This is a genomic window from Mycolicibacterium sp. TUM20985 (assembly GCF_030295745.1).
Lineage (GTDB): Bacteria > Actinomycetota > Actinomycetes > Mycobacteriales > Mycobacteriaceae > Mycobacterium.
Genome location: NZ_AP027291.1, coordinates 3581604 through 3636999 on the forward strand (window position 1 = coordinate 3581604; position 55396 = coordinate 3636999).

60 protein-coding genes (1 of these 60 running past the window's edge) are annotated in these 55396 nt (G+C 67.4%); 21 read left to right on the forward strand and 39 right to left on the reverse strand.

Annotated elements, in window-relative coordinates:
- The 3 genes in view from QUE68_RS17575 to QUE68_RS17585 are tightly spaced (at most 28 nt apart) and all read left to right on the forward strand, a layout consistent with a single transcriptional unit that may run on beyond the window.
- On the forward strand, positions 1-34 hold the 3' portion of the coding sequence (locus QUE68_RS17575; RefSeq protein WP_286274193.1) for a glutamate ABC transporter substrate-binding protein. It extends 800 nt beyond the left edge of the window; the window shows 34 of its 834 coding nt (coding positions 801-834); the start codon falls outside the window, past its left edge; it ends in the stop codon at positions 32-34.
- Between the two features lie 28 nt (positions 35-62).
- Positions 63-743, forward strand: a complete 681-nt coding sequence (locus QUE68_RS17580) for an amino acid ABC transporter permease (protein ID WP_284227397.1) — start codon at positions 63-65, stop codon at positions 741-743.
- Positions 740-1621 carry an amino acid ABC transporter permease gene (locus QUE68_RS17585; RefSeq protein WP_284227398.1) on the forward strand — a complete coding sequence of 294 codons (882 nt, stop codon included), beginning with the start codon at positions 740-742 and terminating at the stop codon, positions 1619-1621. Before QUE68_RS17580 ends, QUE68_RS17585 begins: the two co-directional genes overlap by 4 nt.
- Positions 1622-1645: 24 nt before the next feature.
- Here QUE68_RS17585 and recX read toward each other — a convergent pair whose 3' ends face one another.
- From recX to QUE68_RS17605, 4 genes are all read right to left on the reverse strand, one after another.
- Entirely contained in the window at positions 1646-2200 is a 555-nt protein-coding gene (recX, locus tag QUE68_RS17590; RefSeq protein ID WP_286274194.1) for a recombination regulator RecX, read from the reverse strand.
- Positions 2166-3215 (reverse strand): recombinase RecA, encoded by a 1050-nt coding sequence (gene recA, locus QUE68_RS17595; protein ID WP_284227400.1) that lies wholly within the window; start codon positions 3213-3215, stop codon positions 2166-2168. The genes recX and recA overlap by 35 nt, the downstream gene beginning before the upstream one ends.
- A gap of 168 nt (positions 3216-3383) precedes the next feature.
- Positions 3384-3578: a DUF3046 domain-containing protein gene (locus QUE68_RS17600; protein WP_284227401.1), complete on the reverse strand. Its 195-nt coding sequence runs from the start codon at positions 3576-3578 to the stop codon at positions 3384-3386.
- A 28-nt stretch (positions 3579-3606) separates the two neighbouring features.
- Entirely contained in the window at positions 3607-4785 is a 1179-nt protein-coding gene (locus QUE68_RS17605; RefSeq protein WP_286274195.1) for a glycosyltransferase, read from the reverse strand.
- A 74-nt stretch (positions 4786-4859) separates the two neighbouring features.
- Here QUE68_RS17605 and QUE68_RS17610 point away from each other — a divergent pair, with 74 nt between their 5' ends.
- Both QUE68_RS17610 and QUE68_RS17615 read left to right on the forward strand, forming a co-directional pair.
- Entirely contained in the window at positions 4860-5300 is a 441-nt protein-coding gene (locus QUE68_RS17610; protein WP_286274196.1) for a limonene-1,2-epoxide hydrolase family protein, read from the forward strand.
- Positions 5300-5710, forward strand: a complete 411-nt coding sequence (locus QUE68_RS17615) for a DUF5313 domain-containing protein (protein ID WP_284227405.1) — start codon at positions 5300-5302, stop codon at positions 5708-5710. Before QUE68_RS17610 ends, QUE68_RS17615 begins: the two co-directional genes overlap by 1 nt.
- Before the next feature lie 3 nt (positions 5711-5713).
- Here QUE68_RS17615 and pspM read toward each other — a convergent pair whose 3' ends face one another.
- The 4 genes from pspM to pgsA form a co-directional block, all read right to left on the reverse strand.
- On the reverse strand, positions 5714-6535 hold the full coding sequence (gene pspM / locus QUE68_RS17620; RefSeq protein ID WP_286274197.1) for a phage shock envelope stress response protein PspM: 822 nt from the start codon (positions 6533-6535) through the stop codon (positions 5714-5716).
- 22 nt (positions 6536-6557) lie between these two features.
- Entirely contained in the window at positions 6558-7370 is an 813-nt protein-coding gene (gene pspA, locus QUE68_RS17625) for a phage shock protein PspA (RefSeq protein WP_286274198.1), read from the reverse strand.
- Positions 7371-7493: 123 nt separating this feature from the next.
- A complete protein-coding gene (gene clgR, locus QUE68_RS17630; RefSeq protein WP_286274199.1) occupies positions 7494-7829 on the reverse strand; it encodes a transcriptional regulator ClgR in 336 nt (111 codons plus the stop codon).
- A 108-nt stretch (positions 7830-7937) separates the two neighbouring features.
- The gene (gene pgsA / locus QUE68_RS17635) at positions 7938-8519 is read right to left on the reverse strand and encodes a CDP-diacylglycerol--glycerol-3-phosphate 3-phosphatidyltransferase (protein WP_286274200.1); all 582 of its coding nucleotides are present in this window, start codon (positions 8517-8519) and stop codon (positions 7938-7940) included.
- A gap of 43 nt (positions 8520-8562) precedes the next feature.
- On the opposite strand from pgsA, the gene QUE68_RS17640 reads away from it, so the two are divergent.
- A complete protein-coding gene (locus QUE68_RS17640) occupies positions 8563-9078 on the forward strand; it encodes an amino-acid N-acetyltransferase (RefSeq protein ID WP_286274201.1) in 516 nt (171 codons plus the stop codon).
- A 61-nt stretch (positions 9079-9139) separates the two neighbouring features.
- Here QUE68_RS17640 and QUE68_RS17645 read toward each other — a convergent pair whose 3' ends face one another.
- Entirely contained in the window at positions 9140-9979 is an 840-nt protein-coding gene (locus QUE68_RS17645; RefSeq protein WP_286274202.1) for a hypothetical protein, read from the reverse strand.
- Positions 9980-10074: 95 nt separating this feature from the next.
- Entirely contained in the window at positions 10075-12591 is a 2517-nt protein-coding gene (locus tag QUE68_RS17650) for an FtsK/SpoIIIE family DNA translocase (protein ID WP_286274203.1), read from the reverse strand.
- 87 nt (positions 12592-12678) lie between these two features.
- Here QUE68_RS17650 and QUE68_RS17655 point away from each other — a divergent pair, with 87 nt between their 5' ends.
- From QUE68_RS17655 to QUE68_RS17665, 3 genes are all read left to right on the forward strand, one after another.
- Entirely contained in the window at positions 12679-12801 is a 123-nt protein-coding gene (locus tag QUE68_RS17655; RefSeq protein ID WP_286274204.1) for a hypothetical protein, read from the forward strand.
- 61 nt (positions 12802-12862) lie between these two features.
- Positions 12863-13177 (forward strand): putative quinol monooxygenase, encoded by a 315-nt coding sequence (locus QUE68_RS17660; protein WP_286274205.1) that lies wholly within the window; start codon positions 12863-12865, stop codon positions 13175-13177.
- A gap of 1 nt (position 13178) precedes the next feature.
- Entirely contained in the window at positions 13179-14009 is an 831-nt protein-coding gene (locus QUE68_RS17665; protein WP_284227415.1) for a mycofactocin-coupled SDR family oxidoreductase, read from the forward strand.
- A gap of 35 nt (positions 14010-14044) precedes the next feature.
- Here QUE68_RS17665 and QUE68_RS17670 read toward each other — a convergent pair whose 3' ends face one another.
- The 3 genes from QUE68_RS17670 to QUE68_RS17680 form a co-directional block, all read right to left on the reverse strand.
- A complete protein-coding gene (locus QUE68_RS17670) occupies positions 14045-15721 on the reverse strand; it encodes a ribonuclease J (RefSeq protein ID WP_284227416.1) in 1677 nt (558 codons plus the stop codon).
- On the reverse strand, positions 15718-16566 hold the full coding sequence (gene dapA / locus QUE68_RS17675; protein WP_284231028.1) for a 4-hydroxy-tetrahydrodipicolinate synthase: 849 nt from the start codon (positions 16564-16566) through the stop codon (positions 15718-15720). The genes QUE68_RS17670 and dapA overlap by 4 nt, the downstream gene beginning before the upstream one ends.
- Positions 16567-16666: 100 nt before the next feature.
- Positions 16667-17455, reverse strand: a complete 789-nt coding sequence (locus QUE68_RS17680; RefSeq protein ID WP_284227417.1) for a FadR/GntR family transcriptional regulator — start codon at positions 17453-17455, stop codon at positions 16667-16669.
- Between the two features lie 89 nt (positions 17456-17544).
- Between QUE68_RS17680 and QUE68_RS17685 the strand changes: the two genes are divergently transcribed.
- Both QUE68_RS17685 and QUE68_RS17690 read left to right on the forward strand, forming a co-directional pair.
- A complete protein-coding gene (locus QUE68_RS17685) occupies positions 17545-18456 on the forward strand; it encodes a proline iminopeptidase-family hydrolase (protein ID WP_284235692.1) in 912 nt (303 codons plus the stop codon).
- Positions 18457-18466: 10 nt separating this feature from the next.
- A complete protein-coding gene (locus QUE68_RS17690) occupies positions 18467-19861 on the forward strand; it encodes an APC family permease (RefSeq protein ID WP_284235691.1) in 1395 nt (464 codons plus the stop codon).
- A gap of 25 nt (positions 19862-19886) precedes the next feature.
- Here the strand turns inward: QUE68_RS17690 and QUE68_RS17695 are convergent, their stop codons facing one another.
- The 5 genes from QUE68_RS17695 to QUE68_RS17715 form a co-directional block, all read right to left on the reverse strand.
- Entirely contained in the window at positions 19887-20798 is a 912-nt protein-coding gene (locus tag QUE68_RS17695; protein ID WP_284227420.1) for a haloalkane dehalogenase, read from the reverse strand.
- A 96-nt stretch (positions 20799-20894) separates the two neighbouring features.
- Complete coding sequence (locus QUE68_RS17700; protein WP_284227421.1) at positions 20895-21455, reverse strand: peroxiredoxin-like family protein; 561 nt, start codon at positions 21453-21455, stop codon at positions 20895-20897.
- A gap of 104 nt (positions 21456-21559) precedes the next feature.
- Complete coding sequence (locus QUE68_RS17705) at positions 21560-22765, reverse strand: winged helix-turn-helix domain-containing protein (protein WP_284227422.1); 1206 nt, start codon at positions 22763-22765, stop codon at positions 21560-21562.
- Positions 22762-23280, reverse strand: coding sequence for a dihydrofolate reductase (locus QUE68_RS17710; protein WP_284227423.1), 519 nt, complete (start codon positions 23278-23280; stop codon positions 22762-22764). Before QUE68_RS17710 ends, QUE68_RS17705 begins: the two co-directional genes overlap by 4 nt.
- Positions 23277-24077, reverse strand: coding sequence for a thymidylate synthase (locus QUE68_RS17715; protein ID WP_284227424.1), 801 nt, complete (start codon positions 24075-24077; stop codon positions 23277-23279). The genes QUE68_RS17710 and QUE68_RS17715 overlap by 4 nt, the downstream gene beginning before the upstream one ends.
- A 128-nt stretch (positions 24078-24205) precedes the next feature.
- On the opposite strand from QUE68_RS17715, the gene QUE68_RS17720 reads away from it, so the two are divergent.
- Positions 24206-24946 (forward strand): dienelactone hydrolase family protein, encoded by a 741-nt coding sequence (locus QUE68_RS17720; protein WP_284227425.1) that lies wholly within the window; start codon positions 24206-24208, stop codon positions 24944-24946.
- A 52-nt stretch (positions 24947-24998) separates the two neighbouring features.
- Positions 24999-25928, forward strand: a complete 930-nt coding sequence (locus tag QUE68_RS17725) for an HpcH/HpaI aldolase/citrate lyase family protein (RefSeq protein ID WP_454786272.1) — start codon at positions 24999-25001, stop codon at positions 25926-25928.
- Here the strand turns inward: QUE68_RS17725 and QUE68_RS17730 are convergent.
- The 5 genes from QUE68_RS17730 to dapB all read right to left on the reverse strand — a co-directional run bounded on the left by QUE68_RS17730 (position 25922) and on the right by dapB (position 29318).
- Positions 25922-26386 carry a hypothetical protein gene (locus QUE68_RS17730; protein WP_284227426.1) on the reverse strand — a complete coding sequence of 155 codons (465 nt, stop codon included), beginning with the start codon at positions 26384-26386 and terminating at the stop codon, positions 25922-25924. The genes QUE68_RS17725 and QUE68_RS17730 overlap by 7 nt on opposite strands.
- Positions 26387-26562: 176 nt before the next feature.
- Positions 26563-27177 (reverse strand): hypothetical protein, encoded by a 615-nt coding sequence (locus QUE68_RS17735; protein WP_284227427.1) that lies wholly within the window; start codon positions 27175-27177, stop codon positions 26563-26565.
- Between the two features lie 481 nt (positions 27178-27658).
- Positions 27659-28114, reverse strand: coding sequence for a flavodoxin family protein (locus QUE68_RS17740; RefSeq protein ID WP_454786273.1), 456 nt, complete (start codon positions 28112-28114; stop codon positions 27659-27661).
- Positions 28111-28533, reverse strand: coding sequence for a hypothetical protein (locus QUE68_RS17745; protein ID WP_284231034.1), 423 nt, complete (start codon positions 28531-28533; stop codon positions 28111-28113). The genes QUE68_RS17740 and QUE68_RS17745 overlap by 4 nt, the downstream gene beginning before the upstream one ends.
- A 50-nt stretch (positions 28534-28583) precedes the next feature.
- On the reverse strand, positions 28584-29318 hold the full coding sequence (gene dapB, locus QUE68_RS17750; protein WP_284227428.1) for a 4-hydroxy-tetrahydrodipicolinate reductase: 735 nt from the start codon (positions 29316-29318) through the stop codon (positions 28584-28586).
- 149 nt (positions 29319-29467) lie between these two features.
- On the opposite strand from dapB, the gene QUE68_RS17755 reads away from it, so the two are divergent.
- Complete coding sequence (locus tag QUE68_RS17755) at positions 29468-31129, forward strand: serine hydrolase domain-containing protein (protein ID WP_284227429.1); 1662 nt, start codon at positions 29468-29470, stop codon at positions 31127-31129.
- On the opposite strand, the gene QUE68_RS17760 is transcribed toward QUE68_RS17755, so the two are convergent.
- From QUE68_RS17760 to QUE68_RS17800, 9 genes are all read right to left on the reverse strand, one after another.
- Complete coding sequence (locus QUE68_RS17760; RefSeq protein WP_284227430.1) at positions 31126-31962, reverse strand: hypothetical protein; 837 nt, start codon at positions 31960-31962, stop codon at positions 31126-31128. The genes QUE68_RS17755 and QUE68_RS17760 overlap by 4 nt on opposite strands.
- Entirely contained in the window at positions 31959-33140 is a 1182-nt protein-coding gene (locus QUE68_RS17765) for an NHL repeat-containing protein (protein ID WP_454786274.1), read from the reverse strand. The genes QUE68_RS17760 and QUE68_RS17765 overlap by 4 nt, the downstream gene beginning before the upstream one ends.
- Before the next feature lie 10 nt (positions 33141-33150).
- A complete protein-coding gene (locus QUE68_RS17770; protein WP_284231040.1) occupies positions 33151-33969 on the reverse strand; it encodes a NifU family protein in 819 nt (272 codons plus the stop codon).
- Between the two features lie 86 nt (positions 33970-34055).
- On the reverse strand, positions 34056-35303 hold the full coding sequence (locus QUE68_RS17775; protein WP_284227431.1) for a tetratricopeptide repeat protein: 1248 nt from the start codon (positions 35301-35303) through the stop codon (positions 34056-34058).
- Positions 35304-35316: 13 nt separating this feature from the next.
- The gene (locus QUE68_RS17780) at positions 35317-35577 is read right to left on the reverse strand and encodes a hypothetical protein (protein ID WP_284227432.1); all 261 of its coding nucleotides are present in this window, start codon (positions 35575-35577) and stop codon (positions 35317-35319) included.
- A 91-nt stretch (positions 35578-35668) separates the two neighbouring features.
- Positions 35669-36484 (reverse strand): hydrogenase maturation protease, encoded by an 816-nt coding sequence (locus QUE68_RS17785; RefSeq protein ID WP_284227433.1) that lies wholly within the window; start codon positions 36482-36484, stop codon positions 35669-35671.
- A gap of 8 nt (positions 36485-36492) precedes the next feature.
- Positions 36493-38103 (reverse strand): nickel-dependent hydrogenase large subunit, encoded by a 1611-nt coding sequence (locus tag QUE68_RS17790; RefSeq protein WP_284227435.1) that lies wholly within the window; start codon positions 38101-38103, stop codon positions 36493-36495.
- Positions 38104-38156: 53 nt separating this feature from the next.
- Complete coding sequence (locus QUE68_RS17795) at positions 38157-39122, reverse strand: NADH-quinone oxidoreductase subunit B family protein (RefSeq protein WP_284227436.1); 966 nt, start codon at positions 39120-39122, stop codon at positions 38157-38159.
- A gap of 69 nt (positions 39123-39191) precedes the next feature.
- Entirely contained in the window at positions 39192-39740 is a 549-nt protein-coding gene (locus tag QUE68_RS17800; protein ID WP_284227437.1) for a helical membrane plugin domain-containing protein, read from the reverse strand.
- 204 nt (positions 39741-39944) lie between these two features.
- Between QUE68_RS17800 and QUE68_RS17805 the strand changes: the two genes are divergently transcribed.
- Positions 39945-41006 carry an AraC family transcriptional regulator gene (locus tag QUE68_RS17805; protein ID WP_284227438.1) on the forward strand — a complete coding sequence of 354 codons (1062 nt, stop codon included), beginning with the start codon at positions 39945-39947 and terminating at the stop codon, positions 41004-41006.
- 16 nt (positions 41007-41022) lie between these two features.
- On the opposite strand, the gene hypE is transcribed toward QUE68_RS17805, so the two are convergent.
- Genes hypE through hypF form a run of 4 tightly spaced genes read right to left on the reverse strand, consistent with a single transcriptional unit; the run spans position 41023 to position 45725 of the window.
- Positions 41023-42132, reverse strand: coding sequence for a hydrogenase expression/formation protein HypE (gene hypE / locus QUE68_RS17810; RefSeq protein WP_284227439.1), 1110 nt, complete (start codon positions 42130-42132; stop codon positions 41023-41025).
- Positions 42125-43225, reverse strand: a complete 1101-nt coding sequence (hypD, locus tag QUE68_RS17815; protein ID WP_284227440.1) for a hydrogenase formation protein HypD — start codon at positions 43223-43225, stop codon at positions 42125-42127. Before hypD ends, hypE begins: the two co-directional genes overlap by 8 nt.
- The gene (locus tag QUE68_RS17820; RefSeq protein ID WP_284227441.1) at positions 43222-43506 is read right to left on the reverse strand and encodes a HypC/HybG/HupF family hydrogenase formation chaperone; all 285 of its coding nucleotides are present in this window, start codon (positions 43504-43506) and stop codon (positions 43222-43224) included. Before QUE68_RS17820 ends, hypD begins: the two co-directional genes overlap by 4 nt.
- Positions 43479-45725, reverse strand: a complete 2247-nt coding sequence (hypF, locus tag QUE68_RS17825; protein ID WP_353507011.1) for a carbamoyltransferase HypF — start codon at positions 45723-45725, stop codon at positions 43479-43481. Before hypF ends, QUE68_RS17820 begins: the two co-directional genes overlap by 28 nt.
- Before the next feature lie 301 nt (positions 45726-46026).
- Between hypF and QUE68_RS17830 the strand changes: the two genes are divergently transcribed.
- Entirely contained in the window at positions 46027-46404 is a 378-nt protein-coding gene (locus tag QUE68_RS17830) for a hydrogenase maturation nickel metallochaperone HypA (protein WP_284227444.1), read from the forward strand.
- Positions 46397-47167, forward strand: a complete 771-nt coding sequence (gene hypB / locus QUE68_RS17835; RefSeq protein ID WP_284227445.1) for a hydrogenase nickel incorporation protein HypB — start codon at positions 46397-46399, stop codon at positions 47165-47167. The genes QUE68_RS17830 and hypB overlap by 8 nt, the downstream gene beginning before the upstream one ends.
- Positions 47168-47185: 18 nt before the next feature.
- Here hypB and QUE68_RS17840 read toward each other — a convergent pair whose 3' ends face one another.
- Positions 47186-48670, reverse strand: coding sequence for a PucR family transcriptional regulator (locus QUE68_RS17840; RefSeq protein ID WP_284227447.1), 1485 nt, complete (start codon positions 48668-48670; stop codon positions 47186-47188).
- Positions 48671-48798: 128 nt separating this feature from the next.
- On the opposite strand from QUE68_RS17840, the gene QUE68_RS17845 reads away from it, so the two are divergent.
- From QUE68_RS17845 to QUE68_RS17855, 3 genes are all read left to right on the forward strand, one after another.
- Positions 48799-50277 carry a purine-cytosine permease family protein gene (locus QUE68_RS17845; RefSeq protein ID WP_284227449.1) on the forward strand — a complete coding sequence of 493 codons (1479 nt, stop codon included), beginning with the start codon at positions 48799-48801 and terminating at the stop codon, positions 50275-50277.
- Positions 50274-51221: an agmatinase gene (gene speB / locus QUE68_RS17850; RefSeq protein ID WP_284227450.1), complete on the forward strand. Its 948-nt coding sequence runs from the start codon at positions 50274-50276 to the stop codon at positions 51219-51221. Before QUE68_RS17845 ends, speB begins: the two co-directional genes overlap by 4 nt.
- Before the next feature lie 87 nt (positions 51222-51308).
- Positions 51309-52718: an HNH endonuclease signature motif containing protein gene (locus QUE68_RS17855; RefSeq protein WP_284235690.1), complete on the forward strand. Its 1410-nt coding sequence runs from the start codon at positions 51309-51311 to the stop codon at positions 52716-52718.
- On the opposite strand, the gene QUE68_RS17860 is transcribed toward QUE68_RS17855, so the two are convergent.
- Together QUE68_RS17860 and aldR are read right to left on the reverse strand one after the other, a co-directional pair.
- Positions 52715-53590, reverse strand: coding sequence for a hypothetical protein (locus QUE68_RS17860; RefSeq protein WP_284227454.1), 876 nt, complete (start codon positions 53588-53590; stop codon positions 52715-52717). The two genes, QUE68_RS17855 and QUE68_RS17860, sit on opposite strands and share 4 nt — an antisense overlap.
- Positions 53587-54102: an HTH-type transcriptional regulator AldR gene (gene aldR, locus QUE68_RS17865; RefSeq protein WP_284227455.1), complete on the reverse strand. Its 516-nt coding sequence runs from the start codon at positions 54100-54102 to the stop codon at positions 53587-53589. The genes QUE68_RS17860 and aldR overlap by 4 nt, the downstream gene beginning before the upstream one ends.
- Positions 54103-54196: 94 nt before the next feature.
- On the opposite strand from aldR, the gene ald reads away from it, so the two are divergent.
- Positions 54197-55312 carry an alanine dehydrogenase gene (gene ald / locus QUE68_RS17870; protein ID WP_284227456.1) on the forward strand — a complete coding sequence of 372 codons (1116 nt, stop codon included), beginning with the start codon at positions 54197-54199 and terminating at the stop codon, positions 55310-55312.
- Positions 55313-55396: the final 84 nt, after the last annotated feature.

A 55396-nucleotide genomic window follows, 5' to 3' on the forward strand; every position in this document is an offset into this window, starting at 1 on the left:
CGCGACGCCGGCGCCGCCGGCGATCGCCAAATGAGCTGAAGCACTAGCGCAGCGGAGTACACGTGGAGATCTTCTCCGAGTATCAGGACCAGATCTTCGAGGCGTTCTGGACGACGATCCAGTTGACGGTCTTCTCGGCCGTCGGAGCGTTGATCCTCGGCACGGCGCTGGCCGCGATGCGGCTGGCGCCGGTGCCGATGCTCAACGGGCTCGGCACGACGTACGTCAACGTGGTGCGAAACACGCCGCTGACACTGATCATCCTGTTCTGCTCATTCGGCCTGGCTCAGACCTTGGGCATCACACTGGTCGACTCGCAGTCGATGACCTCCATCGAGGACAGCAACTTTCGGCTGGCGGTCCTGGGTTTGACGGTGTACACCGCCGCATTCGTGTGTGAGACGGTGCGCGCCGGGATCAACACGGTTCCGCTCGGGCAAGCCGAGGCAGCCAGGTCGCTGGGCCTGACGTTTGGACAGAATCTGCGGGTCGTCATGCTGCCGCAGGCTTTTCGCGCCGTCATCATTCCCCTGGGTTCGGTGTTGATCGCCTTGACGAAGAACACCACGATCGCGTCGGCGATCGGAGTCGCCGAGGCCGCACTGCTGATGAAGGAGATGATCGAGAACACCGCCGCGCTGGCGACCATCGGTGCGATCTTCGCGCTGGGCTTCGTGATCCTGACGTTGCCGCTGGGGTTGTTGTTCGGTTGGCTCGGCAAGCGATTGGCGGTGGCGAGGTGAGTAGCGCATCGGTTCTCTTCGATGCCCCGGGACCACGCGCCCGGGTGCGCAACCGCATCATCAGTGCGGTCACGCTGGTGCTGGTGCTCGTCGTGGCCTGGGTGGTCTACTCGCGCCTGCAGACCAAGGGCCAGTTGACGGCCGCCAAGTGGGAGCCCTTCCTCACTGGGAACCTCTGGACGACGTATGTGTTACCTGGCATTCAGGGGACGTTGACCGCGGCGGCGGTATCGATCGTGTTGGCGCTGATCCTCGGCTTCGTGCTCGGCGTGGGCCGGTTGTCGCGCCATCGCGGTATCCGCTGGGTGTGCTCGGTCATCGTCGAGTTCTTTCGCGCCGTTCCCGTGCTGATCATGATGATCTTCGCGTACTTCTTCTACGCGACCTATGACCTGTTTCCGTCGAATTACCTCGCGCTGGCCGGTGTCATCACGGGGCTGACCCTCTACAACGGGGCGGTGATCGCCGAGATCGTCCGCGCCGGCGTGAACGCCCTTCCGCGCGGCCAGTCCGAGGCCGCGGAGGCGCTGGGGTTGCGTTGGGGTCAGGTCATGCGGTCGATCCTGTTGCCGCAAGCGGTCACCTCCATGCTGCCGGTGCTGGTGTCGCAGATGGTGGTGGTGCTCAAGGACACGGCGATCGGGTACCAGATCACGTTCCTGGAGATGGTGCGCCAGGGCACGCAGGTCGGGTCGTCCTATGGCAACTACGTGCCGGCCCTGATCGTCATCGCGCTGCTGATGATCAGCGTCAACTTCGCGCTGTCGTCGGTCGCGACCCGGCTGGAGCGCAGGATGCGGCGGTCCAAGCGCGGTCCTGCACCGCTGGATGCCGAGAACATCGAGCAGGAAGGCGCGCCGGGCGCCAAGGTGATCTGACCGCGGGAGCGGAGCCGCTTCTGCTCAGACCCGTCGGCGTTCGCGCTCACTGGCCAACGCCACCTTGACGACGTCGAACGCCATCGACTGGTGGTAGCCCCGGCGGGCCAGCATGCCCACCAGCCTGCGGGTCACCTTGACCTCGTCGGTGTCGTCGGTCAGGCGCTCGCGGCGCAGCTTGTCGGCGACGAGTTGCTCCGCCCGGGTCCGCTCGGCGTCGGCATCGACGTCGTCGAGCGCCTCGGCGATCAGCTCGTCGTCGACGCCCTTCGTGCGTAATTCGGCGGCGAGGGCGCGTTTGCCCTTACCGGCGTTGACGTGACGCGAACGCACCCACTGCTCGGCGAAGTCCCGGTCGTCGACCAGACCCACCTCGGCGAGGCGGTCGAGTACTCGCCCGTTGACGTCGTCGGGATATCCCCGCTTGGTCAGCTGGGCGGCGAGCTCCGCCCGGGTGCGGGCCCGAACGGTGAGCAGGCGCAGACACAGGTTCCTGGCCTGTTCCTCGCGTTCGCGAGGATCCTGCGCCTGCTCCTCGCGCGACTCAGAAGTCGACTGGGGCGGGCAGTGCTTTGTCATTGGTGTCGTCGGTCAGGACGGCCCCGATGCCGAGCTTCTCCTTGATCTTCTTCTCGATCTCGGCGGCGACTTCGGGATTCTCGAGCAGGAAGTTGCGGGCGTTCTCCTTGCCCTGGCCCAGTTGCTCGCCCTCGTAGGTGAACCAGGAGCCGGACTTGCGGACGAAGCCGTGCTCGACACCCATGTCGATGAGCGAGCCCTCCTTGGAGATGCCCTTGCCGTAGAGGATGTCGAACTCGGCCTGCTTGAAGGGTGGCGCCATCTTGTTCTTGACGACCTTGCAGCGCGTCCGGTTACCGACCGCGTCGGTGCCGTCCTTCAGGGTCTCGATGCGTCGCACGTCGAGGCGGATCGAGGCGTAGAACTTCAATGCCTTACCACCCGTAGTGGTTTCGGGTGATCCGAACATCACACCGATCTTCTCGCGAAGCTGGTTGATGAAGATCGCGGTGGTGTTCGAATTGCTCAGGGCGCCGGTGATCTTGCGCAGCGCCTGGCTCATCAGCCGGGCCTGCAGGCCGACGTGACTGTCACCCATCTCGCCCTCGATCTCGGCGCGCGGCACTAGGGCGGCCACCGAGTCGATGACCAGGATGTCCAGGGCGCCGGACCGGATCAGCATGTCGGCGATCTCGAGTGCCTGCTCACCGGTGTCGGGCTGGGACACCAGCAGTGAGTCGGTATCCACCCCGAGCCTCTTGGCGTAGTCGGGATCCAGCGCGTGCTCGGCGTCGATGAAGGCCGCGATTCCGCCGGCCGCCTGGGCGTTGGCCACCGCGTGCAGTGCGACCGTGGTCTTACCCGAGGATTCCGGGCCGTAGATCTCCACGACACGGCCGCGGGGCAGGCCGCCGATGCCGAGTGCGACGTCGAGCGCGATCGACCCGGTCGGGATGACCGAGATCGGTTGACGCACCTCTTCGCCGAGCCGCATCACCGAGCCCTTGCCGTGACTCTTCTCGATCTGGGCGAGAGCGAGCTCGAGGGCCTTCTCGCGATCAGGGGCTTGCGCCATGGTGTGGTCTCCGTCCTGGTGGTGTCCGTTGATCGGGGTTTCGATCAGTTGACGGTGACGGTAGAGGTGGGTACCGACAAGTCGGTCTGACCGCGGTCTACCGTCGAACAAAACCCACAGTAGACGAACACCTGTTCGATTCAAGTGGACACGCCGAGGGGCGGCGCATCACCACTGATCGCGCGGCACGTCGAAGTCGGCGCACAGGGCTCGCCACACGTCGCGCGGCTCCATTCCGGCCTCGATGGCCTGCGCCGCGGTGCGACCGCCGAGGCCGCTCAGCACGTGATCGACGAGCAGGGAAGAACCCCGCACCTCACCGAACCGTCCCTTGACGAGTTCGCGGAATTCCGTCAGCCGCACACCATCAACCTACCGAGACCCGAACGAGTCAGGCCGGCGCGTCATGGCACACCCGTACCGGATCCTGCACATCACGGATGCTGGCGCCCGCCAGCCGGGCCTGCTGCCGATGGCGCGGCGAGGCCAGGACCTCGGTCACCGCCGTGATCAACGCCGCGCCGGTGAGCGGTCGGACCAACCGGCCGCCCCCTTGGCGCTCAACGCGATTGGCGATCTCCCACTGGTCTCCCCCACCGGGAACGACCACCATGGGCACACCCGCGAGCAGTGTCTTGGACACCATGCCGTGGCCGCCGCCGCAGACCACCAGATCGGCGTGGGTCAGCAGTTCGTCCTGCCTGCCCAGCCCGACGGCCGCCCACGGCGGCACCGTCGCGACCGACCCGGCGCCGGATCCGGCCCCCAGTCGGGAGATCACCACTCGCGCACCGTCGGGCAGCGTCTCCCCCGGCACCAACGTCTCGAGGGCGAGCTCGGCCAAACCCAGCGTGCCGGTCGTCGCCGTGGAGGGCGCGACGACCACCACCGGTCCGGTCCCCACGGGAACGTCGAGCACCTTCGACGTCGGCTCGAAGTGCAGGGGGCCAACCACGACCGCCTCGGCGGGCCAGTCCGGTCGCGGTACCTCCAGCGCGGGCAGCGTGGCGATCAGGCGCCGTCGCGGACCGGGGTCGGTCGCCGGCAAGCCGATCCCGACGCGGGCCGATGATCGCTGCTCCGAACCCGCCCGCACCGAACGGGCCGTCAACGCGCGCATTGCGACGTCCCGCAGCCTGCCCCGCATTCCGACGCCGGGCGCGAGCCCACTTCCCAACGGCGGCAAGCCCTTCGACGGCCGATACAGCGGGTGCGGACACAACTCGACCCACGGGATGCCCATGAGCTCGGCCGCCATCCCCCCACAGGCGGTGATCACGTCGGAGACCACTAGGTCGAGGGACAGCCCGGTCAGCACCGGCACGTTGAGCACGGCCATCCGCGCGGCCCGCTGATGGATCTTCGCGCCGGCGTCCTCGTCGTCGTCCCCGTCCTCGGGATCGAGACCGTCGAGCAGGAGGGCTTCGACACCGGCTGCGCGGGCGGTCGCCAACCATTGCGCTCCGGTGAGGAGCGTCGGTTCGTCACCCGCGGCGGCGAGCTTCAGACAGAGCGCGATCGCGGGAAACGCATGTCCGGGGTCCGGGCCTGCCACCACCGCGACGCGCATCCGGCCTAGCCTGCCACAGGGCCGCGCCCCCGTGACCAGTGCTGGCGACGCCGCCGGAAGATTAAGCTGTGGCCATGACCGACCAGACGACGCCCACTCTCGCGAACAACGCCACCACGCGCACGGTCGAGGCGTTCCTCTATGCACTCCGCGATCAGGACTTCGCCACGGCGGACGGGCTGCTGGCCGACGACCTGGTGTACGAGAACGTCGGACTGCCGACGATTCGGGGCCGCGCCCGCGTCATGAAGATGATGCGCGCGATGGAGGGCCGGATGGGCTTCGACGTGCAGTTCCACCGCAACGTGGGCGAGGGCACCACGGTGCTCAACGAGCGCACCGACGCGATCGTCTTCGGACCGTTGCGTCTGCAGTTCTGGGTCTGCGGCGTCTTCGAGGTGCACGACGGTCGAATCACGCTGTGGCGGGACTACTTCGACACGCTGGACATGGTGAAGGCCACGGTTCGCGGAATTGCCGGGGTAGCCGTCCCGTCACTTCGCCCGTCGTTCTGATGACCGACGCGCCCACCAAGCCGAACCTCCTGCAGTACATCGGCTACAGCTATGGCAGGCGACTGCCGAACTCGATGTTGCAGTGGGTGGCCGACGACCTCGCCGGACCCGGGGCCACCGCGCGGATGATGGTGCGGGTCTTCATCCCGGCGGTGTTGATCCTCCTGCCGTTCTGGATCATCCCCATGTCGCTGTACCTGCACATCTCGACGACGGTGCCCATCCTGATCCCGTTCGTGTTCTTCTCGCACGCCCTGAACAAGGTGTGGCGACGTCACATGCTGCGCAAGCACGGGCTGGATTCCGGCCTAGTCGACTATCGCGCCAGACAGCGCAACTCGCACGTCCACGATGCCTATATCGAGAAGTACGGGCCGCGATCGGGGCCACCGAGCAGCCACGACGTCTGACGTTCAGGCGCCGCGGAGGTGGCCGAGTTCGTCGAAGGCCTGCGCCCAGCCGGCCAGTCGATCGGTCGCGGTGCCGAGTTCGTGACGGTAGCGCTGTGCCGACATCGGTGAGCTCGACATGGACCCCGAGTTGGCGGCAGAGACCAATTGTGCTGCCGCCTCGACCATTTGGTCGTACTGCCGCACCCCGCCATCGAGCTGAGCGCTGAACGCCCGAATGGTCGGTGTCAAGTGTGCCCGTGACTGAGGCGACGCCGTGGCGGCCCTCTCCATCGACATGACTTCGTTCGCCGTCGCCCTCAACGTGGCCGCGGTCTGGTTCGCCGCCGAGACGACGTCGCGCAGTTCGTCGGCGGGAAGCATCCGGCCGCGTTCCATGATTCCGAGGAGCGAGAACAGCCCGCGTTCGGAGGACGTCAGCGCAGCGATCGGCTGGCGGGCCACCGATCCCCAGGGCGGCAGTCGTCGGGATGTGCGTTCCGCGGGCAGCGGCGAACGCTTCAGCCACCGGTAGCGAAGCCACGACAGCGTGGCGAGGAACGCCGCGCCGACGGCGATCGCAGCCGGAATCGGTAGCACCCATGCCGGGATCACGTCCCACGAGGCGAGCACGCCGGTGACGACGATCCACAGACCCGTCGAGAACGTGAAGAACACCCCCGCCCGCAACGCCCACCGACGCTTGCGCAACAGCTTGGCCCGTGGGTCCGCGGCGGCGCCGAGTCGCTGCGCCACCACGTCGGAGAACTCGGCCGCGGTATCGACGCCACGCTGCACCAGCGTGCGCCACGCCTCGGGCCGTCCCGTTCGGGGATCCGCTGCCATCGCTGCCCTCCTACGTTGAAATCTATTGCGAGAGTGGGTTTTCCGGCGACGTAGCCGGCGGGTTGACGGCAGGGGTGGCCGGTGTGGCGGTGGCGTCACCGGCGGGCAGCGCGTCACCGCGCATCGAGGCGCGGATCTGCTCGAGTCGGGAGTGCCCGGCCATCTGCACACTGGCCTGCTGGATCTCCATCATGCGTCCCTGCACCGAATTCTGGGCGAGCTCGGCGGACCCCATGGCGTTGGCGTAGCGACGCTCGATCTTGTCCCTGACCTCGTCGAGGCTCGGCGTGCTCCCCGGCGCGGCGATCTCGCTCATCGACCGCAGCGAGGCACTGACCTGCTCCTGCATCTTGGCCTGCTCGAGCTGGCTGAGCAGCTTGCTGCGCTCGGCGATCTTCTGTTGCAGGACCATCGCGTTCTGCTCGACCGCCTTCTTCGCCTGTCCGGCCGCCTGCAAGGCCTGGTCGTGCAGGGTCTTGAGATCCTCGACACTCTGCTCGGCCGTCACCAGCTGGGCCGCGAAGGCCTCGGCGGCGTTGGTGTACTCGGTGGCCTTCGCCGCGTCGCCCGACGAGGCGGCCTGGTCGGCCAGCGTCAGCGCCTGCCGAACGTTGACCTGGAGCTTCTCGATGTCGGCGAGCTGGCGGTTCAGCCTCATCTCCAGCTGACGCTGGTTGCCGATCACCGATGCCGCCTGCTGCGTCAGCCCCTGGTGCTGCCGCTGCGCTTCTTCGATGGCCTGCTGGATCTGCACCTTCGGATCGGCGTACTCATCGACCTTGGAGCTGAAGAGCGCCATGAGGTACTTCCACGCCTTGGTGAACGGGTTGGCCATCGGTTCGTTCCGCCTTCGTGTTCGAGTGGGGGCTGCGTGCTACCCGCCAACTTATCGGTTGTGCGCAGCTCACCACACCCCACAACGGAGTTTCCGGGTGCAGTAGCGCAAGTCGGACCTTACTCAGGCCACCGCCATCGAAACGGCGTGCGGGATGACCACCTTCGTGGCGAAGTCGATGTTGGCGGCGCTGGAGCGAGGCACGGTGGACGGTGTGGTCAGTTCGTGTCGTTCCATGGTCGCGCCGGCGTCGGTGAGGACCCGCGACAGAGGCACCTCCAGGGCGCCACAAATCGCCCCGAGGAGCTCACTGGAGGCTTCCTTGCGGCCGCGCTCCACCTCGGAGAGATAGCCGAGGCTCACGCGGGCGTCGTCGGACACCTCTCGCAGCGTGCGTCCCTGTTCGAGCCGGGCCTGACGCAGCACGTCGCCAATCACTTCGCGAAGCAGTGTCGTCATCGCGGACTCCTCACAACCAAAGACGTGGTCAAAGATCTTTTCGGTTTCACTACCTTGGAGAACGCCGAGGGCTGCCGAATTGGTTCCCGCAGTGCCCGACCAATCGCCCTAGCTGCGAGCGGCACGTACTGCCGACACCACGTAGTCCACGCCGGTCAGCACCGTGAGGACGATCGCCGCCCACATCAGCACCCAGGCACCCGTCAACCACTGATCGTTCAGGGGCAGGACGAAGAGACCGATGGCTACCGCTTGGACCAGCGTCTTGAGCTTGCCGCCGCGACTCGCGGGAATGACCCCGCCGCGGATGACTGCGAACCGCAGCACGGTGACGCCGATCTCGCGGACGAGAATCACCACGGTCACCCACCATGGCAGATCGCCGAGGATGGACAGTCCGACGAGCGCAGCCCCGATCAGCGCCTTGTCGGCAATCGGATCGGCGAGCTTGCCGAACTCGGTGACCATGTCGTAACTGCGGGCCACCGCACCGTCGACGCGATCGGTGATGACTGCGGCCGCGAAGATGATGAAAGCGATGACTCGCCACTGTGTTTCGTGGCCGTCGCCGACGAACAGGGCGACCAGGAACACGGGCACCAGAGCGATGCGTAGACCCGTGAGGACGTTGGCAACGTTCGCCACGCTGGCACGCGGGACAAGCGGATCGACGTCAGACTGGCCCGGCACGTGAACCAGAATATCGGTTGCTCGAACCGATACCCTCACTGCTGTGACCGGAGCACCCGAAACCAGTGAACTCGTGGTCCGTCGCGCACGCACTTCGGACGTCCCCGAGATCAAGTCTCTGGTCGACGTCTACGCAGGCAAGATCCTGCTGGAGAAGAACCTCGTCACGCTCTATGAAGCCGTTCAGGAGTTCTGGGTGGCCGAACTCGACGATGAACTGGTGGGCTGCGGCGCCCTCCACGTGTTGTGGGCCGACCTTGGTGAGGTGCGCACCGTCGCTGCGCACCCCCGGTTGCGGGGCCGCGGCGTCGGCCATGCCGTCGTGTCACGCCTGCTGGACGTGGCCAGGGAGCTGCACCTGCAACGAATCTTCGTGCTGACCTTCGAAACCGAGTTCTTCGGAAGCCATGGGTTCCAGGAAATCGAGGGCACCCCGGTGACCGCCGAGGTGTACGACGAGATGCGCCGCTCGTATGACATCGGCGTGGCAGAGTTCCTCGACCTGTCCTACGTCAAGCCCAACATTCTGGGAAACACCCGGATGCTGCTGACGCTGTAGGCACGAATTCCCGCCGAGCGTGACGCCACTGCGGTGGATCGACCGTTTCCTCGCAGTGGGCTCACGTTCGGCGGTCGAACGCCCGCCTCACCCGTCCAATGATGCTGCCGTCGGTATCTTCCGCGGTGACCCGCACGTCGTCCCAACCCGACTCCGTGATGGCCTCGAAGCGCCTGATGTCGCGGTTGAACTGCCCGCGGCTCATCCGGTGGTGCTTGCCGTCGTAGTCGACGCCTACCTTGATTGCCCGCCACCCCATGTCGAGTACGGCAACGACCTGGCCGTACTCGTCGAGTACCGGAATCTGGGTTTCCGGCCGGGGGAAACCCGCTTCGATGAGCAGCAACCGAACCCGCGTCTCCTGCGGAGACTCGGCACCGGGATCGACGAGTTCCATGACTTCGAAGGCGGCCCGGATTCCGCGCCGCCCCCGATACCGTTCGGCGAGCAGCTTCACGTCGGCGATCTTGAGCCCGGTGGCCCTGGCCAGCGCGTCGACCGCGGCGACGGCGTCGGCGAGCGGGTAGCGGCAGGCGATGTCGAGAGCGGTGCGGGCCGGGGTGGTCACCACGACCCCGCCAAGCCTCTCGACTTCATCGGCGGCGTAGCGATCGGACCAGGTTCGGATGCCGACCGGAGGTCGTCGGTTCGGATACAGCACTTCGGCAGGCGCCGTCGCGTCCACCCACTTGGCGCCGTGGACCGATGCGGCGGACTGACCGGCGACGACGCCGACCCGTCCGGACCACAACCACGCCGCCTTCGCGCGTGCCGCGGCGGTGAGTTCCGATCCACGCTGGAGGTAGACGTCGCGATGAATTCTGTCGTAATGACTGCGCAGGCGGTGCGGCGTCAGTCGGCCCGCTCCGAGCGCCTCGGTCCCGATGAATGGCTCCCCCATGGGGTGAGTCTTTCGGCAGCGTCTGACACCACGCCGAACGTGACGCCACTGCGGTGAATCAGCCGAATTGTCGCAGTGGGCTCACGTTCGGCGCTTCACGCGTCGTCGGCGTCCGCTCCGTTGGCATCCGCACCGCCGCGGATCAGCATCAGGGTTCCCGCGAGTTCGTCGGGCTTGACCAGCACTTCACGGGCCTTGGAACCCTCGCTGGGCCCGACGATGCTGCGGGTCTCCATGAGGTCCATCAGCCGGCCCGCCTTCGCGAAGCCCACCCGCAGCTTGCGCTGCAGCATCGACGTCGACCCGAACTGCGAGGACACCACCAGTTCGACCGCCTGCAGGAAGACGTCCATGTCGTCGCCAATGTCGGGATCGACGTCGGTGCGCTCGCCGGACGGCTTCCCGACGGTGACGCCCTCCAAATACTCGGGCTCGGCCTGTTCCTTGGAGGCCTCGACCACGGCCTGGATCTCCTCGTCGGAGATGTAGGCGCCCTGGAGCCGGATCGGCTTGTTGGCGCCCATCGGCAGGAACAACCCGTCACCCATGCCGATCAGCTTCTCGGCCCCCGGCTGGTCGAGGATGACCCGACTGTCGGTCAGCGATGACGTCGCGAACGACAACCGCGATGGCACGTTGGTCTTGATCAGGCCGGTGACCACGTCCACGGAGGGCCGCTGCGTCGCCAGCACCAGGTGGATTCCGGCGGCGCGCGCCTTCTGGGTGATGCGCACGATCGCGTCCTCGACGTCACGCGGCGCGGTCATCATCAGGTCGGCGAGCTCGTCGACGATAGCGAGGATGTACGGATACGGCTTGTACACGCGCTCGCTGCCCAGCGGTGCGGTGATCTCGCCGGAGCGGACCTTCTCGTTGAAGACGTCGATGTGGCGCACCCGGTTGGCCTGCATGTCCTGGTAGCGCTGCTCCATCTCCTCGACTAGCCAGGCGAGTGCGGCGGCGGCCTTCTTGGGCTGCGTGACGATGGGCGTGATGAGGTGCGGGATGCCCTCATACGGCGTCAGCTCGACCATCTTCGGGTCGATCAGGATCATCCTGACCTCGTCCGGGGTGGCGCGCGCCAGGATCGACACCAGCATCGAGTTGACGAAGCTGGACTTGCCGGAGCCGGTCGAGCCCGCGACGAGGAGGTGCGGCATCTTGGCGAGGTTCGCCGAGATCATCTGCCCCTCGATGTCCTTCCCCAGGCCGATCACCAGCGGGTGGTGATCACGACGGGTGGACGGGTCGGTGAGGACGTCCGCCAATCGCACCATCTCGCGGTCGATGTTGGGAACCTCTATGCCGACGGCCGACTTGCCGGGGATCGGCGAGAGCATTCGGACGCTCTCGGTGGCGACGGCGTAGGCGATGTTCTTCTGCAGCGCCGTGATCTTCTCGACCTTCACGCCGGGGCCGAGTTCGACCTCGTACCGCGTCACGGTCGGGCCGCGGGTGCAGCCGGTGACGTTCGCGTCGACCTTGAATTGTTCGAGTACCGACTGGATGACCTCGACCATCTTGTCGTTGACCGCACTGCGTAGCTTCGGCGGATCGCCCGCGACCAGCAGGTCCAGGGACGGCAGGACGTACGGACCCTCGACGACCCGGTCGAGCACGAGGGTGTCGGTCTTGTTCGGTGCGGGTTTCGGTTCCTTCTTGCGCTTGGCGCTGACCTTGGGCTCGGGCACGGTCGGGGTCTCGTCGACGAGGGGTTCGTCCAATGGGTAGTTCTCCATCGGCGTCCTGCCAGAGGGCGCCCCGGGCCACTGAGCCTCGTCGCCGCGCGTCGACGCCGGATCGTCGTAGTAACCATCGGAGAAGTCGTCTGCCTGCTCGGCGGGGTACTCGTCGTAGTCGGCGTCCTCGTCGTAGTCGTCGTCGTAGGTGTCACCTCGGTAGGCGCCCATGAACATCGACTGCACGGCCGACGGGACCTCGCGGATCGTCATGCCGGTCACCAGCAGCAGACCGAACAACATGCCGATGATCAACAGCGGAGTGGCGATCCACGGCGTCAGCCCGTCGGACAGTGGCCCACCGATTGCGAAGCCGACGAACCCCGCCACCCTCTGCCGGTCGGCCGGGTCGGTGGGGGCGCCCGACCACAGATGCCACAGCCCCAGTACGGGCAGCGCGATCATGGCGGTGCCCAGAACGAGCCGAGGGCGGGCCTCGGGGTTGGGTTCGGTGCGCATCAGCAGGACGGCCAACGCAACCAGGAGGATGGGAAGCAGCACGACGGCCGAACCGATGACGACGCGGACCCCGGCGTCGATCCAACCCCCTACGGGTCGGGCCGCGTCGAACCAGGAGCTGGCGGCCAGGACCACCGACATCGCGAGCAGGCCCAGTGCGATGCCGTCGCGCCGGTGGCCCGGCTCCAGATCTCGGGCTCGACCGACCGATCGCGCGGTGGAGCCCGCACCCTTGGCCACCATCAGCCAACCGGCACGGGCGCCCTTGCCGATCGCGGAGCCTGCGGCAGAGACGGGTGAGGGATTGCGTCGTGGCGCGGGCTTCCGCCGCGGAGCGGCAGGGCGCGGTGAGCGCGGTCGGGGCTTTGAGCTGCTCGAACGAGCTCCCGAACGCGCGGCGGTCTTACTAGCCATGGGGAAAGACTAGTCCCACCAACCCCAAATTCACCATTAGCCACACAGGTAACAAATAGCTAACAAACCCACGATGGGCACCGCCCGGTGAGCGTCGCAGAGCTCTTCCTCGACCTTCGCTCGGCCCGGCTGTTCCTCGGCAGTCCCATCGACATCGCCAAGATCAACCAGGGTCGCGTACCTGGACGGGCTTGGGAGGTGGCCCGCTGACCTGCAGGCACGCTGGGTAGTGTGAGCGGGCCGAACCCACTCAACGAGGAGTCTTGTTCACATGCCGATCGTCGTCGTCGCCACCATGACCGCCAAGCCCGAGTCCGTCGACGCCGTGCGAACCGCCTGCACACAGGCGATCGAGGCGGTGCACTCGGAGCCGGGGTGTGAGCTGTACTCCTTGCACGAGGCCGACGGCACGTTCGTCTTCGTCGAGCAGTGGGCCGACGAGGAAGCGCTCAAGACGCACGGCACCGCCCCTGCGATCGCCGCGCTCTTCGGAGCCGTCGGCGAGCACCTCGACGGTGCACCCGACATCAAGATGCTGCAGCCGGTCGTGGCGGGCGATCCCGCCAAGGGTCAGCTCCGGCCCTGACATGCCAACCCCCGATGGCCCACTCGCGGGCCGAGTCGCGTTCATTACCGGGGCGGCCCGCGGCCAGGGTCGCGCGCATGCGGTGCGACTGGCCTCCGACGGCGCCGACGTCATCGCGGTCGACCTGTGCGATCAGATCGCGTCGGTCCCCTACCCCATGGCCACCCCCGATGACCTCGCCGCCACGGTGAAGCTCGTCGAGGACACCGGAGCCCGAATCGTCGCCCTGCAAGCCGACGTTCGTGATCGCGCAGCGCTGAAGACCGCCTTGGAGTCCGGCGTCGAACAACTGGGCGGACGCCTCGACATCGTGATCGCCAACGCGGGCATTGCCCCGATGGCAGACGAGAACGCCTGGCACGACGTGATCGACGTCAACCTCACAGGTGTGCACCACACCGTGGACGTCGCGATGAAGCCAATGATCAAGGCGGGCAACGGTGGCGCCATCGTGCTCATCAGCTCGGTGATGGGCCTGGTCGGTATCGGCTCGCCGTTCGCCGGCTCGATCGGGTATGCGGCCGCCAAGCACGGCGTGGTCGGACTGATGCGTTCGTATGCCAATCTGCTTCTGTCGCAGAACATTCGCGTGAACTCGGTCCACCCTGCCGGCGTCCGAACCCCGATGATCGACAACGAGTTCACCCGAAAGTGGCTGGCCGACATGACGGGCGGCAACCCGGACGGACTCGACATGGCCAGCGCCGCCAACATGGAGACCGTCGAGCCGGAGGTCATCGCCGACGCCGTCGCGTGGTTGGTGGCAGATTCCGGCAAGCACATCACCGGGGTGGCACTGCCGGTCGACGACGGTTACGTCAACAGGCGCTGAGCCATGGCCCGAAACCCTACGCGGAGAAGCTCGGATCAGACCTCGATGACCGTCGGCACGATCATCGGCTGACGCCGGTACTTCTCGGCCACCCACTTGCCGATGGTGCGGCGGGCGGCCTGGGCGAAGCGCGTCGGGTCGGTGACCTTCTCCGCAGCAAGCGCCTGCATCGCGGTCTCGACGAGGCGGGTGACGGGCTCCAGCGCCTTGGGATCCTCGGAGAAGCCTCGGGAATGCAGCTGGACGGGCGCCGCGGCCGTGCCCGTTCCTCGTTTGAGCACGATGGTCACCGCGATGAAGCCGGAGGACAGCACCAGCCGTTCGCCCAAGGTGGCGTCGCCGACGTCGCCGGTGACCAACCCGTCGACGAACATCTTGCCGACCGGTACCGCTCCGGCGATCGACGCCCGGCCCGCGACGAGGTCGACGCTGACGCCGTTCTCGGCGAGGACGATGTTCTCCTCGGGTACGCCCGACTTCACGGCCAAGGCGGCATTGGCGCGGAGGTGGCGCCAGGTGCCGTGCACCGGCATCACGTTGCGCGGGCGGACGCCGTTGTAGAGGAACAGCAGCTCACCCGCGTACGCGTGACCCGAAACGTGAATGCGCGCCTGCGCATTCGTGACGACGCGGACCCCGATCTTGGCCAGTGAGTCCAGCACGCCGAAGATCGCCTCCTCGTTACCAGGGATCTGCGACGAGGACATGATGATGAGATCACCGCGGGTCAGCGTGATACTGCGGTGCTCGCCGCGCGACATCCGCGATAGCGCCGCCATCGCCTCACCCTGAGTGCCGGTGGTGACCAGCGTGACCCGGTCGGCGGGCAGCACCTCGGCTGCGGCGATGTCGATCACGTCGTCGTCGGCAACGGAGAGGAAGCCAAGGTCCTTGGCGATCCCCATGTTGCGCACCATCGACCGGCCGACGAACGACACCTTGCGGCCCAGCGCCACCGATGCATCGACGATCTGTTGCACGCGAGCGACGTTCGAGGCGAAGCACGCGACGATGACCCGACCCTCGGCGCCGCGGATCAGCCGGTGCATGTTGGGGCCGATCTCACTCTCCGACGGCCCGACGCCGGGGATCTCCGCGTTCGTCGAATCGCAGAGGAACAGGTCGACGCCGGCATCACCGAGCCGTGACATGCCCGGCAGGTCGGTGGGGCGGCCGTCGAGCGGCAGCTGGTCGAGCTTGATGTCACCGGTGTGTAGCAGCGTGCCCGCGCCGGTGTACACGGCGATGGCCAGCGCATCCGGGATGGAGTGGTTGACCGCGAAGTATTCGCACTCGAAGACGCCGTGCCTGCTGCTCTGCTTCTCGGCAACCTCGATGAAGACCGGCTTGATGCGATGCTCGCGACACTTGGCCGCGATCAGCGCCAGGGTGAACTTCGAGCCGACGACCGGGATGTCTGGCCGCAGCTTCAACAGGTGCGGAATGGCGCCGATGTGGTCCTCGTGGGCGTGGGTCACCACCAGGGCCTCGATGTCGTCGAGGCGGTGCTCGATGTGACGCAGGTCGGGCAGGATCAGGTCGACACCCGGCTCATCGTGGTCGGGGAACAACACCCCGCAGTCGATGACGAGCAGGCGGCCGAGGTGCTCGAGAACGGTCATATTGCGACCGATCTCGCTGATGCCGCCGAGTGCGGTCACGCGGAGTCCGCCGGGCGCGAGCGGACCGGGTGGCACCAATTCGGCGGTCATCGGAGCACGCCGGCCGTCCGCATGTCTGCCTCGAGCGCCTCGATCTGCGCGGTCGTCGCGGGAACCTGCGGAAGCCGCGGCTCACCGGTGTCGAAACCCAACAACTTCAGTCCTGTCTTGGCCATGGTGACGCCGCCCAGTCGGTTCTGTGCGGCGTTGAGCGATCCGAGGGCGACGTGACTCTTGCGGGCCGTCGCCACGTCACCGGAGGTGAACGCGGACAATATGTCTCGTAATTGGCTAGCAGCGAAGTGCCCCCACACGCTGATGAATCCGGTGGCGCCCATGGCCAGCCACGGCAGGTTCAGTGCGTCGTCGCCCGAGTAGTAGGCCAACCCGGTCTCGGCCATGATCATCGCGCCACCGTGCAGATCGCTCTTGGCGTCCTTGATGGCGACGATGTTCGGATGGGGTGCAATGGCACGGATGGTGTCCCACTCGATGGGCACCACTGAGCGTGGCGGGATGTCGTAGAGCACGTTCGGCAGCGCGGTGGCGTCGGCGATGGCCGTGAAGTGCGCGACCAGCCCGGCCTGTGGGGGGCGCGAGTAGTAGGGCGTCACGACCAGGAGACCGTGAGCGCCCTCGGCCTCACATGCCTTCGCGAGGCGCACGCTGTGCGCCGTGTCGTAGGTGCCGGCCCCGGCGATGATCCTGGCGCGGTCGCCGACGGCTTCGAGCACGGCGCCGAGCAGAGCCAGCTTCTCGTCGTCGGTGGTGGTCGGCGATTCGCCGGTGGTCCCGGAGACCACCAACCCGTCGCATCCAGCGTCGATCAGGTGCGTGGCGAGCTTCTTGGCGGCCGCCAGATCCAACGAACCGTCCGGGCCGAACGGCGTGACCATGGCAGTCAGCACGGTGCCCACCCGTGCGCTGACATCGAATCCGCTGGTACTCACGCGGTTGAGATTACCCGTTGGGCCCTGGCCTCCACGAGCACTGGGCTCAGTCGGCCAGCATGCCCGCGCGGCGCATCGCGCTGGAGATCAGCTCGAAGTCGATCCCGACGTGGGCCCGGGCGATCGCATCCGCATCGTCGGCGCGACCGTCGGCGATCGCGTCGATCAGCTCTTCGTGCTCGTGCAGTGATCTCAGCTCCATGTCGCGCATGGTGCTCGGCTCGCCCCAGAGGTGGGCGGGTGCACCGATGCTGACCGAGGCTTCCAGGTCGACGAGCACTTGTTTGAGCACCGCGTTGTGGGCGGTGTTCATGATGGCCAAGTGCAGGCGACTGTCGGCCTGCTGGGCGGCAAGGCCAGTCTCGGCGGTGCGGTACGCCTCCAGCGCGCCCCGCAGTTCGGTCACGTCGCCGGCGGTCCTGGCATCCGCCGCCGCCCGGCAGACCGCGCCGTGCAGCCGCGCGATCGCGTCGTAACGGTCCCGTAGTTCGCCGAGTCGCGTCGAGAGGGTCCGGCGAACCGCGTCGGTGGAGGAATCGGGCCACTGGTCGACGACATAGGACCCGCCGCCGCGGCCTCGGCGGGTCTCGAGCAACCCCCGCTCGACCAACCTGGCCAGCGCGGCGCGAACAGTCATTCGTCCCACGCCCAGCGCGGAGGCGAGGTCGCGTTCCACCGGCAGTCGGGCTCCGGGGAGGTACTCGCCGATCGCGATGGCCGTCACCAACCGGTCGGTGATCTCGTCGATCCGAGACGGCACGAGGGGCATGGCCAGTTGCTGGGCGAGTAGGCCCGACGGCGGCGTGGGGATCGTCGACGGGGGACGGTCGGGCATCGGTGCACTCCCCTCGTCGGCGATAGCCGAATGCTAATTCGATCCCATTGGTCTTGCAGCAAGACCATTGAAGGTTCATGCTGAGCGGCATGCCCGTTCAGACCCGTACCGTGCCGTTCCTCGACGGCCAGACCTGGGTGCAGATCACCAGCCCCGCTTCTCCACAGCCGGGCGCGCACCCGTTGTTCGTCCTGCACGGCGGTCCCGGAATGGCACACGACTACGTGCGCAACATCGCCGAGCTCGCCGACGAGACCGGCCGGGTGGTCGTTCACTACGACCAGATCGGCTGTGGCCGCAGCACTCATTTTCCCGACGCACCACGGGGTTTCTGGACGCCTGCCCTGTTTGTCGACGAGTTCCACGCCGTGAGAAGCGCGTTGGCGCCCGAGTTGGGCACCGATCGATACCACGTGCTGGGTCAGTCGTGGGGCGGCATGCTTGGCGCCGAGATCGCCGTTCGTCGACCCGAGGGCCTGGTCTCGCTGTCGATCTGCAACTCCCCCGCATCGATGACGCTGTGGGTCGAGGCCGCCAATGAGTTGCGCGCTCTGTTACCCCGCGAGACCCAGGACGCGCTGGATCGGCACGAGGCCGCAGGAACCGTGTCCGATCCGGAGTACATCGCCGCGACGCTGGAGTTCTACCGACGTCACGTCTGCCGGGTCGAGCCGATGCCCGCGGACTTCGTCGACAGCGAGAAGCAGATGGAGGCCGAGCCGACGGTCTACCACACGATGAACGGCCCCAACGAGTTTCACGTCGTCGGCACGCTGGGCGACTGGAGCATCGTCGACCGCCTGCCTGACATCGTCGCGCCGACGTTGGTCGTGGCCGGCGAGTTCGACGAGGCCACCGCCGCCACCTGGCGTCCCTACGTCGACCGCATCCCCGACGTCCGCAGCCACGTCTTCGGCGGTACCAGTCACTGCACGCATCTGGAACAGCCCGCGGAGTTTCGGGCCGTCATCGCCTCATTCCTCGCCGACCACGATCGATAGGAACACTTGCATGGTCAACACCGACCCCCACCCCGCCGGCGGCCAGCGCAGCCTCGAATCATTCGGCTACACACAGGAACTCAACCGTTCGCTGTCCACCGTCGACCTGCTGGTGTACGGCCTGGTCTTCATGGTGCCGATCGCACCGTGGGCCATCTTCGGCACCGTCTACAACAGCGCGTCGGGCATGGTGCCGCTGGTCTACGTCATCGGCCTGATCGCCATGATCTTCACCGCGCTGGCATATTCGCAGATGGCCAAGTCGTTTCCGCTCGCCGGGTCCGTCTTCTCCTACGTGGGCCGCGGCATCCATCCGGGCGTCGGATTCTTCGCGGGTTGGGCGATCCTCCTGGACTACCTGCTGGTGCCGACGCTGCTGTACGTCTTCGCCGCGGAGTCGATGGTCGGGCTGTTCCCCGGCACTCCGCGGTGGCTGTGGGCCCTCGTGTTCGTCGTGGTCAACACCATCATCAACGTGGCCGGAATCAGCTTCCTGAAGGTGGCCAACCGGGTGTTCCTCGCCATCGAACTGGTCTTCGTGGTGATCTTCGTCGTCATCGCCGTCCGCGCGATCAACGGGCAAAGCCTGCCCGACGTCGGCTGGAGCACCCTGCCACTGTGGGATTCGAGCACCGTGACCGCGCCCCTGATCGCCAGCGCGTTGTCGATCGCGGTGCTGAGTTTCCTTGGCTTCGACGGCATCTCGACTCTCGCCGAGGAGTCCACCGGTCGCAAGAACCCGGCCGGCCGCGCGATGATCATCGCCCTGTTCGTGGTGGCGTTCCTCTTCGTCACGCAGACGTGGTTGGCCAGTCTGCTGGCCGGCGGCCGAGAGTCGTTCAGCGACGACGAGGTCGGCAACGCGTTCTTCACCCTCGTCCAGGCCGCCTCCAACACGGGGTGGATGAACGCCTTCTTCGCGGTCAACGTCATGGCGGTCGGCTTCGCCAACGCGATGGCCGCCCAAGCCGCCACCAGTCGATTGCTCTACTCGATGAGCCGCGACGGACAGCTGCCGAAGTTCTTGTCCAAGATCAGCAGTCGCAAGGTGCCGGTCGCGGCCATCCTGACGGTGAGCGCGCTCAGCGTCGTGCTGGTGCTCTTCTTCGTCGGCCAGATCGGGCTGATCTCGTCACTGGTCAACTTCGGCGCGCTGTTCGGCTTCTGCCTGCTGCACGTCTCGGTGGTCTGGTACTACCTGGTGCGTCAGAAGTCGAAGAACTACCTCCTGCACCTGGTGGTGCCGACACTCGGCTTCCTGATCATCGGTTACGTGTTGTTCAACGCCGACGTGCTGGCCAAGGTCGGCGGCCTGGTATGGCTGGTCGTCGGTGCGGTGGTCTTCGGCATCAACGTGATTCGCGGCAGGGGTGTGCCGGAGCTGGCAGAGGAGTCGGACGACTGAGATCGTCACCGAGCTGACGCCGCCCCTACCGTGGCGTGGCGGCGATGAACGTCACGACCGCGCTCGCCAGTTCGGGTCCCTTGTCCTCCTGCAGGAAGTGGCCGCCATCGGCGATCGTCACGTGTGACTGGCCACGCGCGCCAGGGACGTGCCCGCGCAGTACCGGCTCTGCCGCCCCGGTGATCGGGTCGGAGTCCGAGAACGCGGACAGGAACGGCTTCTCGAAGCACCCCAGTGCTGCCCACGCTGCCCGATTCGCCGGCGCCGCAGGGTCGTCCGGGCTGATCGGGACGAGCATCGGAAACTGCCGCGCACCGGCTTGGTAACTCGCGTCGGGGAAGGGCGCATCGTAGGCGGCGATGACCTCCGGCGACAGTGTGGACACCGTGGCACCGTTGACGATCTGCCCAGCGGGGAACACCGGCACTTCCTGGCTGAACTTCTGCCACGCCAGGAACGCGTCACCGGGGTGATGGTCCCCGGTCGGCAGCATGGTGTTGGCAGCAACCACGCGGGCGAACCACTCCGGGTTCTCACCGACGAGGCGGAGGCCGATCAGCCCGCCCCAGTCCTGGCACACCAGCGTGATGTCAGACAGCCCGATGGCCTCGATCGCCGATCGCGTCCAGGCGACGTGAGCCTGATACGAGTAGTCGTCACGGTCGACGGGTTTGTCGCTGCGACCGAACCCCACCAGGTCGATGGCCACCGCGCGCAGCCCGGCGTCGACCAGCACCGGAATCATCCGTCGGTACAGATAACTCCACGACGGCTCGCCGTGCAGCAGCAGCACCACCTCACCGTCGGCGGGACCTTCGTCGAGATAGTGCATGCGCAGCGCCGCACCGTCGCCGGAGTCCACCTCGACGTAGTGCGGGGCGAAGGGAAAATCGGGAAGGTCGGCGAATCGTTCGTCGGGAGTTCGCAATACGTCCATCTGGTGCCCCTTTGCACTAGCGAGTGGGAAGATCACTGTCGGCGGCACGGCCGAGCATAACCGGACGTGGTCGGGCCGGCTGCGGCTTGAGGACGGTCACCGTCGGTGCCGCACCCCGGCGCGCTGGAGCAACTCGTCCACCGACCATTGGTCCGCTGCGTGCCTACCGTACTTGGCATCGATCACCGTGGCGTCCGAGTCGAGCAGAATGTCTGCGGGAAGACCGAGATGCCCACCGTTGGCACGATGCATCCCGGCGGAGAGCCGAAGCCTCCCGGCTACCTCACGGTTGAGCATCCCCTTGAGGACCGGTGCCATCGCACGCGGATCCGCCACCGACCGCACGGCGGTCTGAACCCCGAATCGCCGGTACAGCGTTCGGGTCGGATCCGCGACGAGATCGAACGGCATGTCGTCGGTGTAGGCGGTGAGTTCCTCGGGGGTGGAGTGAAAGATCACCACCTCGCGAACTCCGGCCGCGGTGATCTCGCCGTGGCGCTTGATCACCGACTGCAGGTGCACGTTGCAGATGGGACATCCCGCGAATCGCCGAAACTGCAGGTGCAGCAATTGTTTCTGGTCGGGCATCGGTACCGCTACACCCTTGACCGTGTGCAGCTCGTCAGGCTCGACGACGTCTCCGGGCTTGACCTGCATACTCGCTCCGTGCCGTCGGTGGCGCGCCCTGGCGGTGCGCCGTTGCTCAAGCATCACGCGGCCATACTGTACTGTCAAGTACAGTTCGGTCGCCGCTCAAGAGATCAGAGCGCGCGCGTCAGGTCTCCAACTAGGTCGCCGCGCTCCCCCACGATGACGTCACCCAGCTCGAGCCACGACGCCATCGACTGCAACTCCACCGCCATCGCCTCGGCCACCCGACGGCGGTCCTGGCCCGGCTCGGTGAACGCCCCCACCACGTGCAGCGCCCCGCGGCTGCGCTCGGCCTTCAGGTCGACGCGCCCGACGAGGCGGCCATCGAGTAGGAAAGGCCATACGTAGTAACCGAATTGGCGCTTGGGCTCCGGAACGTAGATCTCGATCCGATAGTGAACGCCGAACAATCGCTCGACGCGGGGCCGGAAGAAGATCAGCGGATCGAAGGGACACAGCAGCGCGGTGCCCCGATCGACGCGCGGCATGCCGCCCCCCGCCCTGAGATACGCCGGGGCACTCCACCCCTGGACCTCGACGGGTTCGAGCTCACCGTCTGCCACCAGCTCGGCGAGCACCGGTTTGGCCTGTTTGGCACCCAGCCGGAAGTAATCGCGGATGTCGGTCTCGGTGGCCACGCCAAGCGCGGTCGCCGCCCGCAACACCAGCTCGCGGACCGCGACGTCGTCGTCGACCTCGCGGGAGTACACCTCCGGTGGCAGGACCCGCTCCGTCAGGTCGTAGTGCCTGGCGAAACCCACGCGGGTCGCCGTCGTGAGCGCGCCGGACGCGAAGAGCGCCTCGGCCACCCACTTGGTGTCGCTGCGGTCCCACCAGGGCCCCTTGCGGCCCCGCGGCTCCGACTCGAGGTGCGCTTCGATCCGACCGGCCGTCGACGGACCCAGCTCGGCGACGGCGGCCACGACGTCCTCGGCCAGTTGCCTGTTCTTGCGCACGATCTCCTTGCCCCACCGCCCATCGGCGTATTCGCGCATGCGCCAACGCAACAGCGGCCAGTCGTCGACCGCCATCAGTGCGGCCTCGTGCGCCCAGTACTCCACGAGCAGGCGCGGCGAGCGCGCGCTGTGGCTCCACGCCGCCCGCTCCAGGACGCTGCGGTCGTAGGGGCCCAGCCGGCTGAACACCGGGGCGTAGTGCGCGCGCACCGCGACCGACACCGAGTCGAGTTGCAAGACCTGGATGCGGGAGATCAGCCGTTTGAGATGCGAACGATTCACCACCCCGGACGGTTTCGCCTCCGCGAAGCCCTGCGCGGCGACGGCTACTCGCCGTGCCTGGTCGGCGGTGAGGATCACGAGCGCCGATAACTGTTGAATCGGTAGCGGATACCGGCGGCGCTGGTCAGCCAGTCGCCCTCGGCGGCGGCCCAGGAATCGTCGAGCCCGGGGGCGAGCGCGTCGTCGTCCTCCCGGCGCAGCGGCACCTCGACCTCGGTGACCTCGCAGCGGGTGGCATGCGGCAGGGCCAGAGCATAGATCTGCGCGCCGCCGATCACCCACGCGTCCTCATCGACATCCCCCGCGTCGCTCCGCTCCGGCCCCAGGGTGGCCAGCGCCTCGTCGAGACTGCCCACCACCGTCGCGCCCTCGGCCACGTAGTCCACCTGTCTGGTGATGACGACGTTCCGGCGTCCCGGCAGCGGCCGCACCTTGGCGGGCAGCGATTCCCACGTGAGCCGGCCCATGACCACCGCATGACCCAGCGTCAGTTCCTTGAACCGCGCCTGGTCCTCGGGCAGTCGCCACGGAATTGCGTCGTCGCGCCCGATGACCCCCGACGTGGACTGGGCCCAGATCAGCCCGATGCTCATACCGCCACGGGGGCCTTGATCCCTGGATGCGGATCGTAATTGACGATCGCGACGTCGTCGTAGGTGTAGTCGAAGATCGAATCACGTGGCGCGAGAACGAGTTCCGGGTATGGGCGCGGGTCGCGACTGAGCTGTAACGTCACCTGCTCGACGTGGTTGTCGTAGATGTGGCAGTCACCGCCGGTCCAAACGAACTCCCCGACGCCCAACCCTGCCTGCGCGGCCATCATGTGGGTCAGCAACGCATAGCTGGCGATGTTGAACGGGACGCCGAGGAACAGGTCCGCACTGCGCTGGTACAGCTGGCACGACAGCTTGCCGTCTGCGACGTAGAACTGGAAGAACGCGTGGCACGGCGGCAGCGCCATCTGCGGAATTTCGCCGACGTTCCAAGCCGACACGATGTTTCGCCGGGAGTCGGGATCGCGCTTGAGCATCTCGAGGGATGCGGTGATCTGGTCGACGTGCTCACCCGACGGCGTGGGCCAGGACCGCCATTGCACGCCATAGACGGGTCCGAGATCGCCTGTGTCGCTTGCCCATTCATTCCAGATTGTCACGCCGTGCTCCTGCAGCCAGCGCACGTTGGAGTCACCGCGCAGGAACCACAGCAGCTCGTAGACCACCGACTTCAGGTGCACCCGCTTGGTGGTGACCAGCGGAAACCCGGCGCTGAGGTCGTACCGCAGCTGATGGCCGAACAGGCTGCGCGTGCCGGTACCGGTGCGATCGGATTTCGGCGTACCCGTCTCGAGCACCAGGCGCAGCAGGTCCTCGTATGGCGTGGCGATTGGCACGCGGTCAGTTTACGACGCTGGCTGCCACTCGTTGAGACGGCGCTCCGGGCGAGCGCCACTGACGCTTGCCCGCCCTCAGTGCAGTCTCGAACGCGGCCCGTCCGGAGCGCAGGAGTAGAACAGAAGCCATGCCGACCATCGCCGACACCATCACCACGCCCGACGGATCATGTCCCGTCACGTTCGCCACCCCCAACGGAAGCGGCCCATGGCCGGGCGTCGTGATGTACCCCGACGCAGGGGGGCGCCGCCCGGTGTTCGAGGAAATGGCCGAGAAGCTGGCTGGGTTCGGATTCGCGGTCCTGCTGCCCGACGTCTACTACCGCCATGGAGACTGGGCGCCCTTCGACCTGAACACCGCCTTCAGCGACCCCGACGAACGCAAGCGTGTGATGACGATGATGGCCAGCATCACCCCCGACAAGATGGCCAGCGACGCCACGGCATTCTTCGACTACCTCGAGTCGCGACCCGAGGTGAGCGGTACCGCATTCGGCACCACCGGGTACTGCATGGGCGGACGGACCTCGCTGATGGTGGCCGGCCGCGTGCCAGAACGTGTGGCTGCGGCGATCTCGATCCACGGTGGCGGCCTCGTCTCGGACGACGCGAGCAGCCCGCATCTACTTGCCGACCAGATCCGCGCCGGCGTCTACGTCGCCGCCGCCGAGAATGACGCGTCGTTCACCTCCGAGCAGGCCGTGACGTTGGACGACGCGCTGACCGCCGCCGGGGTCGAACACGCCATCGAGTTCTATCCCGCGGCGCACGGCTTCGCGGTGTCCGACCACACCGGGATCTACGACCAGGACGCCGCCGAGCGGCACTGGAAGGCGATGCAGGTCTTCTTCGGCGCGAAGCTGACCTGATCCGGCCGCGACCCGTTTGCCTCCCGCTGCTGCGGTAGGCCACCATTGACGCGTGTATGACCAGGTGACCGGCAGCGACCCGGCTTCCCATCAGGATCCCTCGGACCCAGGATTCCGGATAGACCCCGTCCTCGCCAGGAGTTGGCTCCTGGTCAACGGCGCTCAGCCGGACCGCTTCGCACCCGCCGCGCACTCGCGCGCCGACATCGTCGTGCTCGACATCGAGGACGCCGTCGCACCGAAGGACAAGGCCGCCGCACGCGACAACGTGCACGACTGGCTGACCGCTGGCAACGACGACTGGGTGCGCGTCAACGGGTTCGGCACCCGCTGGTGGGCCGACGACCTGGACATGTTGGCGACCACGTCGGTCGGCGGCATCATGCTGGCGATGGTCGAATCCGTCGACCACGTCATCGAGACCGCGAAGCGGCTGCCGGACGTGCCGATCGTCGCCTTAGTGGAGACCGCCCGCGGCCTGGAGCGCATCACCGATATCGCCGCCACCAAGGGCACGTTCCGGTTGGCTTTCGGCATCGGCGACTTTCGCCGGGACACCGGCTTCGGCGACAACCCCGCCACCCTGGCCTATGCCCGCTCACGTTTCACGATCGCGGCGAAGGCGGCCCATCTGCCAAGTGCGATCGACGGCCCGACGATCGGCTCCAGCGCACTGAAACTCATCGAGGCCAGTGCCGTGTCCGTCGAGTTCGGGATGACCGGCAAGATCTGCCTGACGCCCGATCAGTGCCCGTCGGTGAACGAGGGCCTCTCGCCCTCGCAAGACGAAATCAGTTGGGCCAAGGAGTTCTTCACCGAATTTCAGCGGGACGGCGGTGAGATCCGCAACGGATCGGATCTGCCGCGCATCGCCCGGGCGACCAAGATCCTCGACCTGGCCAAGGCGTACGGGATCCATTCGTCGGAGTTCGGTGACGACCCGGACCACGTGCCCGCACCGTCGGACACCTACCACTACTGACCGCGTTCTGACCTCAGCCCACGCGCGTAGGTGCGGATGGCGCGCAGTACGCCCCGACCGGCGTAGATGCCCGCCGCGATCGACACCGCGATCATCACGACGAACATCACCCAGTAATTGTTGCGGGTGTGGTCGGTGTACCACCAGATGATCGTGAACAGGATTGCGCAGACGAACACGACGACGTCGCGCCAGTTGCCCCGGTACGACGCGGCGATCTCGAGCATCGACCGCTGCTTGTCGACCGCGGCGATCATGTCGTCGATCCTGATGTCGATCACCCGTTGCAGCTCGGCGCGGCGCTCGACCTGCTCGGCCGGAAGAAGCTTCAAGAGTTCCATGTCCTGCTTGATGACGGCGCGGACGTCGGGGGCCCGCAGGTTGCCCGCGACCACGCCGAGCAGCGCGCCGCCCGCGATGGGCGCACCCGCCAGGGCAATGTCGGCGATACCGGCCATCGATTACTCCTTCGTCAGTCCACCCGAGGTACTCGACCGTATCGGAGCCGACCGGCCATTTCGCCCAACGTGGTCATGACGTCGGCCGGCAAGGCCTCCGCTTCGTTACCGGATGAAGACTTCGCTGGCGTCGAGCCCACGCCGGGTCGTGGCAGACGGTGTCGGTTGGGTGCCCGTTACGCATTCCCGGTGGCGCGGCCGATCTGGACGCTCTGACCCTCGAAGTCCGCAGTACAGGCCGCGACCAGCGAATACGACTGCCCGAGAAGCGGTGCGGGGAAGTTCAGCGTGGTACTCCCCCTGGCGGCAAGATCGAAGTCGCGGTGAACCGCTATGCCTAGACCATTGTTTTCGGTCGCGTCGTAGGTGCATTGAGCGGCCAACTCCGAGGTGTTCGCTACCGTGACGTTGACCTGCAGACCCGCCCTGTTGACCTTCATCGTCACGGCGTTCGTCGGCGCCACCTTCTTCACCGGGCAGGCTTGGGCGACGGGGACGACGGGGCCGCCCTCCGGGCACTGTTTGGTTTGTGGGGCCGCAGGTGCCGCGGGTGCTGCGGGTGCCGCAGGCGCTGCGGGTGCCACAGCGGGCTTGAAGTTGTAGTCCGCCCACCCGCCGCACCAGTCGCCCTCGAGGTCCTTCTTGCGGCAGCCCTGGACACCGATCGTGAACGCGTCAGTGGTTTGGACGCCCCACCTGGCAGTCTGACCATTGATGCACTTGAAGTCGAATTCCTCTTGGTTTCCCCGATACATGACGTGCACGGCGTCGACGACGTAATCGCCGTTCACTCGCGGACATCCTCCGATGATGCAGGTCGTGTGGACATTGCTGTCCGGACTACAGGACACGGTCAAGCCGTTGCCCAGTGTGTCGGCTGATGCGACGGGCGTGCTGAAAGTCGCTGTGGCGCTGACTAAGACGGCTGCCATCGCGACCGTAGTAGCTATTCGTTTTGCCATCATGATCTATCCCTGTCCTCCGGTTGGGAGCTCTTTGCTCCGACGGGATGACGCAGCGAAACCCAGAGCATCGACCCGACAGCATGATGCTAAGCGAAGTTGCGGACGTATTCTCAGGATCCGCACACCACGCTTACGGGTAGCGAATTGCCCCCGAATCGGCGCCGCTCTTGGCTGGCCCGCCACGGCCGGTTGCCCGGGTGCTAACCGGGGGTGGCCACTGCCGGCCTCAGGGCCGTCGCGCTCGTCTGACAACTCGGCCGTCTCCGCTTGGGTTCCATCGCCGGTGGTTGGCCAGCTGGCGTCCACGTCATTCCATCAGGAGTGCCGCGACGGTCGCGCCCAGGTTCCAGCACGCCTCGAGGTCGACCTTCGACGGCTTGCCGGACACCACGACGTACTCGGTCGCCTTCTCCCAGCCGAGTCCGGTGGTGATGGCGGTGACGCCTCGCTCGGCTCCCTCGGCGCCCTCGTTGCCGTGGAGGTACAGCCCGAACGGACGCCCGCGGGTGGTGTCGAGACACGGGTAGTAGCAGACGTCGAACGCGTGCTTGAGCGCGCCGCTCATGTAGCCCAGGTTCGCCGGCGTGCCGAGGAGGTAGCCGTCTGCCTCCAGCATGTCGCTTGGTGATACCGAGAGTGCTGCTCGCCGAACGACTTTCACGCCGGTGATCTCGGGGTCGGTCGCGCCGGCCAGGACCGCCTCGAACATCTCCTGGCAATGCGGGGAGGGCGTGTGGTGCACGATCAGCAGCATCTTGCTCACGATCGCTGCTCCTCCTGCATCGCGACGGCCTTGCGCATCGTCTCCCTGGCTCGGCCGCGGTCACCTGCGTAGTCGTAGGCGCGAGCCAGCCGGTACCACTGGCGCCAATCGTCCGGGTGTTCCTCGGCCTCGGCGCGCACCGCGTCGAAGAGTTGGTCGGCGGCCTCGCGCTCGATGCGACCCGACGGTCGCCGCGGCAACGCGCTGACGTCGAGGTCCATGCCCTGCTCACGTGCGAGCCGGGCCAGTCGCTGATGGGCGAAACCCGCACGGAGCGTAGCGATCATCGCCCACAGGCCGATCACCGGCAGGAGGAAGATGGCGATGCCCAGCCCGATGGCGGCAGGTCGCCCGGACGACATCAGGATGACGCCGGCCCGGCCCAGCAGAACGAAGTACACGACCATCGCCACGCACATGAAGGCGATCAGCAGTTGGATGCGCAGGGCCCGCGCCCCTTCGTTCTCCTTCACAAACCCATGAGGGGTTCGATCCCGATCGTCAGCCCGGGATGGGCGGCCACGTTGCGCACGCCGAGCAGGACGCCTGGCACGAAGGACGTTCGATCGAGGCTGTCGTGCCGAATGGTCAGCGTCTCCCCCATCGTCCCGAACAGGACTTCCTGGTGCGCGACGAGGCCCGCCAAGCGGATCGAGTGCACGCGCACCCCGTCGACGTCGGCCCCCCGGGCGCCGTCGAGGCCGGTGCTGGTGGCATCGGGGCTGGGCGGCAGGCCCTTGCGCGCCTCGGCGATCAGCCTGGCGGTGCGGGTCGCCGTCCCCGACGGCGCGTCGGCCTTGTGCGGGTGGTGCAGTTCGATCACCTCCGCGGACTCGAAGAACCGGGCGGCCTGCCTGGCGAACTCCATCGACAGCACCGCGCCGATGGCGAAGTTGGGTGCGATGAGCACGGCGACGTCGGGCTTCTCGGCGAGCCAGGATCTGACGCGGGCGATTCGTTCGTCGGTGAAGCCGGTGGTGCCCACCACGGCGTTGATGCCCGCCTCGATCAGGAACCGCAGGTTGTCCATGACGACGTCGGGGTGGGTGAAGTCGACGACGACCTCGGTCTGACTGTCGGTGAATAGCGTCAGTGGATCGCCCGCGTCGACACCCGTCGTGAAGGCCAGGTCGTCGGCCGCTTCGACGGCGTCGACGATCGTCGCGCCGACCTTGCCCTTGGCGCCCAGGACTCCCACTCGCATGGTGGCAGCCTAGTAGGTACCGGAATGCGCCGATTCGGGCCTGCACCGACGCCATCCTGGTAGCGTCCCTCGCGGACTCGAGCGCGACGATCGCCGCGCAGGAACCATTGAGGTGCAATGCCTTTGATCCACGACAGCAACGTCCTGCCATGACCGTTGGCGACGGTGCCGAGCCAGTCCCGCCGCGGGGACGGTCGCGCGTCTCACGGCGACAAGCCCTCGCAGCAGCCGGCGGGGCCATTGCCGGCGGCGCCGTCGCCGTCGCGGTGATGCTGCCGCAACGCCATGACTCCCCCGCGAGCACACCGCAGGCGGACGGCATGGGAACACCCGCCCCGACGCTGACTGCGGTCACGCCCGGTGAGGGCCTGTCGCTGCCCACTGCGGTAGCGCCCGACGCGTCGGCGGAGTTCCGGGCCGTGGTGGACACACTCGTCGAGGCGATGCGCACCAACCGGGTGCCCGGCAGCGCACTCGGCATCCTGTCCGGCGACCGAGAAGAGCACGCGACCTTCGGGCTCTCCAGCGTCAACACCTCCGTGCCCGTCGGACCCGACACGCTGTTCCAGATCGGCTCGCTCACCAAGACGTACACCGCCACCGCGATCTGGCGCCTGATCGAAGCGGGCACCGTCGCCGTCGACGCGCCGGTACGCACCTACCTTCCCGAGCTGCGACTGGCGGATGCCGCCACGGCCTCGGCCGTGACGGTCGGCAACCTGCTCGATCACTCCGCAGGCTGGTGGGGTGACGAGGGTACCTATACCGGCGAAGGCGACGACGCGATCGCCCGCTTCGTCGCGGAACGACTGCCGCAACTCCCACAGATCTTTCCGCTGGGAGAGTTCTTCTCCTACAACAACGCAGGATTCATCCTTCTCGGTCGAATCATCGAGGTCGTCACCGGCAAGACCTACCGCGCAGCCATGGACGACCTGGTGCTCGGTCCGGTGGGGCTGAGAGCGAGCACCTTCGACCCGTCGAGAGTGCTGCAGCGCCCGCACGCCGACGGCCACTATGCCGGGGAGATCAACGGGGTCGACGGCGTTGCCGTGCAGACACCCTTGTGGCTGCCCCGCAGCGTCGACCCGGCCGGCAACCTCTGGTCGACTACCCGCGACGTCCTGCGCTACGCCCGGATACACCTCGGGGAACCCCTCGACGCCGGACCGACCCTTCTGTCACCGCAGACCCGAAAGCGCATGCAGGAGCCTGTGATGGGGGTGCCGGGCCTGCCGGTGAGCATCGGGCGCAACTGGTTCGTGCAGAACGTTGGCGGGTTCGACGCCATCATCCACAACGGCGATACCCTCGGCCAGCACACGGTGTTCATCGCCATCCCCGAGCAGCGGTTCGCCCTGGTCCTGCTCACCAACAGCTTGAGCGGCGCAGTGGCCACCGAACTCGCCACCATCGACGCGGCGATGCGGGCTTATCCCGGCCTCGCGCCGCTGACCGGGAAGGTCGGACTGTCGCGCGCGATGATGGCGCCGATGGGCGCGCCGGTGATAAAGGTGCCCGCAGCCGAACTAGGCCAGTATGCAGGACGATTCGCGGACCCCGGCACCGTCATCGACTTCGCCGTTCGCGGCGACGAACTCACCGCGCTGCCGAGCACCATCCCGACGCCAAACGCGATGCTGCCCGCGATCAGCCCGCTGCCAGCGACGGCACCGGTGACGGTCGAGTTCGTCGCGAAGGATGCGGTCAAGGCCGGCGAAGGGCTCACCCCCTTCGTGCGAAACCGCTCCGGCGACGTCGGCTGGGTCAACGCCGGGCTGCGGCTGGTTCCGCGGGCGAAGCCCAGCTAGCGAACCGTCCGCCCCACCAGGCCCGGATCGAAGGTAGCCCTGGCGGTCACCGACGCCGCGGCGGCCGCGACGATGACGCCTGCGTCCGCCTCGTACCCCTTCGGGAACACGATCTCGGCGCTGTCGGGGCCGTCGCGGTGGGCCATCAGCCAGTCATAGAGCAGCCAGTCGAGTGCGCAGGTGACGGCCATCGGATCCGCCCCCGCGGTCCGCGCGGCGGTGATCACCGACCGCAGCGCCTCGAGGTGCTCCTTGCGCGACGCCTCCTTGTTCACCCCCGAGCTGTCGAAGAGCAGCATCGACAGTGTCAACGGAAAGCGCTGTCCCGCTTCGGTTCTGACGACCCAGCGACCGCCCCGCCACGGTTCGGCGGGATTGATCTGCTGCATCTCGCCGAACCCGCCGATGACGCCGATCGCCGGGTCGTCGAGCTCACCGTCGAACGGCGCCGGACCCAGCAGCCCGAGCGGCTCACGCGCCAGGATGGAGAACAACGCCGCGGTGCCCACGATCTTGCCCGCCCTCAGGTCGGCGACCAGGCCGGTGCGTTCGAGCGCCATCGCATAGTCGACGCACAGCCGGTCCAGCGTGCGGTGCAGGTTCAGCAGGTCCTCGCGTTCCTCGGCGGCGGGTCGCCGCCCGCCGCCAAGGATCTGACCGAACCGCTCCGCGGCGATGATCAGCGAATCGTCGATCGCCTCGAGGTGAGTGGCCACCAACCGGTCGGGTTCGTCGTCCTCGCCGACGAGGGCCACCAGCGTCGTCGGCGCGCCCGTTGGGGTGGCCCAGTAGAACCCGATCTGCCCATCCGTCTGGACGATCCTCGGCCTCATGACTGCCGCCGCCAGATGATGACCCGGTTGTTTCCGGAGTCCGACACGGCCAATCGGTCACTATGCAGGGAGATGCCGTACGGCCAGCACAACGTGTCCCGCTGCACCGACGTCCATCGATTCTCGCCGTTGGCACCGAAGTCCGGTTGCGCCAGCACGTAATCCGCCGGACGGCCATCGACGGGGACGTCATTCCACAGCAGGATGCGGTTGTTCGCGGTGTCCGCGACGGCCAGGCGATCCGCGTCGAGGCCGACGGCGTACGGAAAGCGGAACCGGTCACCGGTGTGCGGTCCGTAGGGCCATTCGGCGGACGACGTGAAGTCCGCCTGCCCGATCACCACGTCCGCGGGCCGGTCGGCGTCCGGGTGCGGCGACCACCCCAGGATGCGGTGGTCACCGGCGTCGGCGACCAGTAGCAGATCGTCGCGGCCCGTGATGTCATGCGGCCAGCGGAAACTGGCCGGACCGGCGTCTCCACCGCGGTTCTCCTCGCGCTGCGTCGCATCGGGCTGACCGAGCACGACGTCGGCGGGGCGGCCCGGGGTTGGGAGCCCACCGTGCCAACCGAGCACCCGGCGATTGCCGGTGTCGGCGACCCAGAAGCGGGACCCGACCATGGCGATCCCGAACGGCCAGTAGAACGTCGACGCCGAACACTCCCCGCCCTGGTTCGGCAGCACGCTACTCGAATCAGGTTGACCAAGAACGTGATCCGGCGGTGTGTCGTTGAGCAGGGGTACCTCGTCCCACACCAGGATGCGGTGATGCCAGGCGTCGGCGACGATCAGCCGGCCCTCGTGGACCAGCACCCCCGTCGGCAGGTTCATCCCCCGCTCGGGGCCTCGCCCGTCCGCGGCCCGGCCTTCGGTCGTGCCGTCCGCCTGACCGAGGACGACGTCGGCGGGCTGCTCGTCGACCGTGGGCAGGCCATGCCAGATGAGCACCCGGTGGTTTCCCGAATCGGCCACCACGACGTGGTTCTCACCGAGGAAGACCCCGCGCGGCGAATACATCCAGGCCATCGTCGGGCTGGCGGGCGGCAGCGCCAGACCGCCCGGGGCGGGCGCACCCAGCCACAGCTCCGGAGCCCAGCCGCCGCTGAGGTCGACCTCGGGCGCGACGTCCACCCTGGCCGGTCGCCCACCGACGTTCATGCGGACGGTGTATCGGCTCACCACGCAACGCTCACGACACGACTCGGACCCAGACGTCGCCGCCGTCGACGCGAAGGGGTAGCTGCTCCAGCTGGGCGCCCGGCGCCGTGAGGCACTCACCGGACGTCGCGTCGTAGCAGAAACCGTGCCAGGGACAGGTCAGCGTGCCATTGGAGACGTCGAGCATGGCGTTGTCCAAAGGCAGTGCCTCGTGGGCACATTCGTTGCGGTAGGCGGTCAGACGCTGTTCGACGTTGACGACGATGACCTCGACGAACTCGCCGGTGCCCGCGGTGAGCCCCGCCGAGGTGATCTCCCCGACCGGAACGCCGGTCGTCGGACCCAGCTTGACCCACCCCTCCTGCGCGGGATCGCGGCCGATCCGCAACGCCTCGAGGGGGATCAGCGTCGGCGAGGGCTCATTGGGCAGCACCTCGACGGCGGTGACGCCGGGAACGCCCTCGGTCAAGGCGCCCTCCACCAGATTGCGCAAGGTGACCGATGACATCGAGCAGCCGTTGCAGGCTCCCTCGAGCCGCACGAACGCCGTGCCGTCCTCGATGCGCACCAAGGCGACGTCACCACCGTGGCTCTGCAGTTGCGGACGCACCTCGGTCAACACGCGATTGGCCAGCGTCATCGGATCGGGCCGGACGATCTCGTGCAGGGACAGCAGAAGGTGCACCACTGGATCGTCGACGAGTTCGAACAACGCCTCGCGCGTGGCATCGTCGGCCTTCAGCCGTCGCACGATCGACACCAGCCCGGCGCGGTGCACCGCCTCGACGGACGCCTTGACCTCCTCGGCGATGGCCCGCGACATGGGGTCCAGCCCCGCGAGTGCGCGCATCGCCTCGTCCACTCGCTTGGCGAGCTTCTCGAATTCCGGCTCGTCACCGCGCGGCGCGGTGGAGTTCGCTTGGTCGGCGATGGCGGTCACGGCGTGTCGGTCCGATTCAGCGTCGTCTGCCGGGCGACTTCGTCGAGCACACCGCGTACGGCGCGCACCGAGTCGTCGTCGCCCAGCTCCTCGAATAGCGAGCGCGCCTCGTAGAGCTTCGCCTTCGCGTCCCTGAACGCCCCTAGGTGCGCCAGCACGTTGCCCTGGTTCGCCAGCACGCGCGCCCGCCCCAGCGGATCGGTGTCGCGGTGGCGCGCCTCGAGGACGGCCTCGTAGAGTTCCACGGCCTCGACCAGGTTGTCGGCCTGATGCTTCGACGGGGTGTAGACGAGCGAATTGGCAAGGTTCAGTTGAACACTCGCCCACTGTTCGGGATGCTCTTCGCGGGTGTAGACGGTCAACGCCGACCGCAACGACTGCGCCGCGACACCCAGCCGCAGCTGCCCGGACGCCTCGACCATCGGCATGGTCAGATACGCGGTCGCCAGGTTGGCATGCGCGGACGCCCACAGCAGCGGTGCGTCCTCGCGTCGAACCAGCTGCAGGGCCGAGTGATAGTGCGGGATGGCCTGCGCGATGAAACCGGGATTGTCGTGTGACTGTTCGTGCAGCAGGCCGGCGGCGGTCAGGTGCAGCTCGGCGCGTTCGACGCGCAGGCCGTCGGCGTCGGTGAGCAGTCGCAGGGCCTTCTCGATGCGCTCGTGCGCGTCGCCGGGATCACCCATCTCGAGGCAGACGGACGCCGACGCGCCCAGCAGCACGCCGGCCAGCGGGCGCGAGACCCCTTGTGCGGCCTGCACTGCCGAATCGAGGAGAGCCACGGCCGCGGCGGGGTCGTGGCCCAGCGCGTGGCTGGCGACGCCGCCGAGCAGGACGGCCGCCAACTCGTCGACGGTGTCGCCGACCTCGGGCGGCTGATCGACGCGCCCGAGCGCGAAGGACACCAGGTCGACCAGGGGCGCGAACTCGCCGAGGACCGACCGGAGCTCGTCGGCGTCCTCGAGGTCGGAGTTCAGCACGAAGCGGTTGTAGCGGGTGACCGGATCGTGCCCCTCGAGAGCCGCCAGCGCGGCGTCGCGATCGCCGGCCACCGCGTGCCGGTGGGCCGCGAGCCGCGGCGGCCACTGCTCGGGTATGCACCCGGCCAGCAGCGCAAGACGAGCCGGTTCGGTGTCGTCACCGGCGGGGATGAGCAGGTAACCGAGGGGAAGGCCGAAGGCGCCCAACGGTTGTGGACGTACGGCGAGTTTCGCCGAGGTCTCGACGATCGCGGTTTCGGTCACGGCCCTCCCATTTTCATCCTGTCAGTCTCCCGCGCACGTCACGTTCGGCGGCCCGTTTGATCAAGCCGGCGGCCAGTTCGGCCCGTCGGCGCGTGCGATGGGTATCGATCCGCTTGCGCACCACGCCGTCGGCGAAGACCACGACGATGTCGACGGCGAACTGGCCACGCTCCTCGACGACCACGGTCTCGACGGCGTGGGCCTCTTCGGCGGAAGTCTTGGCGGGGATCACGGTCGGTGGCCGACCGGTCGGTAGGCGCTCGGGGTTAGACATGGGCGACCGCCCGGATCTTCGTGTTCATGGTCGAAGGATTCCCGAAAATTCGGCCCGAACACGGGCCTCCCCGCGCGAATCGTGGCGAGGATCACGTCACCGGCCTCAGCGGCACCCGCAGCGCGCCGCGCTCTTCATCCCAGAAGGCACGCTGGACACCGACGGGAATGCGCCCGTAGAGCACCTCGTGGATGAGCGCACTACGGTCACCGGCCGGATTGCGCTGCTTGAGCAGCAGACCGCCGCTGCGGGGACCGCGCAGCGGAATCAACAGGAAGTCGTCGTCCTGCACGACGGCGGCCACGGCGTCGGAGGCGAACCGGCTCGCGGCCAGGGCGGCGTCCAGTCGGAGGTACCCGTCACCGGTGAACTCCACGGTCACCTCGGTGGCCTTCGCGGGTCGCAACGGAGCCAGGAAGTCCCGCTCGATGACGTCGATGACGGTGCCCATCCCGGTCGTCACCGGCTCGGACAGCTCGGCTCCGTACTCGACACCGGCGACCTCGATGAGGAACACCGTGATGTCGGTGGGACAGGCGTCGCCCAGGGCCCATCGCGCGAAGGCGATGGCGTGGTCCCATCGGAACGCATGGGTGTGCAGACCCTGCAGCGGCGGCAGCTCGGCGAACTCCTCCCCCGGGACGCGGTACACCGTGCCCGGGGCGGAACCCGTCGCCGCCGCGTCGACGATCACGACGCGTTCGGCGCCGCGCATCCGGAACGCGGTGTCCATCCCCGCGGTGCCGCCATCGACCATCTGGGCGCCGTCCGGCACGCCGAGCTCCCAGAGGTGACGCACCAGGACGGGGCCGACGCCGTCGTCTCCGCGCAGCAGATTTCCACATCCGACGACCAGCACCTTGCAGCCGGGTGGTTCGAGATCGACCTCGTCCGGTTGCTGATTCAAGGCAGGGATCACACCATTCCGTTGATGACGAACTTGGACAGCTCTTTTCCGGTCTTGCCGTCGTAGGCGTGCACGGTGCACACCAGGCAGGAGTCGAAGCTGCGGGCCACGTGCCCCAGCTCGACCGGGTCCTCGGCATCCACGATCGGCGACCCGACGAGTGCCTGCTCGATGGGACCGAGCACCTCCGAACCGTCCCGCGGCCCGATGTTCCATGCCGTCGGCGTAACCACCTGGTAGTTCTTGATCTTCGAGTTCTCGATGACGATCCAGTCCGCCAGCGCGCCGCGCGCGGCCTCGGTCGCACCGAAGCCCTTCCCTTCGGCGTGCTCGGTCGGCTTGGTGTAGAAGCTCTCCTTCAGATCCAGTTCGTCGAGCCACTGACGCGCCCACTTGTAGTACTTCGGCGCCTCGTGCATCCTGGCCATCTGCCGGACGAACACGCTGGGGCCGATCGAGGAGAGCAGGTTGGGGAACAGCGGGTCGTCGTCCTGGTGTGCGGACGCGTTCGGTCCTCCCGCCGCCATCCGCCTGGCCAGGGGGCCGGCCTCCAGCGGAACGTTGCCCAGCCCGCCGCCGATGTCATAGCGCGGCGACTTCGCCCAGCTGTACTTGCCCTGCTTGCGACCGGCCTCGGGATCGATCGGGATGGTCTCGCCGTCGAAGGGGTGCAGGGGTTGGCTGCCCTCGTAGAAGGAGTGCGTGACGTCCTCCCGAACCTTGGCCTGGTCGAAGTCGTGCCAGGAGCCGTTCGCGTAGATCCCGGAGCGGCCGATCAGCGCGGCACTGCGGCCTTCGATGGTCGGGTTCTCGTACAGGGTGGGGTCGAAGTAGGTGCCCATGGCGAGGTAGTTGCCGACGCCCTGGCCGTACTTGTCCAGACCGACGTCGAGGCAGTAGCGGATGAAGAAGCCGCAGTCGCTGTTGTACTGCGACTCGTTCTCGTCGACCCAGGCGAGCATGTCCTCCCAGGTCTTGACCTCCAGCCAGCGGTCGACACTGCAGCCCAGCCACTGTCCCTCCAGCCACGCGTCCTTCCAGTGCTCGAGGATCGCGATGGAACGCGTGACGTCCGACAGCGTCGGGGCGCACATGACGCCACCGGGAACCATGAAGCTGGAGTGCGGCCACTGGCCACCGAAGATCGCGTACACCTCGACCGGTTTGCCGGAAAGCACAACGCCCGGTTGATAACTGGTGCCCACGTAGGGGGCGAACCGGCGGACCGCCTCGGCGTACAGGGGTGACTTCGCGTAGTTCTTGTTGGTCAGGTCGATGGCGAACAGCGCATAGAAGTAGCGCGGAATCGACTGCAGGGTCTCGGCCGCCTGGCAGATGTTGCGGATCAGCGTGGCATTTGGCGGCATGTGCGTCGCCCAGGCCGTGTCGAGCGCATACGCGGACTTGTAGAGGTGGCTGCCGCCGCAGATGCCGCAGATGCGCGGACACACGACGAGCCCGGCCTGAGGATCCTTGCCGCGCAGGATGATCTCGAAGCCGCGAAACATGGCGGCCTCGGTCCAGGCGGAGGTGACGATGCCGTCCTCGATGGTGACTCGAACGTCCAGGTCACCCTCGACTCGCCCGAGGGGGCTGACGTAGAGGTCGAGTGCTGTCATTGTGTGGTCCTTCCGATGGGTCGATTGGTGTGGCAAGCGGTGTCTGGGCACGGCTAGACCACGAACATGTCTTCCTTGGACCACTGCGGGGCGGCGATGCGGGCTGCGGCGGCGTGGGCCATGTAGGTCAGGTGGTCGGTGCCCTCCGGAACTTCCTTCGGGATGACGCCCGCGACCTTCTGGGTCTTGAACACCGTTCCGGGGGCCAGATCGAAGTGCGGGAACTCCGGTTCGGTGCAGCCCAGGCAGGGCATGCCGGCGCGGGTCTTGGAGGACTGTCGGTTCCAGAGGATCCGGTTGCACGGCGAGTGCGTCATCGGGCCACGGCAGCCGAACTCGTAGAACAGGCAACCGGTGCGGGTACCCTCGCCGAACGACATCGTCGACTGCTTGTACTCGAAGAATTGCACACGGGTGCAACCGGTTTGGGTGAACGTCTTGAAGAACGTCTCGGGCCGGTGCAGTTCGTCGAGGGTCAGGTCGCCGGCGCGGCCGGTGGCCAGCGCCACCAGGATCTGGGTGATCCAGTCCGGGTGCGCGGGGCAGCCGGGGATGTTGATGACCGGCAGTCCCATCTTCGACTTGAAGTCCGCCCCGAGGAAACCGCCCTTGCCACGCTTGTGGAACTGCAGACCGGTGGAACCCGACGGATTCGGCTCCATCGCCGGAATGCCACCCCAGCAGGCGCAGTCACCGATGGCGACGACGATCTGCGCGGCGGCAGCCAGCTCGGTGACCCAGTCCTTCATCGGACGGTCCGCGAACATGTCGGCGCGGCCGTCATAGGCTTCCATCACGGTGCCCTCGAACACGAAGATGTCAAGTGGCCGTTCGCCACTCGCGCAGTCGTTGAACACCTTCTGGGCGTTCTTGCCCAGCTCGAGTCCGAGCGAGGGATGCCAGATGAGGTCCAGCCCGAAGTCGACGATCAGGTCGACGACGTTGGGTTCCTCGGCATTGAGGAACGACATGGTGTTACCACTGCACGCGCCTCCCTGAAACCACAGAACCGAAGCCATGCGAACTCCTTTCGGCGGCGTCGTTACCGGCGCCTGGGGTGAACCCGATCAATCATGTTGAGCTGACGTCTATCTGAGCTGTCTGCCGAAGGCCTTGGCCACCTGGAGGAGGAAGCCGACGCCGCGGGCCACGTCGGGATCCTTGGCGGCCTTGAGGATTCCGAACAGACCCTTGGGACCGTTGGGGTGGCTGGCCGCCGCCGTCTTGGCCTCGACGAGCGCATCCCCGAGCTGGGCCAACACCTCGACGGCCTGGGGATCGGTGAGGCGGGACTCCAGGAGGGTGTTGAGTGCGGGCGTCGCACCGACGACCTTGTCCGACAGCGTGGCGAAACTCGCCGCAAGCCCGGCCAGATCGACTGATTTCAGGGAGTCGATACCGGGGATCGACTGGGTCGTCCCACCGCCCCGCCCCTTGAACTCACCGATCGCCGACGTGAGGTTGTCACCAATCGTGTCGCTGCGCCGCACCAGGCCGTCGAGACCCGACACCAGGACCGCCAGCAGATCGGCGTGTTCGAGGAGATCGTTCAGTGACTCGGCCACTCGCGGATCGTCGAGCTTCGCGCGAATCTGGTCGGCCGGTGACGGTTTCAGCGCCTGTCCATTTGCTGTCATAGCGCCTCCGTGTATCCAATGTGGCCCTGCTCACAAGCTAGCCCGCCGAACTGGCTGCGCCTATCGCTATCGCGCAGATACTGTCAGGATTGCGCACACTTCAATGCGCTGGTGCGCAGCGAGATTGGGCCGAACGGGCATGGACGTCATCGATTCCTTAGGTGAGCCTGGGCTCATGAGAGCCGCCGTCGTCGGGCATCCGTCATGTCGCGCCTGAGTCGCCTCGGCTTCATCGACGTCCGGCACACCGAAGTCCCAGTGCGCCGCAGGGTCAGATCGCGGGGGGTGCCACCGGCGCTCACCAGCAACGAGGTGTTCTACAGCGAGAATGTTCGCGAAGCGTCGAAGCTGATGGGTCGGGCGCTGTCGCCCATGACGCTCCACGTCGCCGAGGAGCATCTCGCCGGGTTCGCCGCCGGCATGCACGGCGTGCGGCTACGAAATGTCAGCATGTTGTACTTCGACCTCCACGTCCCGGCCTCGATCGACATCCCGCACCACGGCAAGTACTTCGCCGTGCACATGCCGATGAACGGCAGCGCGCTCGCCAGCCACCGCGGGACGACGTTCGAAGCCAACAGCATCTGTTCGCTGGTGAGCAGTCCCGGCGAATCGCTGACGATGCAGCTCGACATGGACTCCCCGCAGCTGGTCATCCGCATCGAGGAGCCGGTGATGGTCGCCTACCTCACTCGCGTGATGGGCCGTAGCCTCCAGCATCCCTTGGCATTCGAGCCCGAATTCGACCTGACCTCCGAGGCCGCCATGCGCTGGCACGCGGCCGTGCAGCTCATCCACACCGAGGTGTTCCACGCCGGTTCACTGGTGCGTCGCGGGCAGGGCATCGGTGCCGTCGAAGACCTCGTCATGAGTAGTTTGCTGCACCTGCAGCCGTCCAACTACGTCGCGGAGTTCACCTCGCCGCACCGCGCGGACAAGCGCGGCGCGGTGGTCCAGGCGGCGATCGACTACCTCGACGACCACCTCGCCGAGCACATCACCATGAGTTCGGTGGCCGATGCCGTGCACATGAGCGTGCGCGCCGTGCAACAGGGATTCCACGAACAACTCGGCATGACGCCCATGACCTATCTGCGGGAGCGCCGCCTGGAGCGAGTGCACGAAGAGCTCATGGACGCCGCACCCGGCGACGGCGTCACCGTGACGGCGGTGGCCGAGCGCTGGGGTTTCCACCACCTGGGCAGCTTCGGCGCCGAGTACCGCAGGCGCTGGGACGAATCACCGTCGCAGACGCTGCGTCGCTAGTCCGCCGAGAGGGCCGTCAGCAGATGCGTGGGAGCTGCTCGCCGAGTTCGCGTTCGATCACCCGGGTGGTACCGAACGACGTCCGTCCCACCGCCATCCCGGGATGCTCGGCGACCACCCGACCGATGACGGTCGCGCCTGCGCCCTCGGGATGTGCGCGCATCGCAGCGAGCACCGCCTCCGTCGCGGCGGGGTGGACGAAAGCGACCAGCTTCCCCTCGTTCGCCACCTGAAGCGGGTCGAGTCCCAGGAAGCCGCACGCCGAGGCGACCGCCTCCGGTACGGGAATCACGCTCTCCTGCAACATTATACCCACTCCGGCCGTCCTAGCGATCTCGATCACCGAGGCGACCAGACCGCCGCGGGTGGGATCGCGCAGCGCGTGGATGCGATTGGCACCGTCATCGGCCGCCAGCATCGCGGCGACCAGGCCGTGCAGGGCTGCGCTGTCAGAGGTCACCACCGTGCCGAAGTCGATGCCCTCGCGGACGCTCATGATCGCCACGCCGTGCTCGCCGACGTTGCCGGAGACGATGACGTCGTCCCCCGGCTCGACCCGCTCCGGGCCGATGTCCACGCCAGCCGGGATCACCCCGACGCCTGCGGTGTTGACGAAGAGCTGATCCGCGCTACCCCGGCCGACCACCTTGGTGTCACCGGTGACGATTGCGACGCCGGCGTGGTCGGCCGCCTTGCCCATGGCTTGAGCGATTCGCCCGAGCACCTCCAGCTCGAGGCCCTCCTCCAGGATGAACCCGGCGGTCAGGCCGAGCGGTTGGGCGCCGCTCATCGCGAGGTCGTTGATGGTGCCGTTGACGGCCAGGTCCCCGATGTTGCCACCGGGAAAGAACAACGGCTGCACCACGTATGAGTCCGTCGATACCGCGATCCGTCCGGCAGCCACGGTCAGCACCGCCGAGTCCCGCGACGGTCCCGCGGCACCGAAGGCCGGCAGGAAGAGGTTCTCGATCAGCTCCTCGGAGAGGATGCCGCCGCCACCGTGGCCCATCACGATGCGCTTGGTCTCCCGCAGGGGCAGCGGGCATACCCAGTCCGCCGGGTCGATCGAGGTGACGACGTCGATTCCCCGGTCGCTTCGCTCCTGCCCGCCGACCTCCTCAGACATGCGCGAGATCCAGCCTGCGGAACTGGTAGTAGGCCGCGCACGCGCCTTCGCTGGAGACCATCGTGGCGCCGAGTGGATTGCGCGGCGTGCACGACTTGCCGAAGGCTGGGCACTCATTGGGCTTCATCAGGCCCTGCAGCACCTCGCCGCTGTGACATTCGGCGGACTCCTGGACCGTCATGTGGCCGACGCCGAACTTCTTCTCCGCGTCGAACTCGGCGTAGCGGGAGGACAGCGTCCAGCCCGACTTGGGAATCACCCCGATACCGCGCCACGGCCGGTCGGTGACGACGAAGACGTCCCTGAGCGTCTCCTGGGCGACGACGTTGCCGACCTCGTTCACCGCCCGCGGGTAGGCGTTGCGCAACTCGACCTTGCCGTCTTCGAGCATGTCGACGAGTTGGCGGACGCCTTCGAGGAGATCGAGCGGTTCGAAGCCCGACACCACGATCGGCACCCCGAACTCCTCGACCAGCGGGCCGTACTCGGAGGTGCCCATCACGGTGCACACGTGTCCCGCGCCGAGGAATCCCTGTACGCGGTTGGTCGGCGAGGACAAGATGGCGGTCATCGCCGGTGGCACCAGGACGTGCGAGACCAGCAGGTAGAAGTTCTTCAGGCCCAACCGTTTGGCGTGCACCACCGACATGGCGTTGGCCGGTGCGGTGGTCTCGAAGCCGACCCCGAAGAACACCACGTCCTTGTCGGGGTTGTCGGCGGCGATCTGCGTGGCGTCCAACGGCGAGTAGACGATTCGGACGTCACCCCCGCGTGCACGCACGCTGAACAGGTCTTGCGTGCTGCCCGGCACGCGAAGCATGTCACCGAACGAGCAGAAGATGACGTTGTCGCGGGCCGCGATCTCCAGCGCCCTGTCGATCATCTCCAGGGGCGTGACGCAGACCGGGCAGCCTGGCCCGTGAATGAATTCGACCGCACCCTCCAACAATTGGTCGATGCCGTTGCGGATGATCGAGTGCGTCTGACCCCCGCAGACCTCCATGATGGTCCACGGGCGGGTGGCCCGCCGCTTGATCTGATCGACCAGCACGCGCGCGGCGGCGGGATCGCGAAATTCGTCGAGGTACCTCATGCCGGCTCACGCCTTTCCTCGTCGCCCGGAGACTGCACACCGGCGAGTTCCTCTTCGAGGAAACCAAGATCGGCGAACATCTGCAGCGTGTGGTTCGCCGATTCCTCGTCGAGCCGGTTCAATGCGAAACCGGCGTGGACGATCGTGTACTCACCGATCTGGAGATCCGGCAGGTAGGCCAGACACACCTTCTTGGTGGTGCCACCGAAGTCGACGGTCGCCATTCTGGTGCCCGACTCGTCCCAGATCTTGGTTATCTTGCCGGGGATTCCGAGGCACATACGCCACTTCCTTCTGTCGGGGATTTCTGTGATGCGGCCGCGACCACGGCCTGGCCCAGGGCCAACCCGCCGTCGTTGCACGGCACGACGCGGTGAGTGAGCACGTCGAACCCGCGGCTGGCCAAGCCGTCCCGGATGCCCTCGAGCAGAAGGCGATTGGCGAAGACGCCGCCGGTGAGGCCGATCGTGGGGATGCCGGTCGCGGATGCGCACTCGGCGGAGACTTCGACGGTGGCTCGGATGACGGCGTCGTGGAACGCAGCCGCCAGGTCGGCGGTGGCGACGCCGGCACGGATGCCGGCCACCAGCCCGACGATGACCGGCGCGGGATCGAGTACGCGGTCGGAGGTGTCGAAGTCGATCGGCACCGAGGTGGGCCCGCCTGCCCGCGCGACGTGCTCGAGCTCGATCGCGGCCTGGCCCTCGTAGGTCACCTCCTGGCAGACGCCGAGCAGGCTGGACACCGCGTCGAACAACCGCCCCATGCTGGTCGTCGTGACGCAGCCAATGCCGCGGGGAATCTGCTGAGCCAGCACGTGGCGTCCGTCGGGCCCGACATGGGCGACGGGAGGCAGGTCGACATCCCACGCGACGCCGGCCCGTGACATCAGGTCGAGCGCGATGCGGGCCGGTTGCCGCGCCGCACCGTCCCCTCCGGGCAGGGCGAAGGGCTCGAGGTGCCCGACGCGGGTGAACCGGGACGGCTCAGACAACACCAGAAGCTCACCGCCCCAGATGGTTCCGTCGGTGCCGTATCCGGTGCCGTCGTAGGCCACCGCGAGTACCGGGCTGCCGAGGCGGCCGTGCTCGGCCAGCAGCGAGACGGCGTGCGCGTGGTGATGCTGCACCCGCAGGACGGGCCCGCCCCGGCGCTGCGCCCAGCGGGTGGTGGCATAGCCGGGATGCAGGTCACAGGCCACGAGACCGGGCTGTTGGGCCGTCATGAGCGCCAGGTGGTCGAGCGCTCCGGTGAAGCACGACTGCGTCCGCGGGTCTGCCATGTCGCCGAGATGTGAGGACAGGTGCGCGTGGCCGTCGGGCGCCATCAGACAGAACGTGGTCTTCACGTCACCACCGGTTGCCAGGATCACCGGGACCGGGGGCTCGATGGCTTCGGGCGTGGGGACCGACACCGGCAACGGGGCGTACCCCCGAGATCGACGCAGCGGCAGCGTCGCACCATGGTCATCGACGGTGAGAACCGAGTCCTCGCATGGCACGTGGATCGGCCGGTCGTGAAGGAGAACTCCGTCGGCGAGTCCGTCGATCCAGGTGAGGTCGTCGTCACGGAAGACGATTGGCGAGCCTCCCGCGTTGGCCGACGTCATGACGAGCGGGGTCGACCCCACTCGCTCGAAGAGCAGGTGGTGCAGCGGTGAGTAGGCGAGCATCACGCCGAGGTCGAGGAGGCCGGGTGCGACGTGGTCCGACACCGTTCCGGGCCGAGCGGGTACCAGGACGATGGGCGCGGCGGCGGACGTCAGCAAGACCGCTGCGGCGTCGGAGATCTCGGCGACGAGACGAGCGGTGGCCAGATCGGGCACCATCACCGCGAAGGGCTTGGCGGGTCGGGACTTGCGTCGGCGTAGCTCGGCGACCGCGGCGTCGTCGTCCGCGCGGCAGGCGAGGTGGAAGCCGCCGATACCCTTCACGGCCGCGATTCCGCCCGCCACGAGAACGGTCGCGGCGGCGGCGATCGGATCCTCGGACCCGCCCAGCCACATCAGCGTCGGCCCGCAGTCCGGGCAGGCGATGGTCTGCGCATGAAACCGGCGATCCGCGGGATCGCCGTATTCGGCGGTGCACCGCTCGCACATCGGGAACGTCGCCATGGTGGTGGCGGGCCGGTCGTAGGGAAGGTCGGTCATCACGGTGTACCGCGGCCCGCAATTGGTGCACGTGATGAACGGGTGACGGTAGCGGCGATCGGCGGGATCCCTCAGTTCGCGCAGGCAGTCCGCGCACGTCGCGACGTCCGGTGGCACGAGGGTGCGGGGCCCGCCGGAGGAGTTGCTCTCGACGATGCGAAAACCATGATCATTTTGCGGCGCAACGGCCGTCACGCGGATGTCGTCGATGCGCGCCATCGGCGGCGGGCCGGCCCGAAGATCGGCGACGGCCGCGTCGACGCTCTCGGGGGTGCCCTCGAACTCACAGTGAACGGCGCCAGAATCGTTGGAGACGAAGCCGCTGACGCCGCGGGCGCGGGCGATTCGCACGACGGCAGGACGGAACCCGACACCTTGAACGACCCCCGTGACGTCCAGCCTCGAACGCACCGTCCGAGCGGGTGCACACCGAACACGCTTCATGGGCCTCCAGGGCACGACACACCAGTCGCGTCAATGGGCTGTAGTCACGCCTGGTGACTCAAGGCTAGACCCGCATCCGCGTTACGACGATCACTATCGGCAAGGACATTGGTCATCACTTCGACATGCCTGTTCCCTACTCGCCGCCCATGCGAGAGGAATAGGGTGCGCACCATCGAAGACCACAATCGACGGACGGTGATCCACCGTGCATGAGCTGTCCCTGTGCCACGCCATCGCCGGCGTCGTGACGCCGCGCGCCGCCGGCCGGCGGGTGGACGTCGTGCGGGTGCGGGTGGGCGCCCTGCGGCAGGTCGTGCCCGACTCGTTGTCGTTCTGCTGGACGCTGGTGCGCGACTTCGCGGGCCTGCCGGGTGCGCAGTTGGAACTGGAGCTGATCGCGGCCGCGGTGTCGTGCCGGTCATGCGGCGAGGAAGCGGACATCGCCTCCCGATTCTCGGTGGCCTGCCCGGGTTGCGGCAGCGGCGACGTCGACGTGATCCGCGGTGAGGAATTCATGGTCACGTCCATCGAGGTCAGCGACTCTGCAGCGGTCGACTCATCGGAAGGTGTTGCTAGTGGGTAGGTTTCATCGTCACGATGACGGCACCGAGCACAGTCACGATGATGGCCACGGAGCCGACCACGGGGACCACGGCGGCTATGCGACCGGATCCGAGCGGATCGACGTGCTGGAGTCGATCTTCGCGGAGAACGACGTGAGAGCCGACTTCAACCGCAAGTCCTTCGAAGACAATGGCGTTCGTGCCCTGAATCTCATGAGCTCGCCCGGCTCGGGCAAGACGACGATCTTGGCCGCCACCCTCGACGAGCTCAGCGGTCACATCGCGATGGGCGTGATCGAGGGTGACATCGCCACTGATCTCGACGCGGCCAGACTGGCGGGCCGTGGTGCGCAGGTCTCACTTCTCAACACCAGCAACGGGTTCGGCGGCGAATGCCACCTCGACGCGCCGATGGTGAATCGGGCCCTGGGTGGGCTCGACCTCGCCACGTTGGACCTCGTCATCGTGGAGAACGTCGGAAATCTGGTGTGCCCGGCCGAGTTCGACGTCGGCGAGCACGCCAAGGCGATGGTCTACTCGATCACCGAGGGCGAGGACAAGCCGCTGAAGTACCCGGTGATGTTCCGAGCGGTGGATGTGGTCCTGCTCAACAAGATCGATCTCGAGCCGTACCTCGATGCCGACGTCGCGACCTACGTCGAGCACGTGCACCAGGTGAACCCCGCCGCCCTCGTGCTGCCGCTGAGCGCACGCACGGGTGAGGGTATGGCGGCGTGGTACGCGTGGCTGCGCGACTTCACTTCCCGCCCGTCGCGACAGTGAACGTCACGCCTCACTGCATTACCGAGGGAGTGCGGCTCTGGCCTTGAGTGCCAGCCACAGCTCCATCCGATCGTCACCATCGTCGAGGCGGCGTCCCGTCAGCGTGGCGACTCGGTCGATGCGATTGCGAACCGTGTTGCGGTGCAAGGATAATCGCTGCGCGGCTGGCTCCCAGGCGCCGTTGGCCCGCAACCACTCGTCGAGCGTGCGCAGCAACTCGAGGCGGTCGCGGGGATCGAGATGGTCGAGCGGCGCCAACACCGCGTCGGCGAAGCCGCGCACCGCGTCCGGCGCGCCCAGCGACAGCAGCAGCGACACCGTCTCCCCCTCACTGGCCGTCACGACCCGACCGAGGTGCGTGCTGACCGCCAGCAGTGAGCGAGCCTGCATCGCCGACACCGCCAACGCCTCCGGAGCCGTCGGTGCGCCGATCCCGGCGGGCAGACCAGCCGCGTGGGTCGCCAGCGCGTTCGTCAGCGCCACCAGCGACGGGTGCGCGACCTCCACCGTGGCGCCGTGCACCCGCACCAGCGCGCCGTCCAGACCGAGGTCGATGCGGAAGGCGAGCGCCTCGGCGGCGTCCTCCGACGCGACCACCGCCACCTGGTAGTACTCCCCCGTCAGCCCGACGCTGCCTGCCAGACGCTTGGCGCGTTCGCCACCGACGTCGGGGCGCAACAACTGCGCGAAGACCTGACCGCGTCGCCGGCGCTCGGGTTGATCGGACAGGTGACGCCGCTCGATGTCCAGCGCGATCAGCGAGACCAGGACGGTCGACGAGCTACGGGACGTCGCGTCCATGTCGGCCCCAAGCACGACGTACGCGAGCGGGACGTCCGCGCCGACGGAGTGCACCTCGACACCGTCGACCATCGACCAGCCGCCCCTGTGGGCGCGGGGGTGGGCGGGGATCGCGCTCGCCCGCTCGAGGAAGCCGGTATCCGCGCCCGCCGTCACCCCCATCAGTCGCCCGCCGCCGTCGCACACCGCGCACGGGGTGTCGCTGGCCTCCGACCACGCCGAGAGCAGGGCCGCCAACGGCGCGGCGCTGGTGGCGACCGCAGTAAGTCGGCGGTTGATCTCCATCGCGGTCTGCAGGTCGCGACGTTCCTGCCCCGCGATGGTCTCGAAGACCCATTTGGTGACGGCGATGAACGGCGTCTCGTCGGGCACCGTCAGCAGCGGGACGCCGACGTCGTGCGCCGCCTGTCGCAGCACTTCGGGACACTCTTGGTAGGGCAGTCCGTGCCCGAGCCCGAGCGCCACACCCGCGACCCCGGCGGTCGCGCATTCGGCGAGGTAGGCGCGGCATCCCGTGGGCGTCATCGGCAGCAGCAACCCCACCGTCATCAGCAGCTCACCGCCGCGCAGCCAGTCCCCCGGGGAGGTCAACTCCGACACGTGGGCCGAGGTGACCTCGCGATCCAATCCTTCGGTACCGGCCACCAACAGCAGGTTCAGGCCGCGATCGGCGAGCACGTCACCGACGCTGATCACACGCACCCGCCCAGGTGTGCAGATCGTCCAATGGTCATGGACACATTGAACATTTTGGCCATGGTGACCGGGGCCGTTTCGGCGGATGGTGATACGCACCACAGCTGGACACATCCACTGCCCCAGGAGCGCCCATGTCCTCCCCCACACCCGTGGCCGACGAAGGTCGCGCAAGCTCGATCATCGAAACCCGATCCATCGACTACGTCCCCGACGACGAACGCCACGGCAAGGTCTCGCACCAGGGCCCCTTCTGGTTCGTCGGCAACTTCCAACCGTTCACCCTCGCGCTGGGATTCGTCGGGCCCAGCCTCGGTCTGTCGCTCTGGTGGACCATCGTCGCCGGCATCTCGGGCATCGCGTTCGGCACGCTGTTCATGGCCTTTCACGCCACTCAGGGACCGGTGCTCGGGCTTCCTCAGATGATCCAGTCCAGGGCGCAGTTCGGGTACCGCGGCGTGCTGTTGCCATTGATCGGCACGCTGTTCACGTTCGTCGGCTTCAACGTGGTCGACGTCGTGATCATCAAGTCCGGCCTCGAGTCAATCTTTGGCTGGAACCCCGTGGTGGTCGCCGTCGTCATCACGGTCGTGGCGGCTCTCGTCGCCATCTTCGGACACGACCTGTTGCACAAGACCTTTCGGGTGCTGTTCTGGATTTCGCTCCCCTTGTGGATCGTCCTCACCTGCGGCGTGTTGTTCGGCGGCGTGACGGGAACGGCCTCCACCCCAGGAGGTTTCACGTTCGTCGCGTTCCTGGTCCAGTTCAGCGTCGCCGCGTCCTACAACATCACCTATGCGCCCTACGTGTCGGACTACAGCCGTTACCTGCCGCGGACGACCAAACCGTCCGCCATCATCGCCTCGGTGTTCCTCGGCGCCTCGGCATCACCGGCCTGGTTGATCCCACTCGGTGCGTGGATGGCCACCTACCTCGGTGCGAGCGATGCCTTGGCCGGCATCAATCAGACCGGTAACGAGACCTTTTCGCATCTGGGTAGCGTGCTGGCGGTCGTGTCGACCCTGGTGCTGGTCGCGACGATGGGACTGAATGCCTACAGCGGCATGCTCACCGTGGTCACGGGCTTGGACTCGATGAAGTCCGTCACGCCGACCCGCAACCTGCGCGTCGTCACCATCACCGTACTGGCGGTCGCGTGGCTGGTGATGAGTCTGCTGCTCTCGAACGCGACCACCGCGCTCAACACGACACTGCTGATCATGCTGTACCTCCTGGCGCCGTGGACCGCTGTCAACCTGACCGACTACTTCTTCGTCCGCCGCGGCCACTACGCCATCGCAGATCTGTTCACCCCCAACGGCATCTACGGCGCGTGGTCGTGGCGTGGGCTGACCGCCTTCTCGGCAGGAGTGCTCGCCGAGATCCCGTTCGTCGACCTGCCGTTCTTCGTCGGACCCGCGGCGACGGCCATGGGCGAGGTCGACATCGCCTTCGCCGTGGGCTTGTTGGTCTCCGGCGTGGTCTACATCGCGCTGACCCGATCGTTGGACGTATCGGCCGAACGCGCGTTCATCGATTCGAGTCCTACGGTCGGAGATCCCGCCAGCACGGATGACATCGCCAAGACCGTGGCCGAGGAGGATCACCGATGAGCGACGACATCTTCATCGGTCCACCGGACGCCAGCCGGGTGCCCCGTTACATGGACCCCGCCACGTTCGCGCGCCTGCCCCGCATCGACCAGGTCGGAAGCGCCGACGTGTGCATCGTCGGCATCCCGTTCGACAGCGGGGTCTCCTACCGGCCGGGTGCCCGGTTCGGACCCAGCCACGTCCGTGCGGCGTCGAAACTGTTGCGGCCCTACAACCCTGCGTTGGACGTCTCACCCTTCGCCACCCAGCAGGTGGCCGATTGCGGGGACATCGCCGTCAATCCGTTCGACATCGAGGAGGCGATCACGACCATCGACTCGTCGATCACCGACCTTCGCAAGGACGGCGCCACGGTCCTCACCATCGGCGGCGACCACACGATCGCGCTGCCGATCCTGCGGTCCCTCGCCCGCGACCACGGCCCCATCGCCGTGCTGCACTTCGACGCCCACCTCGACACCTGGGACACCTACTTCGGCGCGCCCTACACCCATGGCACGCCGTTCCGTCGGGCCAGCGAGGAGGGGCTGATCGACATGGAGCGCTCGCAGCACATCGGCATCCGCGGCCCGCTCTACGGCAAGCAGGATCTCGAGGACGACGCCGTGCTGGGATTTCAAGTAATCCGTTCCGATGACTACGAATTCGACGGGGTGAGGAGCATCGTCGATCGGATGAGGGCCCGGCTCGACGGTGGGCCCGTGTACGTGTCGGTCGACATCGACGTACTCGACCCTGCGCATGCCCCCGGCACCGGGACACCCGAGGCAGGCGGCATGACGTCGCGCGAACTGCTGAACACCTTGCGCGGTCTCGTCGGGCTGAACGTGGTCGGCGCGGACATCGTCGAGGTGTCACCCGCCTACGACCATGCGGAGATCACGGGCATCGCCGCGGCCCACGTGGGCTACGAGCTGCTGTCGGTCTTGGCGGCGAACCGCTAAGAGGTCGGCAAAACTCTTCTGTCACTTGGGTTTCACTGGTCACATCGGCGGGGTGTTCTGTCGGTGGTTCGAACTAGTGTTCGATTCATGTCCACGGACCGCGTGCTCGCCGCAGTGGCGGCGCTGCGCGCGGTCCACGATGAACTCGACGCACTCGACTTCGATGCGTTGAGTGCGCGCGAGACGGTGACGCTGCTCGACGCCCTGGAGGAATCCGAGTGCCGCACCGCCGCGCATCGCCACCGGGCGCTGGCTCAGCTGCAGCAGCAGAGCACGCCCACGGAGATGGGCGCGAAGTCCTGGCGCGACGTGCTGGCGATCCGGTGGCGCCTGTCGGGCAGCGAAGCCGGGCGGCGTCTCACCCACGCCGCCCAACTCGGCCCGCGCCGCTCGATCACCGGTGAACCTCTGGCGCCGACCCTCGACGCGGTCGCGGTGGCCCAACGGATGGGGTTCCTCACCCACGAGCACGTGGACATCCTCTGCAAGGGCATGGCCAAGATCCCGGGCTGGGTTCAGCCCTCCGAACGCGAGCAGATCGAGGTGGACTGGGTACGCCACGGCGTCGGGGACGGACCCAAAGCTTTGAAGGATCAGATCGACCAAACCTTGTTCCTCTTGGATCAGGATGGTCAGCCCCCCAATGACGAGGAACGCCAACGCCGACGCGGCGCCCGCCTCGGGCCCCAACGCCACGACACCATGACCGAGTTCACCGCCACCATGACCCCCGCGCACCGCGCGGTGTGGGAAGTGCTGTTCGCGAAGTTCGCCGCCCCCGGCATGTGCAACCCCGCCGACGAACAGCCCTGCTACTCGGGAATCCCCAGCCAAGCTCAGATCGACGCCGATGACCGCACCCTCGCGCAGCGCCAGCACGACGCGATGGAGTTCATCGCCCGCCACGCCCTGACCAAGGGGGAACTGGGCCACCTCAACGGGGTGCCGACCGCCATCCTGATCCGCACCACCTTGGCCGATCTGATGACGATGACCGGCACCGCCACCACCGGCGGCGGCACGTTCATGCCCGTCACCGACGTCGTGCAGATGGCCGCCGAGAACAACGCCACCAACTACCTCGGGGTCTTCGACGACGCCACCGGCCAGGTGCTGGACTTCTTCAGGGCCCGCCGCACCGCCTCCGTGGCGCAAAGGCTGGCGATCATCCTGCGCGACGGCGGCTGCACCAAGCCCAGCTGCCCCGTCCCCGCCTACGGCACCCAGGTACACCACACCGTCGCCGACTGGAACGACGGCGGCAACACCAACGTCAACGACATGAGCCTGGCCTGCGGACCCGACAACCGGATGGTCGGCCCAGACGGCTGGACCACCACCATGAACGAACACCACGACACCGAATGGCACCCACCACCACACCTGGACACCGGACAAAACCGGATCAACCACTACCACCACCCCGAACGATTCCGCACACCCGCCGACGACGAGGACGAGGGTGAAGACGACGGCGCGGTCGAAGAAGCCTGCTAGCGAATGGCTTTCGACAGTCGGTCCACTTCGGATTCGGCGCGGTCGGCCTCCGCCATCGCCGCATCCCGTCGATCGGCCGCATCTCGCGTGGCGCGTTCGGCCGCGCCGAACTGGTCGTCGGCGGCGTTCAGCGCCTTCTCGGCGGCATCGACCGACGCGAGCAGCTTCTCGTAGTGGCGGCGAGCCTTCGTCAGCTTCGCCTCCCGCTCGGCAGTTTCGTCCACGGCAGTGGAGTGTGCCCGTCGCGCCTCCTCCGCGGCAGCCCGAGCGGCGGTCGCGCGCTCCCGCGCGGCCGCAATCTCGGCTTCGGCCGCCGCACGTTCGGCAGACTCGTCACGCGGCTGTGCCTCCGGCGGGCGCTTAGGCTTCGACGCGGGCCTCGCCTTCGGTTTGGGCACCGGACCGACCGTCGTCACGGCGCCGAAATCGCCGAAGCCCGACCACCGCTCGGCCTTCTCGAGCCGGCCCAGCCGCGCCGCCACGTCGGGGTCGGCGACGGCCGCTTGCAGCGTGCCCACCACGTCGTCGCGCAGCGCCGCCGACGGGCTCGACTGCGAGGTCGCGGCAAAGCCGGTGCGAGCCAGCTCGTCGATGAGTTTGCGCTGCGCCGTGGATAGTTCACGGATCCGCGCGCCATCCATGTCCGCGTGCGCCTCGCGGAGGCTCTTGCTCAGTTCGCTCAACCTGGCCTTGGCGGTGCCGTCGGCGCGCACCAGGGCGTTCACCACCCATGCCGCCGTCGTCGGCCGCCGGGCCGCGCCGATCGACGCGGCCGCCTCGGCGTCGCCGCGCTTCTTCGCCGCAGCAACCAATTCCTTGCGCCGGGCCAGGAAGTCCTCCGGCGGCACGCCGTAGAGATCCTCGACGGTCACAGCGGCGAGGCTCCTCGCAGGTGCTCGAAGATCAGAGACGTCTGCGTGCCCGCGACATCGGAGTCGGCATTGAGGTTCTCGACCACGAACGAGCGGAGATCGTCGGTGTCGCGGGCGGCGACGTGGAGGATGAAGTCGTCGGCCCCGGCGAGGAAGTAGACGTCCATCACCTGCGGACGCTTGCGGATGTGCTCGAGGAAGGTGCCGATCTTGCCGCGGGCGTTGGACTGCAGGCTGACCGAGATCATCGCCTGCATCGACAAGCCGATCGCCGCGGGGTCGATGTCGGCGTAGAAACCGCGGATGACACCGATGTCCTGGAGTCGGCGCACCCGCCCGTGGCACGTGGACGGCGCGACTCCGACCAGCTCCGCGAGCGCACTGTTCGACATGCGCGCGTCACCGTGGAGTGCGGTCAGGATGCGGCGGTCGGTCTCGTCGAGGTCGACGGGCCGAACATTCTTCGGTGCGGCCAGAGCTGGCGCGACCGGTCTCGAAGGTCCTTCTGGCATTTGTCGACTTTAGCGAGAAACCGTCGACAGTGTTGTGCGCACGCCGAATCTTCTTCACAATTTAGGCATCGAATCACGAACCTAGGGAGCGGTCATGCGTGTCGGAATCCCGACCGAGATCAAGAACAACGAGTACCGGGTGGCCATCACCCCGGCGGGTGTCGCCGAACTGACCCGTCGCGGTCACGAGGTACTCACCCAGGCCGGCGCGGGCGAGGGCTCCGCGATCTCCGACCACGACTTCAAGGCCGCGGGCGCGCAGATCGTCGAGACCGCGGACGCAGTCTGGTCCGACGCCGAACTGCTCCTCAAGGTCAAGGAGCCCATCGAGGCCGAATACGGCCGGATGCGGAAGGGCCAGACGCTCTTCACCTACCTGCACCTCGCAGCGTCGAGGCCCTGCACCGATGCGCTGATGGCGTCGGGCACCACGTCGATCGCCTACGAGACCGTCCAGACCGCCGACGGTGCGCTGCCCCTCCTGGCTCCGATGTCCGAGGTCGCCGGCCGGTTGTCCGCTCAGGTCGGCGCCTACCACCTGATGCGCACCCAGGGCGGCCGAGGCGTGCTCATGGGCGGCGTCCCCGGCGTCGCGCCGGCCAAGGTCGTGGTGATCGGTGGCGGCATGGCGGGCGACAACGCCGCTGCCGTCGCCTGGGGCATGGGCGCCCACGTCACCGTGTTCGACCTGAACGTCAACGCGCTGCGGAAGATCGACGCCGAGTACGGCGGTGCCATCGAGACGCGCTATTCGTCGTCGCTCGAGCTCGAAGAAGCGGTCAAGCAAGCCGACCTGGTCATCGGCGCGGTGCTGGTTCCGGGCGCCAAGGCTCCCAAGCTCGTCACCAATTCGACTGTGGCGCATATGAAGTCGGGTGCCGTTCTGGTGGACATCGCCATCGATCAGGGTGGTTGCTTCGAGGATTCGCATGCCACCACGCACGACGAGCCTACGTTCGCCGTACACGACACCGTGTTCTACTGCGTGGCGAACATGCCGGGCGCCGTGCCGCGGACGTCGACGTTCGCGCTGACCAATGCGACGATGCCGTACGTCCTCAAGCTCGCGGACAAGGGATGGCAGGCCGCCTGCGCGTCCGATTCCGCTCTGGCCAAGGGCCTTTCGACCCACGAGGGCGCTCTCGTCTCCGAACAGGTGGCCACCGACCTGGGCCTGCCCTACACCGATCCGGCGGGCCTTCTCGCCTAGAACGTCACCCCCTCCATCGCCCGGCTGACCGCCCGTCGGCCGGGCGATGTGCATCCCCCGACCAAACTTGACACCCGTCAAGTA

Bases quoted from the DNA above. Each gene is read 5' to 3' on its own strand.
- recX (WP_286274194.1), bottom strand. From the start codon at position 2,200: ATGACAAAGCACTGCCCGCCCCAGTCGACTTCTGAGTCGCGCGAGGAG.
- recA (WP_284227400.1), bottom strand. From the start codon at position 3,215: ATGGCGCAAGCCCCTGATCGCGAGAAGGCCCTCGAGCTCGCTCTCGCC.
- QUE68_RS17605 (WP_286274195.1), bottom strand. From the start codon at position 4,785: ATGCGCGTCGCGGTGGTGGCAGGCCCGGACCCCGGACATGCGTTTCCC.
- QUE68_RS17610 (WP_286274196.1), top strand. From the start codon at position 4,860: ATGACCGACCAGACGACGCCCACTCTCGCGAACAACGCCACCACGCGC.
- QUE68_RS17615 (WP_284227405.1), top strand. From the start codon at position 5,300: ATGACCGACGCGCCCACCAAGCCGAACCTCCTGCAGTACATCGGCTAC.
- pspM (WP_286274197.1), bottom strand. From the start codon at position 6,535: ATGGCAGCGGATCCCCGAACGGGACGGCCCGAGGCGTGGCGCACGCTG.
- pspA (WP_286274198.1), bottom strand. From the start codon at position 7,370: ATGGCCAACCCGTTCACCAAGGCGTGGAAGTACCTCATGGCGCTCTTC.
- clgR (WP_286274199.1), bottom strand. From the start codon at position 7,829: ATGACGACACTGCTTCGCGAAGTGATTGGCGACGTGCTGCGTCAGGCC.
- QUE68_RS17645 (WP_286274202.1), bottom strand. From the start codon at position 9,979: ATGGGGGAGCCATTCATCGGGACCGAGGCGCTCGGAGCGGGCCGACTG.
- QUE68_RS17650 (WP_286274203.1), bottom strand. From the start codon at position 12,591: ATGGCTAGTAAGACCGCCGCGCGTTCGGGAGCTCGTTCGAGCAGCTCA.
- QUE68_RS17660 (WP_286274205.1), top strand. From the start codon at position 12,863: ATGCCGATCGTCGTCGTCGCCACCATGACCGCCAAGCCCGAGTCCGTC.
- QUE68_RS17665 (WP_284227415.1), top strand. From the start codon at position 13,179: ATGCCAACCCCCGATGGCCCACTCGCGGGCCGAGTCGCGTTCATTACC.
- QUE68_RS17670 (WP_284227416.1), bottom strand. From the start codon at position 15,721: ATGACCGCCGAATTGGTGCCACCCGGTCCGCTCGCGCCCGGCGGACTC.
- dapA (WP_284231028.1), bottom strand. From the start codon at position 16,566: ATGGTCACGCCGTTCGGCCCGGACGGTTCGTTGGATCTGGCGGCCGCC.
- QUE68_RS17680 (WP_284227417.1), bottom strand. From the start codon at position 17,455: ATGCCCGACCGTCCCCCGTCGACGATCCCCACGCCGCCGTCGGGCCTA.
- QUE68_RS17685 (WP_284235692.1), top strand. From the start codon at position 17,545: ATGCCCGTTCAGACCCGTACCGTGCCGTTCCTCGACGGCCAGACCTGG.
- QUE68_RS17690 (WP_284235691.1), top strand. From the start codon at position 18,467: ATGGTCAACACCGACCCCCACCCCGCCGGCGGCCAGCGCAGCCTCGAA.
- QUE68_RS17695 (WP_284227420.1), bottom strand. From the start codon at position 20,798: ATGGACGTATTGCGAACTCCCGACGAACGATTCGCCGACCTTCCCGAT.
- QUE68_RS17700 (WP_284227421.1), bottom strand. From the start codon at position 21,455: ATGCAGGTCAAGCCCGGAGACGTCGTCGAGCCTGACGAGCTGCACACG.
- QUE68_RS17710 (WP_284227423.1), bottom strand. From the start codon at position 23,280: ATGAGCATCGGGCTGATCTGGGCCCAGTCCACGTCGGGGGTCATCGGG.
- QUE68_RS17720 (WP_284227425.1), top strand. From the start codon at position 24,206: ATGCCGACCATCGCCGACACCATCACCACGCCCGACGGATCATGTCCC.
- QUE68_RS17730 (WP_284227426.1), bottom strand. From the start codon at position 26,386: ATGGCCGGTATCGCCGACATTGCCCTGGCGGGTGCGCCCATCGCGGGC.
- QUE68_RS17745 (WP_284231034.1), bottom strand. From the start codon at position 28,533: ATGTGCGTGGCGATGGTCGTGTACTTCGTTCTGCTGGGCCGGGCCGGC.
- dapB (WP_284227428.1), bottom strand. From the start codon at position 29,318: ATGCGAGTGGGAGTCCTGGGCGCCAAGGGCAAGGTCGGCGCGACGATC.
- QUE68_RS17755 (WP_284227429.1), top strand. From the start codon at position 29,468: ATGACCGTTGGCGACGGTGCCGAGCCAGTCCCGCCGCGGGGACGGTCG.
- QUE68_RS17760 (WP_284227430.1), bottom strand. From the start codon at position 31,962: ATGAGGCCGAGGATCGTCCAGACGGATGGGCAGATCGGGTTCTACTGG.
- QUE68_RS17770 (WP_284231040.1), bottom strand. From the start codon at position 33,969: ATGCGCGCACTCGCGGGGCTGGACCCCATGTCGCGGGCCATCGCCGAG.
- QUE68_RS17780 (WP_284227432.1), bottom strand. From the start codon at position 35,577: ATGTCTAACCCCGAGCGCCTACCGACCGGTCGGCCACCGACCGTGATC.
- QUE68_RS17790 (WP_284227435.1), bottom strand. From the start codon at position 38,103: ATGACAGCACTCGACCTCTACGTCAGCCCCCTCGGGCGAGTCGAGGGT.
- QUE68_RS17795 (WP_284227436.1), bottom strand. From the start codon at position 39,122: ATGGCTTCGGTTCTGTGGTTTCAGGGAGGCGCGTGCAGTGGTAACACC.
- QUE68_RS17800 (WP_284227437.1), bottom strand. From the start codon at position 39,740: ATGACAGCAAATGGACAGGCGCTGAAACCGTCACCGGCCGACCAGATT.
- QUE68_RS17805 (WP_284227438.1), top strand. From the start codon at position 39,945: ATGTCGCGCCTGAGTCGCCTCGGCTTCATCGACGTCCGGCACACCGAA.
- hypE (WP_284227439.1), bottom strand. From the start codon at position 42,132: ATGTCTGAGGAGGTCGGCGGGCAGGAGCGAAGCGACCGGGGAATCGAC.
- hypD (WP_284227440.1), bottom strand. From the start codon at position 43,225: ATGAGGTACCTCGACGAATTTCGCGATCCCGCCGCCGCGCGCGTGCTG.
- QUE68_RS17820 (WP_284227441.1), bottom strand. From the start codon at position 43,506: ATGTGCCTCGGAATCCCCGGCAAGATAACCAAGATCTGGGACGAGTCG.
- QUE68_RS17845 (WP_284227449.1), top strand. From the start codon at position 48,799: ATGTCCTCCCCCACACCCGTGGCCGACGAAGGTCGCGCAAGCTCGATC.
- speB (WP_284227450.1), top strand. From the start codon at position 50,274: ATGAGCGACGACATCTTCATCGGTCCACCGGACGCCAGCCGGGTGCCC.
- QUE68_RS17855 (WP_284235690.1), top strand. From the start codon at position 51,309: ATGTCCACGGACCGCGTGCTCGCCGCAGTGGCGGCGCTGCGCGCGGTC.
- aldR (WP_284227455.1), bottom strand. From the start codon at position 54,102: ATGCCAGAAGGACCTTCGAGACCGGTCGCGCCAGCTCTGGCCGCACCG.
- ald (WP_284227456.1), top strand. From the start codon at position 54,197: ATGCGTGTCGGAATCCCGACCGAGATCAAGAACAACGAGTACCGGGTG.